Source organism: Streptomyces sp. NPDC059166, assembly GCF_042755185.1.
Taxonomy (GTDB): domain Bacteria; phylum Actinomycetota; class Actinomycetes; order Streptomycetales; family Streptomycetaceae; genus Streptomyces.
Window position 1 is genome coordinate 117,580 of record NZ_JBHZCI010000014.1, and the last position, 42,730, is coordinate 160,309.

The window sequence follows — 42,730 nt, forward strand, 5'->3', positions numbered from 1 at the left end:
GGGGGGGGGCCCCCCCCCCCACCACCCCCCCCCCCCCCGCCCCGCCCCCCCCCCGCGCGGGCCGGGGCCGCCCCCCCGGGGGGCCCCCCGCCCCGGGGCCCCGGGGGCGGCCCCCCCCCGCCGCGCCCCCGTGCGCGTACTGCGTCATCCATCCGGCCGGACGAACCCGGCCGGCGATACGAGGAGCTTCAGTTGATCAAGTCCAGACCGCGGCACAGAGGGCTGCTCGCCGCGGCCCTCGCCGTCGCCCTCGGCGCGCCCTTCCTGGGGGCGGCGCCCGCTGTGGCGGGGCCCGCCGCACCCCAAGGCGCCACCGCACTGCGGCAGAAGGCCGAGGGCCAGGTCCTCGCGGACTTCGAGGACCACGACCGGATGTCCTTCTGGGTGCAGCTCGACTCCGAGCCGGACACCTCCGGGGCGAGGAAGGCGAAGACCAGGACCGCGCGTGGCAAGGCGGTCCTCGAAGCGGGCAAGGAGAACGCCCGGAAGACCCAGGCGGGGCTGAAGTCCCTCCTGAAGAAGGCGGACGCGCCCTACCAGAGCTTCTGGATCAGCAACACCGTCAAGGTCACCGGGACCAAGGAGCTGGCCCAGCGGATCGCCTCGCGCTCCGACGTGGCCGCGATCCGGGCCGACGAACCCGTACCGCTGCCCGAGAAGCTGCCCGCGGTGCAGGAGACCCAGGTCGACGGCGTGGAGTGGAACGTCGACCGGATCAAGGCCCCGCAGGTGTGGGACGGGCTCGGCGTACGCGGTGAGGGCGTCGTCGTCGCGAGCATCGACACCGGTGTCGACGTGGGCCACCCCGCCCTGGCCCCGACCTACCGGGGCACGAAGGCCGACGGCGGCCGTGACGACTCGTACAACTGGTTCGACGCCACCGGCAACTGCGCCAACCTGGGTGACGGTGGTCCGTGCGACGACCAAGGGCACGGGACCCACACCATGGGCACCATGGTCGGTGACGACGGCGAGGGCAACGCGATCGGCGTGGCGCCTGGCGCCACCTGGATCGCCGCGAAGGGCTGCGGTACCAAGGACTGCAGCCAGGCGGCGCTCCTGGCGGCCGGTCAGTGGATCCTCGCCCCCACCGACTCCGAAGGCAAGAACCCGCGTCCCGACCTGGCACCGGACGTGGTCAACAACTCCTGGGGCTCCGCCGTGCTCGACACCTGGTACCGGTCGATGGTCCAGGCCTGGCGGGACGCCGGAATCTTCCCCGCCTTCTCCGCCGGCAACAACGGCCCGACCTGCGACACGGTCGGATCGCCGGGCGCGTACGCCAACTCCTACGCCTCGGGCGCGACCGACATCACCGACCGCATCGCGTCCTTCTCCTCCAGGGGCCCCGGCGTTGACGGCACGATGAAGCCCGACATCGCGGCCCCCGGCGCGAACATCCGCTCCGCCGCACCCGGCGGCGGCTACGCGCCCAAGTCCGGTACGTCGATGGCCTCCCCGCACACCGCGGCCACGGTGGCCCTGATGTGGTCGGCCTCCCCGTCCCTGCGGGGCGACGTCACAGCGACCGAGAAGCTGCTCGACTCGACCGCCCACGACGTCGACGACACCACCTGCGGCGGAACGGCCGCGGACAACCACGTCTACGGTGAGGGCAGACTCGACGCCTATGCCGCCGTCACCGCGGCCCCGCACGACTCCCTCGGAGCTCTGAAGGGCACCGTGACCACCGCGAAGGGCCCGGCCGGTGACGCCCTCGTCGCCGTGGACGGCCCGATGCACGCGACCCGGCACACCGGGAAGGACGGCGGATACGCCTTCCCCCGGCTGATCGCCGGCAACTACACGCTCACCGTCTCGCTGTTCGGCTTCGTGACGAAGACGGCCGGCGTCACCGTCACCGAGGACGGCTCCCTCACCCGGGACGCGGAGCTGGCTGTCGCCCCCACCGGCACCGTGACCGGTACCGTGACCAGCGACTCAGGGCCCGAGGCCGATGTGGTGATCAAGGTCCGGGACACGCCCGTCACGGCGAGCACCGACGCGAAGGGCGCGTACTCCCTGACCCTGCCCGTCGGCGAGTACTCCTTGAGCCTGACACCCCTGAACAAGTGCGCGGCGGCGGCCGGCACCACGATGGAGGTCAAAGCCGGTCCGGCGGCCAGGGACTTCGCTCTGCTCACCAGGACGGACCCCACCGGCACCACCTGCCGGCAGACCGACGAGCCCTTCCCCACCGGTGACACCAGGCTCGACCTCGGCGTAACGCGCAGCTACAGCGCCGTCACCCCGCCCTTCCCCGTCGCCCTCTACGGGCGCACCTACGAGAAGGGGTGGGTGACCGTTGACGGCGCCCTGGTCTTCGGCTCGCTGACCGTGTCCGGAGTGAACGGGCGGATCCCCGACACCGGCGGTTCCGACGGGGTGCTCTACCCCTTCTGGGACGACCTGGCGATGGACGGCGCCTCCGGTGTCCTGACCGGCGTCAAGGGCGCCGCACCGCACCGCAGTTACGTCGTCGAGTGGCGTGACATGGTCCTGGTGAAGGACCCCACCCGGCATGTCAGCTTCTCCGCCGAGATCAGCGAGGACGGCACCTACGCCTTCCACTACAAGGACATCGACGCGGGTGGCAGGGGCTTCGAACAGGGCGCCGGAGCGACGATCGGCGCCGAGAACCACGACGGCTCCCAGGGCTTCGAGTACTCCGCGAACGAGCTCTCGGTACGGGACGGGATGACCGTACGCTTCCGGCCCGAGCGCAACGCCGTGGTGTCCGGCACGGTCACCGACGCCAACGACGGCAAGGCGGTCTCCGGAGCGAAGGTCACCGTCACCGGAGGCGGGCAGCAGGTCGCCACCGCGACGACCCGCGCCGACGGCCAGTACCTGATACAGATCCCCGTCAGCGACCCGCAGGAGTACACGGTCGAGGTCACCTCACCGCACTACGCGAGCGTCTCGCGCACCGAGGAACTCCGGGGACTCTCCGTGCTGCACACCGAGAGCGCCCTGCTCACCGGTGCCGTGGCGGTGGACCGGAGCGAGGGCTGGAACTTCGTCATCCCCGCCGGTGAGAGCCGGGAGCGCGCGATCACCCTGACCAACTCGGGTTCCGCGGCGGCCTGGACCGTGAAGGAGAAGGGCGGAGCCTCCTGGGTGAGCGCGGACACCGCGCAGGGGACGCTGGAGCCGGGGGCGAGCAAGCAGGTCGGTCTCACCTTCTCCACCGGCCAGGCCAAGCCCGGCACCGTGCTGAAGGGCACCGTGGTGATCGCGTCCGAGAGCGGACGGGTACCGGTCGTGGAACTCCCGGTCACCGTGGTGGTCCCCGGCTACCAGGCAGCCGTCGACGCCGGGTCGGGCAACAGCTCCCCCGTGACCGACGGAGCCGGCGACAGCTGGGGCCCGGACCGGGCCTGGATCGCCGGATCGTACGGCTACATCGGCGACCCGAAGTTCATCAAGTCGGCGGACCCGGTCACGGGCACGGACGAGCAGCAGCTCTACCGGACCGCCGGCCAGGGGGCGAAGGAGTACCGGTTCGACGGTGTGCCGAGCGGTACCTACCTCGTCGAGCTGGGCTTCGCCGAGCTCAAGGCGACGCAGCCAGGCCGCCGGGTCTTCGACGTGAGCGCCGAGGGCACCGAGAAGGTGTCCAACGTCGACATCGCCCTGGAGGCGGGCGGTGACCACCGGGCCCTGACCAAGACCTTCACGGTCAAGGTCACCGACGGGCGTCTGGACCTGGCCCTGACCCCGGTCAAGGGGCAGACCCTGGTGAACAGCCTGCGGGTCACCCAGCGGCCCGACCTCAAGAGCTGACGGAACTTCCGGCAGCGAAGCGGCCCTCCCGCCCCGGGCGACCGGGGCGGGAGGGCCGTCTGCGTGAGAGGGCGGGACCGGCGGTCAGCCCGGCAGCTTCGCCAGGACGGTCTTCACCGATCCGCCGTCCTTCAGGTCCATGGCGTAGAAGGCCACCTCACCGCGGTTGTTGACGCCGATGCCCTCGGTCGGCACCCACCGGGAGCGGTCGACCATCGCTCCCAGGTCGTACATCCGGCCCTCCGGGTCCCAGACGACGGCCGTGGTGCCGTCCGGCTCGGTCTCCGCCGTGCCGGCGATCCAGCCGGCGTCGTTGACACCGAGTGCCTTCGCGTCGAAGCCGAAGTCGGGCAGCCGGGTCATCGTGCCGCCCGGCCTGAGGACGAAGGCGTCGTCACCGCTGGTGCCGACCACCGTGCCGGAGGAGTTGACCGCCTTCGCCGTGCTCTCGACCATGCCCGGGAGGGTGCCCAGGTCGGTGATCCGCCCCTCGGCGTCCCACCGGACGGCGTGCCGCTTGCCGTCCTTGTGGGAGTGGCCCACCACCACGTGGTTGCTGATCGCCAGTGGCTCCGTGAGGGTGCGGTCGTCGCTCAGGTGCGCGAGCCTGCGGTACCCGCGCTGCGCGTCCCAGATGAACGGGTCGTTCACCTGCTGGCTTCCGCCGGTCGTGGGGTTCTTGAGGTAACCGGTGGCGTTGCCGATCACCGTCCCCTCGTCGTCCACGGCGAAGCCGCGGGCGAAGCTGTACTGCTCCCAGTCGGGCATCGGCAGGGTGGTGAGTTCCCCGTCCGCGTCCCACAGGGCCGTGCGGGTCCCCTCGGCGAGCGTGAGCGCACCCGTCGCGTACCCCTTCGTCGCGCTCTGCCCGATCACGTAGCCGGTGCGGGCGCCGCCGTCGGCCAGCAGCTCCGTGCCGCCCTCAGGGGACCAGCGGACGGGCCTGGTCGCTCCGGAGACCTGCTCGGATCCGGCGATCCGGCCCAGGTCGTCCAGGCTCAGGGCGACCGCCGGCCCGAACGAGCCGGTGACCGTCGCCTGCGCCTGGGTGACCTTGCCGAGCAGCACGTCCGCACTGCCCAGCGTGGTGCCGTCCTCGCCCGCCAGCGAGAACCGGCCGACCAGCCGGCGGCCGGCTGCCGGTGCGGTGTCGGGGACGATCCGGCCGCGGATCGTCGTCGCCTTGCCGGGCGTGAGACGGACGGGCTCCGCCTCGTCCACGGTCACCGAGCCGAGCGACTTCGAGAACATCGTGTCCTGGACGTCGAAGGTGGTGCTGCCCGACGGGATGTCCGTACCGGCGATGTAGATCAGGTAGTACCCGGGAGCCGGGTCCTTCACCGTCAGCGACTCACGAGAACCGCCGTTGGTCGAGGAGGCGACCATGGCACCGGACTGGGCGATCAGATAGAGGTCCAGGTCCGCGTCGGGGTCGGAGGCGTTGCCGATGCTCACCTCCAGACCGGTGGCGTCACGCGGAACCGCGATCTGCTTGCCGGTCATCTTCTGGTTCTCCAGCGTCGGGTGCGCCTCGGACAGCGCGCCCAGCGAGCCGCCCTCCGCGTGTGCCGTGACCGGCGCGAAGCGGTTGACGGCCTTGAACGAGCGCTCGACCGGCGCGTGCAGCGCCGCCTCGTCGACCACCGAGGACGCCGGGTCGAGCATGGCCCCCCGGACCGTCGCGTTCAGCCGGTACGGGTTGTCGAGGACCGGTGAGGTGCGCCGGGCCTCCACCTCGAACTCCCAGACACCGGGCATCGGCCGCTCGTAGGTCCGCGAGGTCGTCGTGCAGTCCTGCGGGTCGGAGAAATTGGTGTAGCACCGGCCCGCGGCGGTCACGTCCACCGGCATGCCCTGGGGGTCGACCGCCAGGAAGCGGGTCTGGCTGTCCTTCACGACGCCCGCGAGGTCCACGTCGAGCGCGGCGGCGCCCTCGGGGACGCTCACGAAGAGCGAGCGCGTCTCGTTGCGCTGCACGGAACCCTTGCCGGACGACACCGCGTACGAGGGCTTCGCCGGTTCGGCGGCGGCCACCACCGTCACCGGGACCAGCAGGTCCACACCGGTCGTCGCCGGGTCGTCGACCCGGAGAAGCGCCGAGTGCGCCCCGGCCGACTTCGCCTTGGCCCGCACGGTGATCCCGGTGGCGCGGCCTTCGGCGAGGTCCACGGTGCGCGGGGCGTCGAAGGTGCCGTCGTTGCCGATCCAGGACAACTCGGCCCTGCGACTGCCGGAGCCCGTCCGGGTGAGCTCCACCTTGTAGTCCTTGGGGCGGTGCAGCTCCTGGCCGCCGTCGCCCGGCGCGCAGCGGTTGTACACACCGGTACCGGACTTCGGGGTGGGGAGCAGACCCGCGAGGGCACCGCACACCGGCGCCTTCACGGCGTACGCGGTGGGCTGGGGGTTCCTCGTGAGCAGCTTCCACGCGGCGGGGACGGAGACCAGGCCCGCGCCCTGCGCGTACGCCGGCTGGCCGTCGAGGAACTCGGCCGAGCTGGTCAGGGCGGTACGCAGCCGCTGCGGCGACACCTTCGTGCCGTTCTGGGCGGCGGCGGACAGCAGCAGCGCGACGGCGCCCGCGACCTGCGGGGACGCCATCGAGGTGCCGTTGAACATGCCGTAACCGGGCGGGAGTCCGTATCCGGTGTCGGGGACGCCCTCACCGGGCAGCCAGGTCGGGATGGAGGAGACCGCCGCGCCGGGGGCGACGACCTCGGGCTTCATCCCGCCGTCCTCACGCGGCCCCCGCGCGGAGAAGGGGAACAGCGACTGGCGCGCCTTCACCTTCGAGCCGTAGTCGGCCCACCAGGTGTCCTTGCTGACGGAGGCGCCGACCGCGAGGACCTTGTCGGAGACCGCGGGGTCGGAGACGGTGTTCATGCCGGGGCCGTCGTTGCCGGCCGAGGACACGATCTGCACGCCGTACTCGTCGATGAGCCGGTTGTACAGCACCGCGCGGACGTTGCTGCCGTCGTTGAGGGCGGGCAGGCCGCCTATGGAGAGGTTCACGACGTCGACGCCCTTGTCCACCACGGCGTCGATCATGCCTTCGGCCAGGGCGTAGGCGGTGCAGCCCGAAGCGAAGAGGCAGACCCGCTCGGAGACGATCCGCGCACCCGGTGCGGCGCCGTCCATCTTCCCGCCGAACAGCCCGTGCCCCGCGGTGATACCGGCGACATGGGTGGCGTGCGCGCCCGCGACGATACCGATGTTGACGAAGTCGGCGGTCTTGCCGACGCTGCTGCCGCCGCGCGGCGACAGGTCGACGCCGGCGCGGTACTCCACGGTGAACGGCATCGACTCCGCGACCGCCGTCTCCGGGTCGTCCGTGCCGAACGTCCCCCACGTGCCGCTCTTCGCGTACGGCTCGACAATGTCGCCTTCGCCGAACGTGCGGTCCAGGTCGGCGTCGACCCAGATGCGGTGGTCGGAGGAGCGGTAGAGGACGGGGAACTTGTCCTTCGTGTCGCCGTCCCTGTTGACGTCGCCCCCGAGTTCCCCGCCCCAGGTCGTGCTCTCGTCGAAGAACGCCAACTTGTACGTGCCGTCGGGGGCCTTGTAGTCCGCACCGCCGTACCGGAAGGTGCCGCCGGCGGCCGTGACCGAGGTCCGCAGCTCCAGCCAGGTCGGGTCCGCGTCGGTGACCGGGTCGGTCGCCGTCACCCAGTCCTGGATCTTCGGCTTGCCGTCCGTGGTCGTACGCAGGGCCGGGTGGGCCGCGTCGACACCGGTGTCCAGGACGCCGACGGTGACACCACGCCCGTCCCACGACGGGTGCTCGGCGGTGAAGCCGGTGGCGCCGGTCTCCGCGACCGGGAGGTACGGGTTGTCGGCGGGGGTGTCCTCACCGGGTGCGGCGGGGCCGTTCTTCGCTGCTCCGCCCTTGCCGCCCTTGCTGTCCCGCGAGGTGACGGGCGACGGGTCGGGGATCTTGTACGTCTCGTTCAGGTCGACCGCGCGCACCGAGGTGAGCCCGGCCAGCGAGTCGACCTTCCCGGTGGGCACGGTCGCGCGGACGTAGCCGAGCTCGTCGTCTGCCTTCCCGACGTGGCCGCCGACCTCGGCGATCTTCTTGCGCAGCGCCTCGGTGTCCCCGTTCGCGGTGGCGAGCATCACGGTGACCGTGGCCTTCTTGCCGCTCTCGGCCTTCTGCAGCAGCGTCCGGTCGTGGGAACCGAGCTTGTCACGTGCGGAGGCCAGGGCCTCCTTCGGGGAGTCGGAGACCGCCGCGCCCAGCGGCTGCGGGACGTCGGCCGCCGGAGCCGCCTGAGCGGGAAGGGCCGACAGGCTCAGCAGTGAGCCGGTGAGGCCGGCCGCGAGGACGGCGGCGGTGAGCCGCCGTCCTCGGGGTGGTGAGGAGCGGGACATGAACTGCCTTTCGCAATGGCGAGCTTCCGGGCAAGGGCCGTGAACTCGTCGGTGACACGGCGCGCCCCGGCGACTTCCGGAGGGCCGTGGTCACGGTGTACCGAGCGGGCGACGGCTCGCGCACTCATGTCGGCTGGCGAGTGTGTGACACGGCGACAAACCGCCACGCGCCTCCACGGCGCCCCGCGCCCCTTTGCCGTGGGCCGCTCGCCGTCCGCTGCCCGCGGTGCGCCGTGAGCCGTGAGCCGTCCGCCGCCCGCACACCCGGCGGACGCGGATCCGGACGCGGGCACGGGCACGGCGGTCTCGGGCACGCCGGAAGCGGGCCTGGCGAGTTCCTGCCACGTCGCAATCCCGTCCGCGACCAGGGTTCCCCGCCCCGCCCCGGATCGCCGATGATCGTGCGATCCTGCCCCACCGCTCCCGCACGCGGTGGCACCAGCCCACGACGACCGGAGCGGAGCCAGCGAATGACGACGCGAGCCCCGGGGCGCAAACGCCTCGTACTGACAACGGCGGTGGCCGTGCTGGCCGTACTGGCCGCCGGAGCACCGGCGGCGGTGGCCGCGTCCCCCGCCGCCGACGGCCCCGGCACCGCACAGAAGCTGCTGTCCTCCCTGGACGAGCAGGAGCTCCAGGCTCTGCACCGGATGGCCGGTCTCGAGATCGGGGGCCTGCACCTCACCGACAAGGCGGCGCTGCGCAGCTCCGAACCCGTCGACGTGATCGTGCAGTTGCGCACCCCACCCGCCAGGACGGCCAAGCTGCTGGCGGCCGCCGAGGGGCGCAGCCTCAGCGACACGGAGGCACACGCCGCCGTGAAGAAGGCCCAGGACACCTTCCGCGGCGCGCTGGAGGACATGTTCCCCCAGGACAAGGCGAAGAGCGGCCGTACGGCCGCGGCGCCCCGCCCCGGCCGCACCTTCACCCGTAGCTTCGACGGGGTCGGTCTGCGTGTGCCCGGCAACCGCGTCGCCGACCTGCTGGAACACGACGAGGTCGCCGCCGTCTGGCCCGACAGCACCGTCAAGGCCCTCGCCGGCCCGGAGAGCAAGAGCCCCACGTCCACCCCCACCGCCGGCGGCGGCGACGGAGGCGACGGCCCCGCACGCCTCCATGCCGAGGGCATCACCGGCAAGGGCGTCAAGGTCGGCATCATCGACACCGGCATCGACTACGACCACCCGGACCTCAAGGCCGCCTACAAGGGGGGCTACGACTTCGTCGACGACGACTCCGACCCCATGGAGACGACGTACGCGGACTGGAAGGCGTCCGGCCAGGCCGAGACCAACCGGGGCTCGACGTACTACACCGAGCACGGAACGCACGTCGCCGGGATCGTCGCCGGCCGGGGCGCGGCCTCGAAGGAGCGCGCGGCGCACGGCGTCGCCCCCGGCGCCTCGGTGTACGCCTACCGGGTCCTCGGCCCGTACGGCACCGGCCGGACCAGCGACATCCTCGCCGCGATGGACCGCGCGGCGGACGACGGCATGGACGTCGTCAACATGTCGCTCGGCGCGGCGGTCAACGACCCGCTCAGCCCCCAGTCGCTGGCCGCCGACAACCTGGTGCTCGCCGGAGTCACCACGGTCATCGCCGCCGGCAACAGCGGCCCCGGCCCCCAGACGCTGGGAAGTCCCGGCGCGGCCGCCCTGCCCCTGACCGTGGGGGCCCACGACGAGCCGGTCACCCTCCCCGAGTACACCCTGGGCGTCGGTGGGGCGAAGGCCGAAGGCAGGCTGCTCGCCCGGAAGTTCGACGACAGTCTCGGCGAACTGGCCGACGGCACCTGGCCCGTCGTCGACGCCGGCACCGGAACGGCCGCCGGATACAACGGCAAGGACGCCACCGGCAAGGCCGTCATCGTCAAGCGCGGAGGCATCAGCCTCGACGAGAAGGTGAAGCGGGCCGCGACCGAGGGTGCGGTGGCCGTTCTCCTCGTCAACGACAACGCCGAGGAAGGACACATACCGTCCTACATAGGTGAGAGCCAGTCCTATGTGCCGGCGTTCTCCCTGACCGCCGCGGACGGCGCCGCCCTCGCCGCCGACCCCGCCGCCCGGCTGTCCCTCACCCCGACCGGAACGTTCACCCTGGGCAACGGCTCACTCGCCTCCTTCAGCTCCCGCGGCCCCGTCTACGGCACCGCTGCCATCAAGCCCGAGGTGTCGGCCCCCGGCGTCAGCGTCCTGTCCTCCGTGCCGGCCGACGTCGTCGACCCGGAGGGAGGCGACCACACCTACGCGTACGCCCGGCTCAGCGGCACCTCCATGGCCTCGCCCTACGTCGCCGGCACCGCCGCGCTGATGCTCCAGCACGATCCGGACCTCGGTCCCGACGACATCAAGACCGCCCTGATGAACACCGCGACCGCGCTGCCCGGCGACACCAGCGTCTTCGACACCGGGGCGGGCGCGGTCGACCCGTACGCCGCCGTGCACGCCACGGCCGCGATCGACGTGACGGCCCGCACGCCCTACGTCGCCGTGGACGGCACCCCTGGTGAGCTCACCGAGCGGACCGGCGCACTGGACCTCGGGGTGCTCCCGCTGGGCCGCAGGACCACCGACGTCCACACCCTGCGCCTGGCCAACCACGGCACCGAGCGCGGAACCTACCGCGTCACGACCACCTTCACCCGGGGGGCGGGGTCCTCCGCCGACGCGAAGGCCGCGCACATCACCCTGGCCACCGGCCCGCTGGTCACCGTCGGCAGGCACGGCTCCGCGAAGGTACGGGCCCTGCTGAACGTGCCCTCCTCCGCCCCCGCCGGCTACTACGAGGGCCACCTGACCCTGACACCCCTCGCCGGCAGGGGACACACCACGCTGCGCGTCCCCTTCGGCATGCGCGTCGCGAAGTCGGGCTTCGAGAAGATCGAGATGACCAAGTCCGTCCTGTCGACCGGGCAGAACTCGCCCGACGGCGCGGTCGGCGGCGGAGCGGCGACCTTCAACCTCACCATGGCCGGCCAGCTGCGCAGCGTCGACGTGTTCCTCGCCGACGCCCGCGGCAAGGACCTCGGCTACCTGGGCGGTTTCAACACCGTCGGTCTCACCGAGGGCGTCGACTACGGCCCCGCCTCCGTCGGTGCCTGGTACTTCCCGTTCACCGGCCGCGCCGCCACCCCCGTCGACCCTCGGGGGCGCTGGATCGAGGACGGCCGCTACCGACTGCGCATCGTGGGAACCGACGCCCAGGGCGGAACCGACACCGAGATGCGCGACGTCTACGTCGACTCCCGGGCGCCGAGCTACGACGACGCCTACGGCGCGTGGGACCCGTCCCACCCGGTGGTCGTCCAACGGCCCGCCGACGCCACGTCGTTCACCGTCTCCGGAACCCTGCTCGACGCCCAGGCCGACGAGATCCGCCGGTCCGGACTCGACATCGGCCAGGACGACAACGCGCTCTACTACTCCACCTACAGCCCCAACGCCCCGACCGGCCACAGCAACGCGGACAGCGAGGGCCGGGTCACCGGATCCCTGCCGCTCTCGCCGGGCTCGCCCACCACGTACCTCAAGCTCTGGCCGACGGACGCCGCCGGCAACGTGGGTGACGTACGCGTGATCAACCTGATCAAGGAGGGCATGCCCTACGTGACCGGTGCGGCCGACGCCCCCGCGGCCCGCGCGGGTGACCGCGTGACCTACACCCTCACCGCCCACGACCTCGACCACTGGAAGTCCTTCACCTCCCAGATCCGCTACGACGACCGCAACATCAAGCTCGTCGGCGTCGAACCCACCCCTGAACTGGCCGCGCACGACCCTTCCGCGATCCGCCGCACGGACACCGGGAGCGGGGTCTCCGCGAACACCTCGGTCTCCTTCGACGTCCCCGGCACGGACGGTCTGACGGGCGGGGAGATGCCCCTGCTGAAGGTGACCTACGAGGTCACCGGGGAACACTGGACCGCGTCCGCCGGCCTGAACAGCGCGACGACCTTCGCCGTCGACGCCGCGGGCACCAAGGTGCCGCTGAACATCCAGTTCTACGGCTCCGTCCGGATGCTCAACGCGGAATCCTCCTTCAGCGGCCGCCCGGCGGCCGAGGCACTGCTGACGAAGGACCGTGGCTTCGACAACGCACGGGACCACACCCTCGACGGCTTCGACGTCACCCTGACCGCGCCCGACGGCACCCGGTACACCCCGAAGGTCGACAGGACCGGGCGCGTGTCGGTCTCGGGGCTCACCCCCACCACGAAGCCCTACCGCCTGGAGATCGCCGTCCCCGGCCACTTCACCTGGCACGAGGACGTCGTCATGGCGGCCGACGGCTTCGGCGGCGCGGGGGGCACCGTCGCAGGTACCGTGGCGGCGCTCGTCGCCGGTGACGTCAACGGCGACGACGTCATCGACGTCCGCGACGCGGCGGCCGTCTACGAGGCACGGGGCAGCGCCGACCGGGCCGCCGACATCGACCACGACGGCACCGTCGACGCCCGGGACCTGAACTGGGTCGTCACCAACTACCTCGCGCACAACACCATGTCGGACCGCGTCACCGACCCGGTGAAGAAGCTGCACGGCCGGACGCTGGAGGACTACCTGAGCCTCATGTGAGAGCCGGCGGGGTCCGGAACGAGGGGGACGGACCCCGCCGCGCGCCGGTGCGCGGCCCTCAGACCCAGTTGTTGCGCATCGCGTACCAGCCGAGCTGCACCCGTGAGGTGACCGAGGTCAGATCCATCAGCGCGCGCACCCGCCGCTGCACCGTACGCGGCGACGTGCCGAGCTGGTTGGCCGTCGCCGCGTCCGTCAGCCCGGACAGCATCAGCTGCAGGATCCGGCGGTCCATCGGGCTCAGATCGCCGTCCTCGCGGAGATACGGCCGCGATCTGCGCCACACCGACTCGAAGAGCTCGACGGCCAGCAGCGCCAGCGGGCGCCTGAGCTCCAGCGAACGGCCCGGCTCCAGCTGGACGAGCGCGGTCTCCTCGTCGGCCACGACCAGTTTGATCAGCGGCTGGTCCACGACGCGGACCTCGTGACCGGCGGCCAGCCGCTCGTCCAGCGCGCGCAGCGCCGCCGGTTCGGAGAGGAACGCCCGGTCCACGACGACCCGGTAGGCGGCCTGGCGGTTGCCGCCGTAGCGCAGTGTGCCGGGGCGCGGACCGTCGGACGGCTGCTGTTCCGGGGCCTCCGCGACGGGCTCCGGAGGACCGGGCGGTCCCTCGCCCTCGTCCGCGACCGGCGGTTCCTCCTCGTCGAGGAGGGTCGTCGGCACCGGGGCCACGGTGTTCGCCCCCGACTGGAAGACGAGAAGGGAGGAACGGGCCCCGTACTCCAGCTCGTTGAGCCGGATCGCCTGGTCCTCACGGCTGGTGCGGACGATGACCAGCCGCTCCGAGCCCTCGTCGGGACCTGCCCCCCAGCGGTCGAGGAGCCTCGTCAACGAGGCGTCCGCTCTGCGCAGGTCCTCCTGCAGGTCGGTGAAGTGTGATCGGAGACCGGAGCCGGAGGGGTGGTTCGGCGCGGGGGTGACGGGACCGGCGGGTGGCCGGGACGGTATTCCAAGATCGGACGACATGCCTCCCAGTGTCGTCGCACGCCTCCCGTCGCGCCATCACCCACTGCCCGCCGCGGTGGACAGCGGGTGATCCCGGACGGCGTGACGGAATCACGCCATGGCACTCTCTCGCCACCTTCATCCCCCCTTTTCCACCGCCGAATTGGCGAGTCTGCTGCCCAGCGGAAACCATCCATATCCCTGGAGCACACCTGTGAGACGCACCAGACCCTGGCGGCAAACCGCCGCCGGCCTCGCGGCGGCCGCCCTGCTCGGTGCCGGCGCCCTTCCCGCGAGCGCCGCCGAGCCCGCGGACGACGTCCTCCCGGCGACCGCCGGTCAGGCCGACACCGGCCGGCCCGTCACGGTCACCCTGATCACCGGCGACGTGGTCGACGCACGCGTGGACGCGAGCGGCGAAGTCCTGTCGGCGGCGCCCCGCCCCGTCGAGGGCACCGACCACCCCGCCGCCGTCTGGAGGGACGGGACGCACACCTACGTCTTCCCCCAGGGCACCGAGGAACTGGTCGACGCGGGCAAGCTCGACGCCGCACTGTTCGACATAGGCAAGCTGGTGGCCGACGGGTACGACGACGCACACGCGGGCGCCGTCCCCGTCATCGTCTCCTACCAGGGCGGGCGCACCCCCCGCAGCGCCGTACCGGGCACCAGGACCACCGCGGGGCTCGACTCCATCGGCGGAGCGGGGCTGACCGTCGACAAGAAGTCCGCCGCCGACGCCTGGGAGGAGCTGGCTCCGAAGACCGGCAAGGCCAAGGCAGCGGCCGGATCCGTTGACCGGATCTGGCTCGACGCCAAGGTGCGCGGCACGGCCGCACCCGCCCTCGGCACCCCCACCGTCCCGCTCACCGGGGCGGGCACCGCGCACCGCGAGGGACTCGACGGCGCCGGCGTGAAGGTGGCCGTCCTGGACACCGGCGCCGACGCCGCCCACCCCGACCTCGCCGGACGGATCGCCGCCACCAAGGTCTTCGTCAACGGCCAGGACGCCGACGACCGCACCGGCCACGGCACCCACACCGCCTCGACGATCGCCGGCACCGGAGCCGCCTCGGGCGGCCGGTACGCGGGCATGGCGCCCAAGGCGGACCTGCTCGTCGGCAAGGTCCTCGGCGACGACGGATCGGGCACCCTCAGCGGCATCGTCAACGGCATGGAGTGGGCCGTCGACCAGGGCGCCCGGGTCGTCTCCATGTCCCTCGGCGCGGACGGCGCCACCAGCTGCACCGGCCCGGACGTCGAGGCGGTGCAGCGGCTCAGCGACAAGGCGCTGTTCGTCATAGCCGCCGGCAACGCCTCGCTGCGCGGCACCGTCTCCACCCCCGGCTGCGCGCCGAGCGCCCTCACGGTCGGAGCCGTCGACCGGAAGGACCGCACCGCGTCGTTCTCCAGCCGCGGCCCGTCCGCCGACGGCCTGAGCGCCAAGCCCGACATCGCCTCCCAGGGCGTCGACGTGGTCGCCGCACGCGCCGGTGGCCGGGGCGACCTGGCGTACCAGTCCATGTCCGGTACGTCGATGGCCACCCCGCACGTGGCGGGCGCGGCCGCACTGCTCGCCCAGCAGCACCCGGACTTCACCCCGGCCCAGCTCAAGGCCCTGCTGACCGCTTCCGCCGAGGGCACCTCCGCGCCGGTGCTGGAACAGGGCGCCGGTCCGCTCGACGTCGCCCGCGCGGCCACCCAGCCGGTGACGGCACAGCCGGCTCCGCTGCTGGGCGACTTCGCCTACCCGCAGTCCGCCCTGGACCCGGTCGACAAGCCCGTCACCCTGACGAACATCACCGGCAGGCCCGTCACCCTGGCGCTCACCGTGCAGGACGTCCGGGGCGACGACGGCTCCCGGCTGTCCCGCTTCGCCTCCCCGGCGAAGCGTGTCGTGACCGTCCCCGCGAACGGCACCGCGGACGTCCCGGTCAGGATCGACCCGTCGGCCCGCCTGGACGACGGCGACTACGGCACCGTCACCGGCCGCCTCGTGGGCATCGGCGCCCACGGCGTCCGCGTCACCGTCCCGTTCGGCGTCCACATGGAGGTGCCCTCCGCGGACCTGACCGTCAAGGGCCTGGACCGGCACGGTGACCCCGCGGCCACACCGTCGGCGTTCCAGCTGTTCGACGACCACCGCGACACCGCCAAGCGGTACACCATCGGCTACCCGCAGCCGGGCAGCACCACCGTCCGGGTGCCCCTCGGCACGTACGCCCTGAGCGGCCTGATCATGACCAGGGACGTCGCGGGTGCCGTCGGGAACGTCGCCTCCGTCTCACAGCTGTACGACGAGAAGGTGACCGTCGCCGGGGACACCACCGTCACTCTCGACGCCCGCGACGCCCAGCAGATCTCCTGGGACACCGACCGGCCGAGCAAGCCCGCCGGATTCGCCGTCGGCATCACCTTCGGCCTGGACGACTCCAGGAAACTGCTGGCCGGCTACGTCACCGCGGTTCCCTCCTACGCGAAGGGCGTCTACGCGCAGCGCGTCACCCACGACGACCGTCTCACCTTCCTCGCCTCCGCCCGGCAGACGGCCCCGCTCGCCGAGCTGACCACGTCCGGCGGCCGGGTCCTCGACTCCCTGCCGGTACAGAAGGCGACCGAGTTCGACGGGAAGGGATCCGCCGAGGTCGTACCCGTCGGACAGGGCACGGACGCGGCCTTCGCCGCCCACGACCTGACGGGCAAGGTGGCCCTGGTCGACGCCGGCACCGGCGGCGGCAACCCGTACACCTGGGCGCAGGCCGCCGCGAGGGCCGGAGCCGCCGGGGTCCTGGGCGCGGTCCCGGACAGCGAGGGCAGGTTCCAGCTGACCGGACCCGAGGGCGTCCCGCAGGCCACCATCACCTGGGCCGACTCGCTGGCGCTCAAGGCGGAGGCCGAGAAGGGCACCGCCACCGTGCGCTGGTCGGGCACGGCGACGGCGAAGAGCCCGTACCTCTACAACCTGGCGTACACCACCAAGGGTTCGATCCGTCCCGGCGTCCAGAAGGTGCGGGACTCCGCCCTCGCCCGGCGGGACGCCCGCTACCACGTCCAGAACGACGCCGACACCACCTACTGGTCCGACGTCCAGGTGGGTCTGCCCGGCATGCCGGCGATCTGGGCGGGAGGTACCACGCTCCCGCTGCGCGCTCCGCAGGCACGCACCGAGTTCTTCACTCCGTCCGGCTCCGAAGGACTGACCTGGTCGACGCTGATGCGCCGCAACCTCGGGGTGTACGAGGGCACCGCCTACGACGGCCCGCACACGGTCGCGAAGGGCAGCGCACCCGCGCTCTGGTACAAGACCCCGTACGGCCCGGTCCGCAACACCTACTCCCGCTCGCTGATGACCCGCGACAGCAACCGGCTGTCCTACGTGATGCCGCCCTTCGGCGACGCGGGCGGGCACGACTCGACCCTGAGCCGCGGTGACTACGGGACCCGCCAGGTCCTGGTGAACGGTGAGCCCCGGGCCGCCACGGCCGGCATGTTCACGCTGCCCGAGGAGAAGTCGGAGCTCACCGTCCGTCAGACCTGGCAGCGCCCGGTCTCGGCGACCGACCGCACGGGCCTGGCCTACGCCACCGAATGGAACCTCACTTCGGCGGCCTCCGACCAGGGGGCCCAGCGCCTGCTCGTCCCGGTCCTCGACGTACCCAGCGACCTGCGCAACTCCCGCCCGGCGGGGGAGACGACCATGATCGGGATCGCCGCCGCCGTCGATGGCCAGGACAGCCCCGCCGACCTGAAGCGGGTGACCGTCGAGTACGCCTACGGGACCGAAAGCACCGTCGCCGCCGTGACGGACTGGAACACCGCGGACGCGACACGGGTCCACGGCAGCTGGAGGGCGCAGCTCCCCGCCGACGCCCCGAAGGGCTCCTTCGTGCACCTGCGCGTCACCCTTGCCGACACCCGCGGGGCGGAGGTGAGCCAGACGCTGGTCCGCGCCTACGAGGTGCGCTGACATGACGGAGGCCCGGGCGGGAACCGCAGTACGCGGTTCCGGCCCGGGCCGACCGGGTTCTCAGGCGCCGACGGGCGCCGTGACGCGGGGTTCCGGCGAAGTCTCGCCCGCCACCCGCAGCCGGTGGTAGGTCCGCAGCCGCAGGGTGCACCAGATGCCGATGACGGAGACGGCCATCAGCGCCACCGCCGGCGGCCAGTACGCACCGCCCGCCAGGGACGACAGCCACACCGCCGTGACCGGGGCGAACCCGGCGAAGACCATGTTGCAGATCTGGTAGGAGAGCGAGATGCCGGTGTAGCGCACGTGCGGGGCGAAGCCGTCCGCGAGGATCGCCGCCATCGGCCCGTACAGCGCCGACATCACCAGACGCATCGCCAGCATCGTCAGATAGATGAGGAAGACGCTCGCGGTCCCCATCACCATGAACTGCGGCAGCGAGAGCAGCACCACCCCGGCGAGCCCGGCGACGACCACCCGGTGCGCCCCGATCCGGTCTCCCCACAGCGAGAGGAACGGAGTCACGACGAGCTCCAGGAAGGCCGCCAGGGAGAGGCCGTTGAGAAGCATCGACTCCGACAGGTGCAGCTCGTCGGTGCCGTACGACAGCAGGTAGCTCGTCACGACGTAGTAGCCGCCGGTGGCGGTCGCCAGGGCGAACACACCCACCAGGACCGTCTTCCAGTCCTTCTGCAGCACCTCGGTGACGGGCAGCCTGCTCGCACCCGGCTTCTCCGACTGCTCGGCGTGGATGTCCTCCATCACCGGGGAGTCCTCCAGCTTGGTGCGGACGATCAGCCCGATGATCACGAGGACCGACGAGGCCAGGAACGGCACCCGCCAGCCCCAGTCGTGGAAGGCGTCGCTGCCGAACAGGTTCATCAGGCTGAAGGCGCCGGTGGAGAGCAGCGCCCCGACCGACGAACCGAGCTGCGCGAAGGAGCCGAAGAAGGTGGCACGGCCCTTCGGCGCGTTCTCGACCGCGATGAGCACGGCCCCGCCCCACTCGCCGCCGATCGCGATGCCCTGGACCAGGCGCAGGGTGATCAGCAGGATCGGGGCGAGCGCTCCGACCTGTCCGTACGTCGGCAGCAGACCGATGGCGAAGGACGCGATCCCCATCATCAGCAGGGTGATGACCAGGGTCTTCTTGCGGCCCACCCGGTCACCGATGTGACCGAAGACGATTCCGCCGAGCGGACGGAGCAGGAACCCGACGGCGAACGTCGCGAACGAGGCGATCGTCTTGAGCGCCGTCGGCATGTCGGACGGGAAGAAGACGTCGTCGAAGACGAGCGCGGCCGCGGTGGCGAACGCGTAGAAGTCGTACCACTCGATGGACGTGCCGGCCAGGGCGGCGAAGGCCGACCTGTACGGACTCGGGGACTTGCTCGGGGTGGTGCGGTCCGTCACTGGGACCTCCGGCAGGGATGAGGGAAGGGGACGGTGGGGTGCCCGCCCCGGAGCGGGGCGGGCACCCTGGAACGACTACGGCTGGTGGGGGAGGGACTTCAGCGGCCGGCGGCGGCCCAGGCGCGCTGTCCGCCCACCCAGGTCTCGCGGACGCGGATGCCGGTGATCTCCTCGGCGGACACCGTGAGCGGGTCGGCGTCCAGGACGACGAAGTCGGCGAGCATGCCCGGGGCGAGTGCCCCGACCGAGTCCTCGCGGTGCAGTGCCCGTGCTGCCGCGGCGGTGTGCGCGTGCAGCCCCGCCTCGACGGGCAGCCGGAGCGACTCGTCGCCGAGGACGGTGCCCAGCACGGTACGGCGGGTGGCCGCGGCGGCCACCGCTTCCAGCGGCGCGGGCGGCGCCACCGGGGCGTCCGAGGAGAAGACGACCGGGACGTCCGCGTCGGCGCAGCGGCCGGCCGGATTGTAGCGGTGGCCGAGCTCGCCGACGGCGGTCAGCGTGCCGTCACCGGTGCGCAGGTGGTGCTGCGGCTGCATGACGGGGACGACGCCGAGCGTGCCCATGCGGTCGATCTGCTCGTCGGTCGGCAGGCCGCAGTGCTCGATGCGGTGGCGCATGTCGGGGCGCTCCCGGTCGGCCTGAGCCTTCTCGACCGCGTCGAGCACCATGCCGATGGCGTACGGCGACTGGGCGTGCGTCGCGGTCTGCAGCCCGGCCGCGTGGGCGCGGCGGACGATGTCCGCGTACTCCTCCACCGAGTGGTAGAGCTGCCCGTGGTGGCAGCAGTCGGCGGCGTAGCCCTCGGGGAAGTACGCGGTCCAGCCGCCCAGGGTGCCGTCCGCGTAGAACTTCACGCCCTGGATGCGGAACCGGTCGTCGCCGAAGCCGCGTACGGCGCCGAGCTCCAGCGCGGTGTCGAGGAGGGCAGACGTCAGGTACGCCGAGACGCGCATGCGGAGGCTGCCGTCGTCGGCGGCCCGCAGATAGGTCTCCATCTCGCGGCGGGAGACCTGGGCGTCGCCGATGGTGGTGACACCGGCCGCCAGGAACACCTCCTGTGCGCGCAGCAGATGGTCGGCCATGATCTCTTCCGGTTCGGAGAGATGGAAGTTCGGCCCGTGGTTGCCGATCTTCACCCCGGCCGGACCGGTCAGGAGGTCGCAGGCCGCGTCCCACAGCTGCCCGTCGGGCTCGCCCTGGTGCTCGCCGTCGGTGAAGTGGCCGATGCTGCCGCCCTCGGGGGAGGGGGTGGAGGCGGTGATGCCGCAGGTGCGCAGCGTGTGGGAGTTGACGACGCCGCCGTGTCCGGAGGCGTTCATGACGTAGACCTCGCGGTCCTCGGACACCCGGTCCAGGTCGTGGCAGGTGGGGTGACGCTGCTCGGTGAGCCTGCGGTGCTCGTAGCCGAAGCCGCGGACGGGGACGCCGGCCGGAAGCTCGCGCTCCGCCTCGCGCAGCACCTCCACCAGGGTCTCGATGTCCGGCACGCGCTCGGGGCGCAGATCGACCCAGGCCAGGGCCTGCCCGTACATGACCGGGTGGCAGTGGGCGTCGACGAAACCGGGGTGGACGAGCCCGCCGTCCAGGACGAGCTCCTCGTCGACCCGGCCGAGCGCCGCGCGGGCGTCCTCGGCGGAGCCCACGTGCACGACGCGGTCGCCCCGCACGGCCAGGGCCTCGGCGCGGTCGGAGGTGCCGGCGACGGCTACGGCCGCACCCGTGACGAGCAGGGTGCGCTCGGGGGTCTCGGTGGGACGGGGCATGGGGGCCTGCTTTCGACCGGGGATGTGCAGAAGAGTGCCGACAGACGTTTCGGCTCGCTGAACGATATGAAACGAACGACTGATTGACCAGAGGGGAAGGCGGTCAATTTTTGTAAAGCCAGATCGATATCTGGGTTACGGATCGTCAGTCGTGCACATCCCGGCCCGGTGGGCGTCCCGTCCGTCAGGCGGAACGCGCCCCGATGTCGTACCGCTCCTTGACCAGCTCCAGGTGGAACCAGCTCTCCACCTCGCGCACCGCGGGCAGGGCGCGAAGCTCCTCCAGGGTGGCCAGGACCGCACCCGTCGACTCCGCGCTGATCGTGCCGACCAGCTCCGCCCGGCCCAGGCAGGTCGAGAGGAAGGTCACCCGGTCGAACCGCTCCACCCGGGCCGCGACGGCGGCCGCCCCGCCGGTCACCCGCAGGCTGAAGCCGCACAGGAAGCCCATCCCCAGGACGTCGGGCCGGACCAGCGCGACCACTTTGGCCACGCCGCCCTCGAGCAGGCGCAGTGTCCGCGACCGGGTCGCTCCGGCCGACAGGCCCACGCGGGGTGCCAGCTCGGCGAAGGGCAGTCGCCCGTCCTCCTCCAGCGCGGCGAGGATCCGCTCGTCGACCTCGTCCTGCAGGGCGACGGTGGGCTCCTCCGTCAGCAGGTACGGGTCCTTCACGTGGCGGGTGGCCACCAGGGAGTCCACCGCGCCGACTCCCGGTGTCGCCCTGATGTGTTCGACGGTCCGCTCCAGCTCGGCGAAGCCCGCGGTGCGCAGCTCCGTCATGATCGCCCACCGGCCGCTGGTCAGCGTCACGAACGGCGCCTGGGGGAGTGCGGCGATCGCCCGCGCCACCTCGCCGGCCCCGCCCTCGGTCGCGATGGACAGGTGCGCCGACGCGGTGAGGCTGCGTACGGCGGGGTGCACGATGGCCACGACCCGTACGGCGCCCGACTCCTGCAGGCGCTGGACCCGCATCCGCGTCGCCGGGCGCGACAGGCCCACCCGCTGCGCCAGCGTCTCGTAGGTGAGCCGTCCGTCCGTCTGCAACTCCCGCACGATCGACAGGTCGGTCTCGTCGAGCTCCATATGCCGTTCCCCTCCGCTTTCGGTTCCGCCCCACCGCGGCCAGGGGCCGGGCGTCCGCTCATTGTCGGTCAGGCGACTCCTCGCCCCGGCGGCGGATCTCGCGTTCGCCCGATCACCTCCCGGCAATCATCTCGTTCGATCTGGACAAAGTCATCAGTTGAAACGTAAGTTTCCATACGACTGAACGATCGAATCATCCATGGAGGCTGAAGTGTTGCGACCCGTCGCCGTGATCACCGACACGGAGGAGCTCGATCCCGAACCGGGTGTCCAGCTGCTGACGGACGCCGGCTTCGAGGTCCGTGTGGCCGACAGTCGCGACCCTGACGTCATCGCCGAGGCCGCCCACGACGCCGACGCGCTGATCGTCGGCTACGCCCGGGTCGACGCGGCACTCCTCGACCGCTTGCCGCGGGTGCGGATCATCGCCACCATGTCCGCCGGGCACGACATGGTCGACACCGCCGAAGCCGCCCGGCGAGGGCTCTGGGTCACCAACCTTCCGCACGCCGCCACCGAGGACGTCGCCGTGCACGCCCTCGCCTCGGCGCTCTCCCTCGTCCGCAGGCTGCCCCAGGCGGACGCCGTGGTCCGCTCCGGCGGCTGGAACCAGGACTTCACCGACGTGCCCCGACGGGCGAGTGAACTCACCCTGGGCTTGGTCGGCTTCGGACGTATCGCCCGCACGCTGGCCCGCATCGCCGCCCCCGTCTTCGGCCGGATCGCCGCCTACGACCCGCACGCCTCCGGGACCGACTGGCCCGAGGGTGTGCAACGGCTCGGCCTGGACGACCTGGTCGCCGGGGCCCACATCCTGTCGCTGCACACCCCGTCCACCCCGGAGACCCGAGGTATGGCCGACGCGGCCCTCTTCGCCCGGATGCGCCCCGGAAGCATGCTGGTGAACGTCTCGCGCGGTGACCTCGTCGACCCCGGGGCACTCCTCGCCGCCCTCGACAGCGGGCAGCTCGCCGGTGCGGCACTCGACGTCTTCCCGGTCGAGCCCCCGGCCCCGGACGACCCGCTGCGCACCCATCCCCGGCTCCAGGTCTCCCCGCACAGCGCGTTCCTCACCGACACGTCCCTGCGCGCCTACGTCCTCGAACCCGCCCGGAACGTCCTCGCCTGGTGGACCACCGGACGCCCGCACACCCCCGTCGTCGTACCGGCCGAGCGGACTCCTCACGCTCAGGCCGCCCCCGTCCAGCAAGGAGCGCCCGCGTGACCGAGACACTCACCACCCCCGCCACCGCCACGGAGGCCGCGGCCGAGGAACTGCGCCTGCGGCGCGAACTGGCCGCCGTCTACCGCCTCGTCGCCCACTACCGGATGACGGACCTGATCTTCACCCACATCTCGCAGCGCCTCCCCGGCCCCGAGAACCACTTCCTCATCAACCCGTACGGGCTGATGTTCGAGGAGATCACCGCCTCCAACCTGGTGAAGATCGACCTCGACGGGAACCCCGTCGAGCCGACCCCCCACCCCGTCAACCCGGCCGGCTTCGTGATCCACAGCGCGATCCACAAGGCCCGCACCGACGCCCACTGCGTCCTGCACACCCACACGAAGGCGGGCTGCGCCGTCGCAGCCCAGCAGGGCGGACTCCTGCCGCTGAACCAGATGTCCATGGAGTTCCACAACCGCCTCGGCTACCACGACTACGAGGGCGTCGCCCTCAACCTCGACGAGCAGGAGCGACTGGTCGCCGACCTCGGCGGCCACCCCGCCCTGGTCCTGCGCAACCACGGTCTGCTCACGGTGGGCGAGAGCGCCGCCCAGGCCTTCCTGCGCATGTACTACCTGGAGAAGGCCTGCGAGATCCAGGTCACCGCACAGGCGGGCGGCACCCCGCTGGTCCTGCCGCCCGAGCAGGTCTGCGAGTACACCGCCCAGCAGCTGGCGGGCGAGGCCACGGCCGACTTCCAGGACGACATCGCCTACGACCTGGCCTGGTCGGCGCTGCTGCGCCTCGTCGAGCGCATCGCCCCCGACTACAAGGACTGAGTCCACGCGGGGAGGTCCCGTGGACCTCCCCGCGTACACCGGCGATTTCACCGATGGCGCGCACACGCCGTTCCCAGGACTCTGGGCGGACCAGGCATCCGCTCACCCGTCAGGAGCGTTCCATGCGTCGTCGTTCACCGCGCCGGCTTCTCGGCGTCCTCGCGGCGGTAACCGTCGCGTTCTCCCTGTTCGCCGCCGGGCCGGCCGGCGCGGCCGGCACCTCGGCCGAGGCGGCTCCGAGCGCAGTGGCCGCAGCGCCCGCCGCCGCCGCACCCCTGTCGACGAACACCCCCGTGGTCTTCGTCCACGGCTACACCGGCAACGCCTCCAACTGGGTCACCGCCATGAGCGTCTTCAGGCTCAACGGCTGGTCGAGCTCCGACCTGTTCGCCTACGAGTACAACTCGTACGGCAGCAACGTCGTCAACGCCCAGGGGCTGGCCTCGTTCGTGAACAACGTGAAGTCGCGGACCGGGGCGAGCAAGGTGGCGATCGTCAACCACTCGATGGGCGGCCTGGTCAGCCAGTACTACCTGAAGGTGCTGGGCGGCAGCAGCAACGTCAGCCACCTCGCCTCCATCGCCGGGGCCAACCACGGCACCACCTTCGCCGGGGCCTGTCTGATCTACATCACGTGCCAGCAGATGTATCCGGGATCGGCCTTCATCGCCCAGATCAGCCTGGGCGACGAGACACCGGGCGACACCAGGTACGCCACCTGGTACTCGGCCTGCGACGGCGTCATCCTCCCGTACACCAGCACCCGGCTGAGCGGTGCCACCAACAACAGCGTGCTCTGCCAGACCCACATCGGGTTCCTGGCCGACACGTCCGTGCTCGGGCAGATCGCCCGCTTCATCGCCTCCTGATCCGCACAGCCCTCGCCGCCCGGGTGGTGCGAGCCCTCATGGCCCGCACCACCCGGGCGGTGGGTCGTGGTGGCGTCAGCCGAACCGCTCACACCGCGATGGCAGGAGTTGTTCGATTCAATGCTTGATCAAGCATCTACGGACACCGAGATTGTCACACGGTGACGACGGTGACGCCCGCCTCACCGAAGCGGGATGCGGCCTCCGGGCTGATCCCGGAGTCGGTCACCAGGAAGTCGATCCGGTCGAGGCCGCAGACCCGGGCGAAGGCGCGCCTGCCGATCTTCGAGGAGTCGGCGGCCACGACGACCCGTTGGGCCTGCTCGGCCAGGAGCCGGTTGATGCTGGCCTCGCCCTCGTGGTGGACGTGGGCGCCGCGCTCGGTGTCGATCGCGTTGACCCCCAGTACCGCGACGTCCAGGGTGATCTCGCCGAGCACACCGCTGGCCAGCGGCCCGGTGAGCTCGTACGACTGCGGTCTGGCCACTCCTCCGGTCACCACGGTCTTGATCTGCGGCCGGATCACCAGCTCGTTGGCGATGTTGAGGGCGTTGGTGACCACGGTGAGCATCGGCTGGGCGCCGGAGCCGGGATCGCCGACGATGTCGGAGCGCACCGACAGCGAGCGCGCGACCTCGGTGATGGTCGTGCCCCCGGTCAGCCCCACGACCTCACCCACGGCCACCAGTTCGGAGACCGCTCGGCCGATGGCCTGCTTCTCCGCCGCGTTGCGCCCCGACTTGTAGCGGAGCGCCAGCTCGTAGGAGACCCCGTGCGCCACGGCGCCTCCGCGGGTACGGGTGAGCAGGTGCTGCTCGGCGAGCTGGTCCAGGTCGCGGCGGATGGTCGCGGCCGAGACGTCCAGCGAGGTCGCGGCGTCCTCGACCTCCACCCGGCCGTTCTTCCCGACCAGTTCCAGCAGTGCGTTCCACCGGGCATCCCTGGACAACAGAACTCTCCTCAAGACGTCCGGGAATCGGGCATGCACTACCTGGGGGTGCGGTCGCCGGACACGCGTAAGCGTGGCACACGACGCCGTGCAGTCAAATTGTGCGCACGTCGCGTGCAAGAAATCTGCTTGAAAATGATTCCAGAGGCCGTATAGCGTGCATCATCGAGCATCCAGCCCGCGCGAGGGAGTGCAGACGTGTCGTTTGTGGAGATCGAGACAGCCAGCCAGCCGGAGTGCTGGCGCCGCGCGGCAGCACTCGCGCAGAGCCAGGCGGATGCTCTGCCCGCCAGGGGTGAGCGCATCGCCGTGGTCGGCTGCGGTACGTCCTTCTACATGGCCCAGGCCTACGCGGCGCTCCGCGAAGGCTCGGGACAGGGCGAGTCGGACGCGTTCGCGGCCTCCGAGTTCCCCGTGGGCCGCCGCTACGACAGGGTCGTCGCCCTCACCCGGTCGGGCACCACCACGGAGGTGCTGGAACTGCTGAACCGCCTCCGCGGCAGCACCCCCACCGTCGCGATCACCGCGGATCCGGCGACCCCGGTCATGACCTCGGCCGACGCCGTCGTCGTACTCGACTTCGCCGACGAGCGGTCCGTCGTGCAGACCCGGTTCGCCACCACACTCCTCACGCTGCTCCGGGCCCATCTGGGTCTGCACGGCGACGAGGTGGTGCGGGACGCCGAGACGGCGCTCGCCGAGCCGCTGCCCGAGGGCCTGGTCGAGTGCACCCAGTTCTCCTTCCTCGGCAAGGGCTGGACCGTCGGGCTGGCCAACGAGGCCGCCCTGAAGATGAAGGAGGCCTCGCTCTCCTGGACCGAGTCCTACCCGGCGATGGAGTACCGCCACGGTCCGATCAGCATCGCCACGAGCGGCACCGCCACATGGATGTTCGGAGACGCGCCGGAAGGACTCCGGGAACAGGTGCTGTCGACGGGCGCCCGCTGGGTGGAGAGCGGCCTCGACCCGCTGGCCGACCTGGTCCGGGTGCAGAGGCTCGCGATCGCCCGGGCACAGGCAGCCGGCATCGACCCGGACAGCCCCCGTCATCTGACCCGCTCGGTCGTCCTCTCCTGACCCGCTCGGTCGTCCTCACCGAAGCCTGAGCCCAGGGGCAGGTCTCCGCGTCCCGTGCCCGCCCTGCCCGCACGTCCGCGCTTGCCCGTCCGCGCCTGGTTGCCGGGAGGGGCGGCCCGTCGGCCGCAGGCCGTCGGGGCCGGGTCCTCGGCATCGGTCGTCATCCGGCAGCCACTCGTGCCGGCGCCCGGCGCCCAGCGGGTGGCGTGGGCACGGGGCCCGGGTGAGCCGGACGGCCGCGCGTCATACGCACCAGCAGCAGCCCTCCACCTCTCCTCGTCCTGGAGCCCACCATGCCCCTCGCCGCCACTGGCACCCTCGTCGCGGAGGCGTCGGCTGAGCGCCGCGCCGTCGCCGCCTTCAACATCATCACGCTCGAGCACGCGGAAGCGGTCATAGAGGGGGCGGAGGCCTGCGGATCACCCGTGATCCTGCAAGTGAGCCAGAACGCGGTGAAGTTCCATCACGGCCGCCTCGCCCCACTCGCCCGTGCGGCAGTCGAGTCCGCCAGGCTCGCCTCCGTCCCGGTCGCGCTGCACCTGGACCACGTGACCGCGAGCCCCCTGCTCCGGCAGGCTCCCGACTGCGGATTCAGCTCGGCGATGTTCGACGCGTCGCGTCTGCCCTACGAGGACAACCTCGCCGCGACGCGCGAGGCGGCCGAGTGGGCGCACCGCAACGGGATCTGGCTGGAGGCGGAGCTGGGGCAGGTCGGCGGGAAGGACGGGGCGGCTCCTCTGGGTGCCCATGAGCCCGGTGCCCGCACCGACCCGCTGGAGGCACGCGACTTCGTCGCCGCCACCGGGGTCGACGCCCTCGCCGTCGCCGTCGGCACCTCGCACGCCATGACCACCCGCACCGCCCGGCTCGACCACGGGCTGCTGGCACGCCTGCGGGACGCCCTGGACGTCCCGCTGGTCCTGCACGGATCCTCCGGCGTACCGGACGACGAGCTCCGGCGTGCGGTCGCCGCCGGAATCGGGAAGATCAACGTCGGTACGGGACTCAACATCGCCATGACCGGCGCAGTCCGCGGCCACCTGGCCGACGATCCCCGCGTGGTGGACCCGCGCAAGTACCTCGCCGCAGGCCGCACGGCGATGAGCCGCACGGCCGCCGCCGTCATCGCCACCCTGGAATCAGCGGCCACCCCTGCCGGAGCCCGAACGTCTGCCGGAACCTGAACGCCCGCGATCGGCCGCTGCGGAACTCCCCTGGAAACACGCGCGATTCAGGAAGATGCCGCGCAACACGGCGGCCCCGAAACGCGTGGGCCCACGGTTACTCGTGTGCCGCCACGGGCATTCGTGAGGCCGCCACGGGTACTCGTGGGGCATGGCCACTCGTGGGGCCGCCACAGGCACTCCTGGGGCACGGGCACGGGCACCGGTGACTGGGAGGCCCCACGGAACTCCGCCGAGTGCCCGGAGCCCAGGCAGCGGCCGGGCCGCTCAAGGTCGCATGACGATCTTCCCCACGTGTCCCCTGCGGGCGAGCTCCTCCTGGGCCCGGGCGGCCTGGTCCAGAGGGAAGGACGCGGCGATGACGGGCCGGACCTCCGCGCGACGGGCCATGTCCATGAGCAGGCCGAAGTGCGCGGGTGTGTGCATGGCGGACCCGATGACCTGGGCGTTGTGCAGATAGAGGCGGCGTACGTCGAAGGCCACGCCGTACCCACCGAGCGCTCCGGCGATCACCCACCGGCCCCCCTCGCGCAACAGGGGCAGGCATTCGCCCACCAGCTCGCCGGCCACGACGTCCAGCCCCACATCGATGCCGTCCGGGGCGGCGGCGCGGATCTGTTCCGCGAGGTCCCCCGCGCGGTCGACCACCTGGTGCGCGCCCGCCTCGCGCACCGCTTCGATCTTCGGCCCGCTGCTGATGGCGACCACCCTCGCGCCACGGGCGCGAGCGATCTGCACCAGCGCGACACCGACGCCGCCGGACGCCCCCGAGATCAGGACGGTCTCGCCCTTCCGCAGCCGGCCGCGCTCGATCATGCCCAGCGCGGTGCCGTACGCCGTCGGCAGCGTCGCCAACTGGTCGTCCGACAATGGGGAATCCGTCACGTCGTGCACCTGCTGCGCCGGCGCGGTCACGTACTCGGCGTATCCGCCGTCCCGCTCGCCCCATCAGCCCGACCGGGTTGGCGTCCTGCCCCTCCGCGTCGTAGATCGCGGGGTCCACGACCACCCGGCGTCCCACGACACCCTCCGCCACGCCGGGCCCGACGGCCACGACCCGGCCGGCCACATCCGCGCCCTGGATGCGCGGGAAGCCGATCGGGCCTCGCCAGCCGGACAGCGCCGCCGGGTCGTCCGCGCGGCCGTAGGCACCCTCCCGGGTCCACAGGTCGGTGTTGTTCAGTGCCACGGCGCCCACCCGGACCAGCACCTCACCGGCCCGAAGCGCGGGGACCGCGACCTCCGTCAGTTCGAGGACCTCCGGACCTCCGTGCCTGGTGATGCGTACCGCTCGCATGGAATCGGGAACAGTCATCGCTCGAACCTCCCCAGGTATACTGATCTGTGAACCTCTCCACCGTACATCGCTCCGCGAAGGATCTTCCGTGGGACCTCCCGTGCAGGAAACGCGGCCTCTGACGCCGGCCGGCCGCCGCATCGTGGCAGCCGCCGAGGAGCTGTTCCACGCCCGTGGCATCACAGCGGTCGGCGTGGACCTGATCGCCGAGCACTCCGGGGTGACCAAGCGGACCCTGTACAACCAGTTCGGTTCCAAGGACCATCTCGTGGCGGTCTACCTCGCGGAACGCGACCGGCGCTGGCGGTCACACGTACGCGCCGCCGCCGACGCCGCCGGCACCCCGGCCGAAGCCGTCACCGCCCCCTTCGAGGCCTTGCGGACGTGGTGCGCGACGAGCAGCCGGGGCTGCGCCTTCATCAACGCACTGGCGGAGCTCCCGGACCCCTCGCATCCCGGGCACCGCATCGCCGTGCACCAGAAGCTCTGGCTGCTGAACCTCTTCGAGGAGCTCGCCGCCGCGGCCGGCTGCGCACACCCGGCGACCCTCGCCACCCAGCTCCTCACCCTGCACGAGGGCGCCGTCGCCACCATGCCCCTGCCGCTCGACTGCCTTCCGGCGAGCACCGAACTGGCGCGGTCCCTGGTCCGTGCCGGCGTCCGGCCCGGACCGTAGGCGCCCTCGCACCGGCCCGCCCGGCCGCCCCCGGCGCACCGCAGCGGACGCGCCGGACCCACCGGACCCCTCAGCGCATCGTGATCTCGTACGCCTTGCGCAGCGTCTCGTGCACGGTCCACGTCGTACGGTCGCCCTCGCGCAGCACGCAGAGGTCACCGGGGCCCACCGTGACCGTCGGTCCGCCCGCCACCTCGATCGTGGCGCGGCCGCTGACGACGACGAAGAGTTCGTCGGCCTCGGTGTCGGTCACCACACCCGGGGTGATCTGCCAGATACCCCGGACACGCCGCCCGTCCTCGGACTCCCACAGAACCTTCCCCGACACCTCGGGACAGCCCCCGACGATCTGCGAGGGGTCGAGCGGGTCCGGATCGAGATCCGCGTCCGGGATGTGCACGGCGAAGGTGGTGAACTCTGTCATGCCCGTGACGCTAGGCCACCGCAGGTTCTCGCTCCCACCGCCACAGTGTCGGGTCGACCCTCCCCGCGGGCGACGATACGTCCACCCATGGGGACGGGGCGTCCGCGGCGTACGATTCCGGTTGCCTGTCCGCCGGGCCCCGCGCCCGGCCCGGGAAGCGACGTCACCACGCAAGGACACACGCATGAGCCACACGGAAGCCCCCCGTCCCAGCTGCTGCACCCCGAGCCGGACACCGGCCGCCGACGCGCCGTCCCTCCCGGTGGTGGAGCCGGGAGGGCCGGGGGCGCTCCCCGGAGCGCGGGAGAAGGCGGTGGCACTGCCCGGCGGTGAGTTCCTGATGGGTACGGAGAGCGCGGAGGGCTTCCCGGCCGACGGTGAGGGACCTGTGCGCGCGGTGCGCCTGCGGCCCTTCCGGGCCTCTCCGTACGCGGTGACGAACGCCGAGTTCGGCGCCTTCGTCGAGGCGACCGGCCATGTCACGGAGGCCGAGAGCTTCGGCTGGTCGTACGTCTTCGCGTCATTCCTTCCCGGCGCGCTGCGCAAGGTCTCCGAACGGGTGCGGGAGACCCCGTGGTGGTGCGGGGTGCACGGAGCGAGCTGGCGCGCGCCGGAAGGCCCCGGAAGCGACGTCGACGAGCGCGGGGACCACCCCGTGGTCCACGTGTCGTGGAACGACGCGCAGGCCTACTGCGCCTGGGCGGGCGGCCGGCTGCCGACCGAGGCGGAGTGGGAGTACGCCGCACGCGGTGGGCTCGAACAGCGGCGCTACGCCTGGGGCGACGAGCTGACGCCGGAGGGCGAGCACCGCTGCAACATCTGGCAGGGGCACTTCCCCACGAAGAACACCATGGACGACGGCTACCGGGGGACGGCCCCGGTGGACGCCTACGCCCCCAACGGTTTCGGCCTCTTCAACACCGCCGGCAACGTGTGGGAGTGGTGCGCCGACTGGTGGACCACCGACCACGGCCCCGCTCCGCTGACCGACCCCACCGGACCCGCCACAGGGACCGCGAAGGTCATCCGGGGCGGCTCCTACCTCTGCCACGTCTCCTACTGCAACCGCTACCGGGTCGCCGCCCGCACCTCCAACACCCCCGACAGCACCACGGGCCACATGGGCTTCCGGTGCTTCTACGACGCGTGAACGGACGCGGACGTGTCCAGAGGTGATCACATGGAGACGCGCGGATGGTTCTGGTCCCGCCAGGCCCGGGGCGAGATGCCGTAGGCGTCTTTGAACACCTTGCTGAAGTGTGTCGCGTTCACGAATCCCCAGCTCCGTCCTGTGGCCGCGATCGTGCGGAGCCTGCCCTTCGGACCGGCCAGCTCGCGCTTGCACGCGGCGAGGCGGCGTACACGGATCCAATCGCCGAGGCTGATGCCTGACTCGGACAGGACGACGTAGAGATGACGTACGGAGATGCCGTGCGCGAAGGCGATCCGCGCCGCCGACAGCCCGGGATCAGCCAGGTTCTCCTGGATATAGGCGGTGATTCGCAGGCCGAGCGTCGCCTCCAGCGACGCCTTGGCGCGGCCGGAGTCTCCGTGCTGGGCGATCAGGACGGCACGGAGCAACTCGATGCCGGGCGCCACGGCGCCGTCGGCGTACGCGCTCCGGTGCAGGTCCTTGCCTGCCGCCAGCTGGGAGAAGTAGGTGTAGGCGAGAGGCGCGAGAGGGTTGCCGGACCCCAGGGCGACCGTGGTGGTGTCGCACAGCAGGCGGTCGGGCAGCGCGAGTGCCGCGAGAGGCAGCCGTAAGAAGTGGTGGTCGACCCCCTGGTCGAAGAGGAGCGTGTACGGGGCGTTCGACCGGAAGACGGCGAACTCACCAGGGCGCAGGACGCACTCCCGGCCGCTCTGCGTCCCCATGCTGGTACCGGTCACCTGCAGGCTGAGGAAAAGGGAAGGCTCCTCGTCCTTCTTGACCAGCCGCGCCGTCCGGCGAAGGGTGGCCGCGGTCGCACGCGCCGAACTGATCCTCAGGGGGCCCATGGTGCTGACCTCCATCCGCGCGGAGATCTCCGAGGCCGGCGGGCGGTGGTCTATGTCGACGGCCACGACGGAATTCCAGACCGCGTGCCTGATCACCTCCTCCCGGTCCTCGGGCGGTATGAGCGCGGTGTCCAGAGCCGGGCTCATGAGACGTTCCTCGGTCCGGGCCGGCCATGCGGCCGGCCCGAAGCCGCCACCTCAACTCGTTGTCCCACAGGTCCCCCCAGGGCCTCTCGTTCGGATCATGCCGGGCTCGCGTGCCCTGGTGCCGCACCTCGCGGCCTTGCCGTCGGTCCCACCTTGCCCCGGCTCGCGACTCCGTTCCAGCAGGGGAGACCTCATCCGACTCCCTCCTCCGCCTTGCGATGCACGGCACCAGGGCCCGCTGCCTGATCCGGCATGATCCAGGCGAAAGACCCGAGGCGCAGACGTCCCACCGTTCGGCGGCGTCAGTCTGGAGGACATCTCCCCGCTGCGCAACGTCTTGAACTTGCGTTTCAAGAGCCGCAGTTGGACGCGAACCGTGGCCCGCGGCGCGGGTGCGCAACTGACAAAGAGTCCTGCACGAACGGCAAAGTCCCAGGCTCGTGATCGCCCTAGGTTCCCTCAGCGAGGCCACCACCGGCCTCGACCGCACAGGCGTCGTGATCACCGACCTCCTGTCGGTGATCCGGTGCCGCCGCAGACCTCCAGGTGAGGTGTGCGGCGCGGGCCGGCCCCGTGCGGTCGGAACGACTCCGAGAACCACGTCTGCAGGAACGGAAGCTCGATGTCACTGAAGACCCGCCTCACCGCCACGCTGTTCGCCATGGGAGTCGCCGCCGCCGCTCTCCCCCTGGCCGCCACACCGGCCCAGGCCGCGAGCATGCACGGCTGCAGCTACCCGAACGTCTGTCTTCTGCAGGGTTCCTACACCACGGGCACCATCTGGGGCCGGTACAAGGACGCGGGCGTTCAGTCCATGCCGGTGGCCTACCGCAACGTCACGGACTCCGTGATCAACACCCGTAACGACGACTCCGTCTGGCTGATCGACTCAGGAGCGAACCCGGACCGGTACATCTGCATCCCGCGGAAGACCGCCGTGAACCTGGGGAACTACGCCCACCCCAACGGTGGCACCTGGGCGAACGACGTCGACGTCATCAAGATCTGGCCGGCCTCCGACAACGGCCTCTGCAGTGGCACCACCCAGGTGCAGCAGGGAAAGGTGTGACGGCGCGGCGCATGATTCGAAGCAGACGGCACGCCTGACGACTGGTGGCGCCCCTGAACCGCTGTTCGCCGGCGCGGGCCACTCACGCCACCCGAAGTCCCGGGGCGTCGAGGCCCCCGCGCCGGCGGCATGCCCCGCCGCAGAACGTGACCGCACGTCGTCGGAGTGCCCGCCCGGACCGGCGATGCGTCTCCCACGGCCGTGCGGAGCTCCTCGGACGATTCTTGTGGCACCGGCCCTCTTCCCTTGTGTGGTAAGGGTGTTGGAGCATTCACACATGAATCACAACAGGCCCGAACCGGCCGCGGACGCGGCGACGGCGTACCTCACGACGCTCCAGGAACGGCTGACCGGCGACGGGTGCACGGTGACCTTGCTGAACTGGAACGACCAGCCGGTGGTGATCGGTCGCCGTGCCGACCGGAAGATCCGCTGGTTCGGCACGAAGACCGAACTGTTCGTCTTCGCGACAGCCGTCCCGGACATCGACCTGACCACCCTGGCGGGGTTCACCGGATGGTCCATGAGCTACGCCAAGAGCGTACGCAAGGGGCTGCCGGGCATGCGCAACGCCGCCATGGTGCTTCCCGCGCTGGTCAGCGGGAGTGTGCAGCCGGATGCCGCGCAGTGGGCCGCCGAGGACGCCCGGGTCGTCGGCGCGACGCTGATCGGCAGGCCCGTCGCGGTACAGGCCGTGCCGGGTGGTGGCGTGCGCGTCGCGATGTACCGGGGGCAGGTCCCCGTGGGTGGCCTGTTCACCAAGCATGTACTCGCAAAGGCGGCCCTGTACTTCCGTTGAGGGGTCTCCGTGCCGCCCTGGTCGGCCACCACCGGATGTGCGGCTGTCGCCGCCCCGAGGCGGGACCTGCAGGCGTGTCAACCGGGCCGCCCCGCTCAGCGCCGGGGCGGCCGCCGGGTGCCACCCGTCAGAGTTCCGTCTTGATCGTCGGTCTGACCGCGACCACGGCCCAGGTGCGGTGCGGGACGTGCAGGACGTCACCGGGGAAGCGGTCGCGCAGGATGCCCTCGAGGTCGGCGGAGAACCTTTCGACCCGGTCGGGGGTGAGGCTCGCGCCCACCCCCGCGCTGGCCCGGATCCGCCCGGTCCAGGCCTCCGGGGTGTACGGCACGTCGAGGTCGAAGGAGAACGTCTCGATCGCACCGAATCCGGCGGTGGCCAGATCGGTCAGCCAACGCGGGTACAGCCCGGTGCCGCCCCCCCCCATGCTCCACGCCGGGTTGTACGCGGTGATCAACTGCTCGGTCGCCTCGACGACGTTGCCCGGGAGCGGCAGCCAGTCGAAGTGCGCGATGACGGCGTGCCCACCCGGGCGGAGAAGGCGCCCCACCTCGGCCGCGGCCCTCGGCGCGTCGAACCAGTGCCAGCACTGGCCGGCCGAGACCACGTCGAACGAGGCGCCCGGAAGCCCGGTGTCCTCGGCCGTGGCGACCTCGTAGGCGATCTCGACCCCGGCCTCCCGGTCGAGCCCCTTCGCCTGTTCGAGCAGCGCGGCGGCGGGGTCGATGCCCGTGACCCGTGCCCCGGCCCGGGCGAAGAGCCGGGCGAGGCTTCCGGTTCCGGTGCCGAGGTCCAGCACGTCGCCATCCGCCACCTTCGCTCCGAGTCGGCCGAGCCGCTCGATGGTCTCCGGCGGGAATCCGGCGCGGTGGCGCGTGTAGTCGTGCGCCGTCAGTCCGAAGTCCGGATCGAGTCCAGTGACCACGCGGTCCTCCGCTCTCTGCACGTACGGAACGGACGTACGCGTCATGGAAGTTTCTGGAGAGCGAAACTACCCGTTGCCGATCATCGAGGCATGGAATCCGCCGCCCTTGCCGCGGCGCCGCCGGAGGCTCTGCGTACGGGCGTCCCTCGCCCTCTGCCGCTCGGTAGCGGCGCGGGCGGAACTCGGCGCTCACCCCGCGCCTCTCACCGGCGAGGCTCTCGTGCGTTGCCTCCCGGTTCCGGGACAGGGGCTTCCTGCCGGTCCCACCCCCAGCGCGGCCCCGTACGGTGACGGCTCGGTTCTGTCGAGTGAAAGAGGCGCTTCCGGAGGGTGACGATTCAGGGGCGACGGGTGACCGGATCTGTGAGGGCGCGCACAGGGCCCACGTCACACAGGGCCGGGGTTAGTAGACGCCCGGCGGACGCTCGTCCAATGAACGCGGGCCGTCCCGGCAGTCCCCCCGGCGGCCTGCGAAGGAGCGTAGTAGGTCACACACTTGTCGCGGGCCCCGAGCGTTCCGCATGGTGTTTGACGTACCGGGGAGCCGAGCGCCGGACCCGGACGGCAAGAGCCCGTCCGTGATCCAGACACCGGCCCTGATGACGCGAAGCCGCGTCCAACGCGGACACCGCGTCGCCGACCCCCCGTCGGCCTCCCCATCACGTCCCCTGAATGGAGAGGTACACACTCATGCACGCCATCACCCGCAGCCCCCTCGCCCGCAAGTCCGCCGTGGCCTCCCTCGCCGCCGCAGGCGCCGCCGCCGTCACCCTGACCCTCGTCCCGAGCCCGGCGCACGCCGCCGAGGCTTCCGCGGTGCAGGCCGAGACCGCCTCCGTGCAGGCCAAGGCCGAGGCAAAGGCGAAGGCCGAGGCAAAGGCCGAGGCGAAGGCAAAGGCCAAGGCGAAGGCTGAGACCGTCAAGATCAAGCACATCGTCAAGACCGGCGAGAAGAAGTACGGCGACGACCTCGACGGCTGGATCCGCACCGCCCTCGACGTCATGGACGCCAAGGACATCCCGGGCACCTACGAGGGCCTGCACCGCAACATCATGCGTGAGTCGTCCGGTAACCCGAAGGCGCAGAACGACTGGGACGTCAACGCCCAGAACGGCATCCCGTCCAAGGGTCTGCTCCAGACCATCCAGCCCACCTTCGACTACTACCACGTCAAGGGCACGAAGGACTCCATCACCGACCCGGTCGCCAACATCGTCGCCGCCTGCAACTACGCGGCCGACAAGTACGGCTCCATGGACAACGTCGACTCCGCCTACTGACCGGCGGACAACAGACCGCCTGAGCCCGGGGACAGCCGGTCCCGCGGGAGGCCGACGGGGCCCAGGCAGCACGGCAGGGGCCGGAGCGACAACACGTCCGCTCCGGCCCCTGCCTGCGTCGCACCCGGACCCGCGGCGGACATCAGGCCTCCCGAGCGGCTGCTCGCGCCACCAGGCCGCCCGCACCTGGTAGCCGCGACGTGCCGTGCCGTGTCGTGCCGTGTCGTGTCATGTCGTGTCGTACACAGAGACGCGGCACGCGTGACGGGAGCCGAAAAGGTGACGAGGCCTGGGGAGAGGGTGGCAGGTGATGTGGCCGCGTCAATAGAGTGACGGGATGGGACTCTTCAAACGGAACAGGACGACCTCAGGCCTGCTGCTCGTGTCCGACATGGGCATCCGGCAGGTGAGGACCGCGTCGTACGGGATGGATCTCGTGCAGGAGGTCGCTCGTCTTCTCGGTTCTGAGCACATTCGCTCCACCAAGCTGGGAGAGGAGCTCACCCTCTGGTACTCCGAGGACGGCCCGGGCCGGGCGAGCTCCGGCTCGCCCAACCCCGTGGCCACCCGGCTCGCGGCGGAACACGGCGCGGCGCCCGTCGCCGGCCCCGCCGTCGTCACCGGTCCGCTGCTGTACGGCAGCCCGTATCCGCTGAGCGCCGAGGAGATCACGAAGGTCTCGGGGCGCCTGCACGGATAGCCGCGGTTCAGCCGGCCATGGCCGCCACGATGCGGGGCAGGAGTACGGCGTTGGCGCTGCTGAGGGACACCCTCACCGACTGCTGCCTGCCCCGCTCATGGATCCACACCAGGCCGTTTGCGACCTCGACGTCCGTGAGCGAACCCCAATCGGCCTCCATGACCCCGCGCAGCGACAGCCCGTCGCGGTGCACGTGCATCTCGCCGATGGTGAACGACCCGCCCCGCCGGATCAGGTCGAGACGCTCCGCGAGCAGCCGGGGCTCGAGGACGCGCTGTGCGAACTCGACCAGGGCCAGCCACGCTTCGGGGGCCTCGGCCCGCTTACCGCCCTTGTTCCAGTTCAGAGTCTCCAGGCTCTTCGGCGAGTCCGCGTATCTGCCCACGCCGAACGTGTACGTGTTGGAGTACATGGAGGGGAACAGGAAGCCCTGGTGCTTGGTCCGCGAGACGGGATACCGGACCCACTCGATCTCCTCCCAGGTCAGCGAGTCACCGTCGTACGTGATCCGCTTCTGGTCGGCGACCACGCGTGCCGTCCAGCCGAGCGGACTGTCCACGAAGGGACTCTGCGGGGCCTCCTGGCGCGGGGGTGCGGATCGCGGAGGCGCCGTGTGCGGGGAAACCGTACGCGGGGATGCCGTGTGTGGGGATTCCGTACGCGGGGATGCCGTGCGCCGGCCGTTCGCCCCGGCATGGGCTCGCAGCCATGCCGGCACCTCGGCCCGCGGGTAGGCGGCGAGGTCGTTGCGGTAGTGCCTGGGGGCGAGCAACTGCCCGTCGGGAAGCCGCTCGTCACCGTAGTCGTACTGGGTGGAGACCTGGGCCTGGCCGTCGGGCCCCTTGGTGACGGCGATCATCAGACGCAGCCACGGTCCGGCAGGCATGGCGGCCGCGAGGTGGCGCTGGCGGCGTACGAGGAGGGCTATCTGCTCCGGCACCCGCGCCTCCACGGGCCGTTCGTGCTGCCAGAAGCACAGATCGGCCGTCTCGGCGGAGACGGCGCAGGAGAATGCCGCCACCATGCGTTCCCACCGCTGTGGTCCGCACAGCGCCAGCTGGCGGACGATCTCGTCGGTCAGCGCGGTCACGCGGGCCGCCGTCATGTCCTCCGGCGGGGGGCCGACGACGGTGAAGTCGGCGATCGCGCCCGGCTGTCCGGACCGGGCGTCGAGGCGCTCGAACTCCGCCTTGAGGTCGTTCATGAACGCCTCCTCGGCGGGCGTACGCCGTACGAAGGCCTCCTCCGCGGTGAACAGGGCGTCGGCCTGTCCGGGCGGGATCGCGGAGGTGACCTCCTTGATGCGCCCCGTGTCGCCGACCAGGAACACCGAACGGCCGACGGGCATGTCGAGGAAGGCCAGGGGATCGCTGTCGTCGACGTCGACGGGCGCGTACACGCTCCAGCCGGCGGCGAACCGATCCGCGGCCAGGCCCTGGGCCGGGTAGTCCAGCCCGCCGGCGGCGATGTGCTCCTGGACCAGGGCGACGGCGCGCCGTTCGTCGATGCGTCCGACGGCACCCGGCTGCGGGGCCCTGCCCAGCGGGTGGTTCGGGTCGGCCCCGCCAGGGCCCGGGTAATGGTGGGTGAGCTCGAACCACAGGCGCATCTCGTCGGTGGTCACCGCGTCGGTTCCGGGGCTCACAGCGTCCCAGGTACCTCCGGGGTCGCGGGCGTAGAGCCCGACGGACTCCCCCTGGGAGACGGTCACGTAGTCGCAGGCATGGAGATCTCCGTACGCGGCGACCAGGGTGAGCGACGGCGCGGCGGGGCGCTCCTCGCGGGCGACCTCCCTGCCGTCCACGCCCGTCGCGGCCAGTACATGACGAGACATCAGCACCACTCCCTCGCGGACACGGGGCACGACCGTAGCCCAAGGCGACCATCATGGTGAAGGAGGGGCCGCTGTCGACCCCGCTCCCATGGTGGTCACCTGCGAGCCGAGGGAAGGCGGTCACGCGGAGCGGACCAGGCGTTCGCGGTACGACCACCCAGCTGGACGCCCCGTTCCTGATCGCGATCGATCCGGCCGGGCCGCGTGAACCGGCTCAGGGCTTGTGGTACTTGCCCGGCGTGGGGTCGGGAATCCATTTCGCTCGCGCCGGGTCGATGTCGATCGCCGTCCCGTGCAGCGTGCACGCGTCTTTCACAGGGGCGAGGAACTGGGTGTCGAAATCCGTCTGCGTCACCTTTCCCGCGGCAATGGCGGCGGCCATGTAGTTGTGGGCGTTCTCCAGTTGGGCGGACCGGGGTGTGGTGGTTCCGGTGGCGTCGGTGTTCACGTCGAGTCCGCTGCCCGGGTCGTCCGTCCTGATCTCGGGCCGGGGGCCGACGCGGAAGTTGGCCGGGAGGTTCTTGAGCGCCTTGTCCACGCTGGGTGAGGCGAACGCCGCCGGTGCCAGGGGTGCCAGGTCCGCGGTGATCTGTGCCACCTGGGCGGGAGACAGGAGTGCGAGGAACGGCTGGAACAACGACTTGGGGATGATGTGGTGCAGCGTGTCCACCAACGGATCGCCGGGGTGAGCGGCCTTGACCGAGGCGAGCTCGGTGCTGGTCGACCCCAGCTTCCAGTCCTTGGCGCGCTGCACGACCTCTGAGCCACCGCAGTCGCCCGAGCGGCACCCGGCCTCGTGATCGTGGCGGCCGTGCCGGATCATGGCGGTGACAGCGGCGTTGCCCGCAGTGCGCTGAAGGGCCGTCATCGGACCGCCCGCAGACACCCCGCCGCGCGTCGGACGCGCGCTTGCGTGCGTGTACTTCTCCACCGATGAGGCCCGTGCGTGCATGCGTCTCCTCCAGCGGTCATCATGGTCGGGAACGTGGCCTGGCCGGAAGGCGCCGCAGGGGCAGTGACGGGGCAACGCCTCTTCCCCAGCGGGACCTTGAAATCCTCGGCGGAGGTCTGCGTGCCGAGCGATGTGGGCGAGTCGTGGCGGCGCGTTGTGTCCTGACCGCGTGAGTATGCCCCGGTCCGACGGGTTCCTGCCCGGAAGGAGAGTTCCTCGTCGGAGGCCGGGCACCGCTTCCTCTGTCGAGTATCGAGCGGCCGCATCATCGGATGATGCCTGGTCCGACAGAGGATGACAGCGGATCAGGGGGCCGCTGCGGGCCGGAGCGACAGTGCGTGGTTCACGCAGCCAGGGCTGCGGCTGCGATCATGACGGTCTCGTGCTCGACGGGGGCCGACCGGGCCGGGCGTACCCGTCGCCGGCGTCGGTGGTAGGTGTGCTCGATGCAGGTGACGAGCGCGATCCTCAGCTCCTGGCGGGTGGCCCATGAACGGTGAAACCCCAGGTCAAACCCAACATGTGAGATCTCTACGGAACCCGGGGCTGTTCAGCGTGTCCTTTGCGCAGGCTTGGGTGAAGCTTGCCGGGGTCAAGGGCTCGGGTTGTCCGAACCAGGTGCAACCGCCGGGTATCTTTCGATCGCTCACGGGGCTCAGGTGCGGTACGGCCAGGGCGACCCGGATCGTGCAGCGGCAACGAGCTCAGCAATTCAGGGGTGGGGAATTCAGCATGTCCAAGTCCAGGAACCACAGGCTTTCCAAGCGCAACCGCTACCTCGCCTGGGGCGCCACCGGTGTCGTCGTGGCAGCCGGGGGCGCGTTCGCCGCGACCAGCGCTTCGGCGACCACGGCGTGGCCGGCTCAGAAGACCTTCACGGGCCGTGCCTTCGACGCCTGCACCGCCCCGTCCTCCGCCGCGATGAAGGCCTGGCACACCGGCTTCTACGGCGCCGCCGCCGTGTACATCGGGGGTAAGAACCGCGGCTGCTCCCAGCCCAACCTGACCGCTTCCTGGGTCAAGACGGTGAACTCCCAGGGCTGGAAGCTCATCCCGCTCTACGTGGGTGCCCAGCCGCCGTGCCAGAGCGGCACGCGCAACGAGAAGATGACGACGACGAACGCCGCCACGCTCGGCACCGCCGACGGCAAGGACGCCGTCGCCAAGGCCGCCGGCCTCGGCATGAAGGCGGGCAGCGCGCTGTACCTGGACATGGAGCCTTACGACATCAAGAACGCCTCCTGCAACAAGGCCGTGCTCTCCTACGTCCGCGCCTTCGACAAGGCCTTGCACGACAAGACCTACCGCGCCGGCTACTACGGGTTCTCCAGCTCCAGCGCCGCCGCGATCGCGACCGCCACCGACCGGACCAACCTGCCGGGCAACCTCTGGTACGCCAAGTGGGACAAGGTGAACACCACGACCTCCGACTGGCCGTGGTCCAAGTCGCTGTACACCAGCCACAGCCGCGGTCACCAGTACATGGTCAACAGCAAGGAGTCGCGCGGCGGTTACACCATCACCGTCGACCGTGACGCGTGGGACGGCCCCGTCGCGATCGTCGGCTGACAGCGATGATGTGCCCAGGGGCGTTGCGGGCGGTCTGCCCCTCGGCCGACTCGGCCCGCAAGGGGTGGGCGAAGCCGGGCCGGGCGAACCGGGACGAAGAGGTTCGTCGCCCGGTAGGTCCACAGGCACATCAAAGCCGCCGGTGTCCTGATCCTGGCACCGGCCACGTGAGTGAGGCGATCTGATCATCACGGAGATGACGTCCTCGCCGCCCGGACCTCGACATACCGCACACCGCGGCGCCCGGGCGGGCCGACCGGCCCGAGGAACTGCTCGACCGAACGGCCTCGCCTCAGGGCACCGACGATGAAGGACTCCGCCAAGTAGCGCGCCCAGGCACAGTACGGCTCAGCCGCTACGGCCGACCAGCTCGACGATCTGGAGGAGCTTCAACGAGCCGTGGCCAGGCGCACGGTCACGTGCGCCACGAGGTGAGCACCCGCAGTTCAGAATGGCATGTTGCGGTGCCGTGCCCCCGGGCACAAGGGGCACGACACCCCGCCCGTCAGATGTCGCGGAAGAGACCACGCAGTTCTACGGCCTGCGACGATACGCGGTGGCACAACGTTGACCTGCGTGAATCGTCTTTCAGGTGTCTCCTGCCCGTACATGTTGATGCAGTCGAAAGTCCCAGAGAAGTCCCAGGACTACTGCAGCCCACGACCGTGTTCTCTGGGCTAGATGCGGACCTTTGTGATGTGAGCACGGCAGAGCGGACGGCCCCCTCGCTGCAGGGAACCGGACGGCGCCGAAAATCCGTGGAAATCAGGATTGGGGCCCCTTCGGCTGCGCGAGCGCGGGGCCCCGGGATCACCTCGGTGGGTGGGTCAAGGCACCGGCCCGTGGCCTGCGGCACATGATTGCCGCAGGCCCCGGACCTGTCGCTTGACGACGCTCTGCGGGTGGTTGACCTGTCAGTTCAGAAGAGGTCGAGCTCTGCAGACTCGACTGCACCCAGTAGTCGGCATTCTCCGGTCTCGGGGGTTGATGGGCAGGCCCCGCCAACAAAAACCCCCCCCCCGATTTTTTTTTTGGCGAAGGGAAATAGACGGTCTGTTATTAAACAAAGAAA

The 42,730-nt window shown here is 71.3% G+C and carries 26 protein-coding genes and 1 pseudogene; 15 read left to right on the plus strand and 12 right to left on the minus strand.

What is annotated here, in order from left to right; genetic code table 11:
• Window positions 1-192 precede the first annotated feature (192 nt).
• The gene (locus tag ACFXOA_RS13375) at window positions 193-3,786 is read left to right on the plus strand and encodes a S8 family serine peptidase (protein ID WP_385026269.1); all 3,594 of its coding nucleotides are present in this window, start codon (window positions 193-195) and stop codon (window positions 3,784-3,786) included.
• 84 nt (window positions 3,787-3,870) lie between these two features.
• Here the strand turns inward: ACFXOA_RS13375 and ACFXOA_RS13380 are convergent, their stop codons facing one another.
• Window positions 3,871-8,154: a S8 family serine peptidase gene (locus ACFXOA_RS13380; RefSeq protein WP_385026272.1), complete on the minus strand. Its 4,284-nt coding sequence runs from the start codon at window positions 8,152-8,154 to the stop codon at window positions 3,871-3,873.
• A 470-nt stretch (window positions 8,155-8,624) separates the two neighbouring features.
• On the opposite strand from ACFXOA_RS13380, the gene ACFXOA_RS13385 reads away from it, so the two are divergent.
• Window positions 8,625-12,728, plus strand: coding sequence for a S8 family serine peptidase (locus ACFXOA_RS13385; RefSeq protein ID WP_385026275.1), 4,104 nt, complete (start codon window positions 8,625-8,627; stop codon window positions 12,726-12,728).
• A gap of 58 nt (window positions 12,729-12,786) precedes the next feature.
• On the opposite strand, the gene ACFXOA_RS13390 is transcribed toward ACFXOA_RS13385, so the two are convergent.
• On the minus strand, window positions 12,787-13,695 hold the full coding sequence (locus ACFXOA_RS13390; RefSeq protein ID WP_385026278.1) for a helix-turn-helix transcriptional regulator: 909 nt from the start codon (window positions 13,693-13,695) through the stop codon (window positions 12,787-12,789).
• A 193-nt stretch (window positions 13,696-13,888) separates the two neighbouring features.
• On the opposite strand from ACFXOA_RS13390, the gene ACFXOA_RS13395 reads away from it, so the two are divergent.
• Window positions 13,889-17,641, plus strand: coding sequence for a S8 family serine peptidase (locus tag ACFXOA_RS13395; RefSeq protein ID WP_385026281.1), 3,753 nt, complete (start codon window positions 13,889-13,891; stop codon window positions 17,639-17,641).
• A gap of 60 nt (window positions 17,642-17,701) precedes the next feature.
• Here the strand turns inward: ACFXOA_RS13395 and ACFXOA_RS13400 are convergent, their stop codons facing one another.
• From ACFXOA_RS13400 to ACFXOA_RS13410, 3 genes are all read right to left on the minus strand, one after another.
• Entirely contained in the window at window positions 17,702-19,054 is a 1,353-nt protein-coding gene (locus ACFXOA_RS13400; protein ID WP_385026284.1) for an MFS transporter, read from the minus strand.
• Between the two features lie 98 nt (window positions 19,055-19,152).
• Window positions 19,153-20,817, minus strand: coding sequence for an amidohydrolase (locus ACFXOA_RS13405; protein WP_385026287.1), 1,665 nt, complete (start codon window positions 20,815-20,817; stop codon window positions 19,153-19,155).
• Between the two features lie 184 nt (window positions 20,818-21,001).
• A complete protein-coding gene (locus tag ACFXOA_RS13410) occupies window positions 21,002-21,901 on the minus strand; it encodes an Lrp/AsnC family transcriptional regulator (RefSeq protein WP_385026290.1) in 900 nt (299 codons plus the stop codon).
• 211 nt (window positions 21,902-22,112) lie between these two features.
• On the opposite strand from ACFXOA_RS13410, the gene ACFXOA_RS13415 reads away from it, so the two are divergent.
• From ACFXOA_RS13415 to ACFXOA_RS13425, 3 genes are all read left to right on the plus strand, one after another.
• Window positions 22,113-23,126: a C-terminal binding protein gene (locus ACFXOA_RS13415; RefSeq protein WP_385026293.1), complete on the plus strand. Its 1,014-nt coding sequence runs from the start codon at window positions 22,113-22,115 to the stop codon at window positions 23,124-23,126.
• On the plus strand, window positions 23,123-23,908 hold the full coding sequence (locus ACFXOA_RS13420) for a class II aldolase/adducin family protein (protein WP_385026296.1): 786 nt from the start codon (window positions 23,123-23,125) through the stop codon (window positions 23,906-23,908). Before ACFXOA_RS13415 ends, ACFXOA_RS13420 begins: the two co-directional genes overlap by 4 nt.
• A gap of 122 nt (window positions 23,909-24,030) precedes the next feature.
• Window positions 24,031-24,777 carry an esterase/lipase family protein gene (locus ACFXOA_RS13425; RefSeq protein WP_385026299.1) on the plus strand — a complete coding sequence of 249 codons (747 nt, stop codon included), beginning with the start codon at window positions 24,031-24,033 and terminating at the stop codon, window positions 24,775-24,777.
• 154 nt (window positions 24,778-24,931) lie between these two features.
• Here the strand turns inward: ACFXOA_RS13425 and ACFXOA_RS13430 are convergent, their stop codons facing one another.
• Window positions 24,932-25,726 carry a DeoR/GlpR family DNA-binding transcription regulator gene (locus ACFXOA_RS13430; RefSeq protein WP_385026302.1) on the minus strand — a complete coding sequence of 265 codons (795 nt, stop codon included), beginning with the start codon at window positions 25,724-25,726 and terminating at the stop codon, window positions 24,932-24,934.
• A gap of 198 nt (window positions 25,727-25,924) precedes the next feature.
• On the opposite strand from ACFXOA_RS13430, the gene ACFXOA_RS13435 reads away from it, so the two are divergent.
• The gene (locus ACFXOA_RS13435) at window positions 25,925-26,803 is read left to right on the plus strand and encodes an SIS domain-containing protein (protein WP_385026305.1); all 879 of its coding nucleotides are present in this window, start codon (window positions 25,925-25,927) and stop codon (window positions 26,801-26,803) included.
• 293 nt (window positions 26,804-27,096) lie between these two features.
• A complete protein-coding gene (locus ACFXOA_RS13440) occupies window positions 27,097-27,987 on the plus strand; it encodes a ketose-bisphosphate aldolase (protein WP_385026308.1) in 891 nt (296 codons plus the stop codon).
• Between the two features lie 267 nt (window positions 27,988-28,254).
• On the opposite strand, the pseudogene ACFXOA_RS13445 reads toward ACFXOA_RS13440, so the two are convergent.
• A pseudogene (locus tag ACFXOA_RS13445) lies at window positions 28,255-29,302 on the minus strand (zinc-binding dehydrogenase).
• A 100-nt stretch (window positions 29,303-29,402) separates the two neighbouring features.
• Here ACFXOA_RS13445 and ACFXOA_RS13450 point away from each other — a divergent pair.
• Window positions 29,403-29,960, plus strand: a complete 558-nt coding sequence (locus ACFXOA_RS13450; protein ID WP_385026344.1) for a TetR/AcrR family transcriptional regulator — start codon at window positions 29,403-29,405, stop codon at window positions 29,958-29,960.
• Window positions 29,961-30,030: 70 nt separating this feature from the next.
• Here ACFXOA_RS13450 and ACFXOA_RS13455 read toward each other — a convergent pair whose 3' ends face one another.
• On the minus strand, window positions 30,031-30,384 hold the full coding sequence (locus ACFXOA_RS13455) for a cupin domain-containing protein (protein ID WP_385026311.1): 354 nt from the start codon (window positions 30,382-30,384) through the stop codon (window positions 30,031-30,033).
• Between the two features lie 184 nt (window positions 30,385-30,568).
• Here ACFXOA_RS13455 and ACFXOA_RS13460 point away from each other — a divergent pair, with 184 nt between their 5' ends.
• Window positions 30,569-31,534 (plus strand): formylglycine-generating enzyme family protein, encoded by a 966-nt coding sequence (locus tag ACFXOA_RS13460; RefSeq protein ID WP_385026314.1) that lies wholly within the window; start codon window positions 30,569-30,571, stop codon window positions 31,532-31,534.
• A gap of 26 nt (window positions 31,535-31,560) precedes the next feature.
• On the opposite strand, the gene ACFXOA_RS13465 is transcribed toward ACFXOA_RS13460, so the two are convergent.
• On the minus strand, window positions 31,561-32,529 hold the full coding sequence (locus ACFXOA_RS13465; protein WP_385026317.1) for a helix-turn-helix domain-containing protein: 969 nt from the start codon (window positions 32,527-32,529) through the stop codon (window positions 31,561-31,563).
• A 622-nt stretch (window positions 32,530-33,151) separates the two neighbouring features.
• Here ACFXOA_RS13465 and ACFXOA_RS13470 point away from each other — a divergent pair.
• Together ACFXOA_RS13470 and ACFXOA_RS13475 are read left to right on the plus strand one after the other, a co-directional pair.
• Window positions 33,152-33,598, plus strand: a complete 447-nt coding sequence (locus tag ACFXOA_RS13470; protein WP_385026320.1) for a hypothetical protein — start codon at window positions 33,152-33,154, stop codon at window positions 33,596-33,598.
• Window positions 33,599-33,875: 277 nt separating this feature from the next.
• Complete coding sequence (locus ACFXOA_RS13475) at window positions 33,876-34,397, plus strand: hypothetical protein (RefSeq protein WP_385026323.1); 522 nt, start codon at window positions 33,876-33,878, stop codon at window positions 34,395-34,397.
• 127 nt (window positions 34,398-34,524) lie between these two features.
• On the opposite strand, the gene ACFXOA_RS13480 is transcribed toward ACFXOA_RS13475, so the two are convergent.
• Window positions 34,525-35,322 carry a class I SAM-dependent methyltransferase gene (locus ACFXOA_RS13480; RefSeq protein WP_385026326.1) on the minus strand — a complete coding sequence of 266 codons (798 nt, stop codon included), beginning with the start codon at window positions 35,320-35,322 and terminating at the stop codon, window positions 34,525-34,527.
• A gap of 690 nt (window positions 35,323-36,012) precedes the next feature.
• Between ACFXOA_RS13480 and ACFXOA_RS13485 the strand changes: the two genes are divergently transcribed.
• Together ACFXOA_RS13485 and ACFXOA_RS13490 are read left to right on the plus strand one after the other, a co-directional pair.
• Window positions 36,013-36,603, plus strand: a complete 591-nt coding sequence (locus ACFXOA_RS13485; protein ID WP_385026329.1) for a transglycosylase SLT domain-containing protein — start codon at window positions 36,013-36,015, stop codon at window positions 36,601-36,603.
• A gap of 337 nt (window positions 36,604-36,940) precedes the next feature.
• On the plus strand, window positions 36,941-37,303 hold the full coding sequence (locus tag ACFXOA_RS13490) for a hypothetical protein (protein ID WP_385026332.1): 363 nt from the start codon (window positions 36,941-36,943) through the stop codon (window positions 37,301-37,303).
• Window positions 37,304-37,310: 7 nt separating this feature from the next.
• Here the strand turns inward: ACFXOA_RS13490 and ACFXOA_RS13495 are convergent, their stop codons facing one another.
• Window positions 37,311-39,137, minus strand: a complete 1,827-nt coding sequence (locus ACFXOA_RS13495; protein WP_385026335.1) for a hypothetical protein — start codon at window positions 39,135-39,137, stop codon at window positions 37,311-37,313.
• Between the two features lie 214 nt (window positions 39,138-39,351).
• Window positions 39,352-40,005 carry a hypothetical protein gene (locus ACFXOA_RS13500; protein WP_385026338.1) on the minus strand — a complete coding sequence of 218 codons (654 nt, stop codon included), beginning with the start codon at window positions 40,003-40,005 and terminating at the stop codon, window positions 39,352-39,354.
• An 816-nt stretch (window positions 40,006-40,821) separates the two neighbouring features.
• On the opposite strand from ACFXOA_RS13500, the gene ACFXOA_RS13505 reads away from it, so the two are divergent.
• Window positions 40,822-41,658 carry a glycoside hydrolase domain-containing protein gene (locus ACFXOA_RS13505; RefSeq protein ID WP_385026341.1) on the plus strand — a complete coding sequence of 279 codons (837 nt, stop codon included), beginning with the start codon at window positions 40,822-40,824 and terminating at the stop codon, window positions 41,656-41,658.
• The last annotated feature ends 1,072 nt before the right edge of the window (window positions 41,659-42,730 follow it).

Coding starts and splice junctions, on each gene's coding strand:
- ACFXOA_RS13380 (WP_385026272.1), bottom strand. CDS start 8,154: ATGTCCCGCTCCTCACCACCCCGAGGACGGCGGCTCACCGCCGCCGTC.
- ACFXOA_RS13385 (WP_385026275.1), top strand. CDS start 8,625: ATGACGACGCGAGCCCCGGGGCGCAAACGCCTCGTACTGACAACGGCG.
- ACFXOA_RS13390 (WP_385026278.1), bottom strand. CDS start 13,695: ATGTCGTCCGATCTTGGAATACCGTCCCGGCCACCCGCCGGTCCCGTC.
- ACFXOA_RS13405 (WP_385026287.1), bottom strand. CDS start 20,817: ATGCCCCGTCCCACCGAGACCCCCGAGCGCACCCTGCTCGTCACGGGT.
- ACFXOA_RS13410 (WP_385026290.1), bottom strand. CDS start 21,901: ATGGAGCTCGACGAGACCGACCTGTCGATCGTGCGGGAGTTGCAGACG.
- ACFXOA_RS13425 (WP_385026299.1), top strand. CDS start 24,031: ATGCGTCGTCGTTCACCGCGCCGGCTTCTCGGCGTCCTCGCGGCGGTA.
- ACFXOA_RS13440 (WP_385026308.1), top strand. CDS start 27,097: ATGCCCCTCGCCGCCACTGGCACCCTCGTCGCGGAGGCGTCGGCTGAG.
- ACFXOA_RS13455 (WP_385026311.1), bottom strand. CDS start 30,384: ATGACAGAGTTCACCACCTTCGCCGTGCACATCCCGGACGCGGATCTC.
- ACFXOA_RS13460 (WP_385026314.1), top strand. CDS start 30,569: ATGAGCCACACGGAAGCCCCCCGTCCCAGCTGCTGCACCCCGAGCCGG.
- ACFXOA_RS13465 (WP_385026317.1), bottom strand. CDS start 32,529: ATGAGCCCGGCTCTGGACACCGCGCTCATACCGCCCGAGGACCGGGAG.
- ACFXOA_RS13470 (WP_385026320.1), top strand. CDS start 33,152: ATGTCACTGAAGACCCGCCTCACCGCCACGCTGTTCGCCATGGGAGTC.
- ACFXOA_RS13475 (WP_385026323.1), top strand. CDS start 33,876: ATGAATCACAACAGGCCCGAACCGGCCGCGGACGCGGCGACGGCGTAC.
- ACFXOA_RS13485 (WP_385026329.1), top strand. CDS start 36,013: ATGCACGCCATCACCCGCAGCCCCCTCGCCCGCAAGTCCGCCGTGGCC.
- ACFXOA_RS13490 (WP_385026332.1), top strand. CDS start 36,941: ATGGGACTCTTCAAACGGAACAGGACGACCTCAGGCCTGCTGCTCGTG.
- ACFXOA_RS13495 (WP_385026335.1), bottom strand. CDS start 39,137: ATGTCTCGTCATGTACTGGCCGCGACGGGCGTGGACGGCAGGGAGGTC.
- ACFXOA_RS13500 (WP_385026338.1), bottom strand. CDS start 40,005: ATGACGGCCCTTCAGCGCACTGCGGGCAACGCCGCTGTCACCGCCATG.
- ACFXOA_RS13505 (WP_385026341.1), top strand. CDS start 40,822: ATGTCCAAGTCCAGGAACCACAGGCTTTCCAAGCGCAACCGCTACCTC.